The organism is Sphaerisporangium dianthi (genome assembly GCF_042654065.1).
GTDB lineage: Bacteria > Actinomycetota > Actinomycetes > Streptosporangiales > Streptosporangiaceae > Sphaerisporangium > Sphaerisporangium dianthi.
This window is the reverse complement of sequence record NZ_JBHSFP010000014.1, coordinates 57,672-114,771: the sequence shown is the minus strand read 5'-3', so window position 1 is coordinate 114,771 and position 57,100 is coordinate 57,672. Positions and strand designations below refer to the sequence as shown.

Here is a 57,100-nt window from a genome sequence, read left to right as displayed (position 1 = left end):
TCCAAGCGGCGGGCGGGCGCCGCGCTGCGGGCGCTGCTGGAGCTCGGCGCCAAGGACGTCGCCGTGCTGCGCGACGGCGCCGAGGTGCGCCTGCCCAGCGACCGGCTGAGCGCCGGCGATCGTTTCGTGGTCCGGCCGGGGGAGAAGATCGCCACCGACGGCGTCGTCGAGGAGGGCTCCTCGGCGGTCGACGCCTCGATGCTGACCGGTGAGTCGGTGCCGGTGGAGGTCCGTCCCGGGGACGCGGTCACCGGCGCCACCGTCAACGCCGGGGGGCGGCTGGTCGTGCGCGCCACCCGCGTGGGGGCCGGCACCCGGCTCGCCCAGATGGCCAAGCTGGTCGAGGAGGCCCAGACCGGCAAGGCGCAGGTCCAGCGGCTGGCCGACCGCATCTCCGGCGTCTTCGTCCCCATCGTGATCGCGCTCGCCCTCGGCACGCTGGGGTTCTGGCTCGGCACGGGCGCCGGCCCGGGCGCCGCCTTCACCGCGGCGGTCGCGGTGCTGATCATCGCCTGCCCGTGCGCCCTCGGTCTGGCCACCCCCACCGCGCTGCTGGTCGGCACCGGGCGCGGCGCCCAGCTGGGCATCCTGATCAAGGGGCCCGAGGTGCTGGAGTCGACCCGTACGGTCGACACGGTCGTGCTGGACAAGACGGGCACCGTCACCGAGGGCAAGATGACCCTGGCCGAGATCCACCTGGCCGAGGGGCAGGACGAGGCCGAGGTGCTGCGGCTGGCGGGCGCGCTGGAGCACGCCTCCGAGCACCCCGTCGCCAAGGCCGTAGCCGCCGCGGCCGGGAAGGCCGGAGAGCTCGCCGCCCCGCAGGAGTTCGCCAACGTCGAAGGGCTGGGCGTCCAGGGCCTCGTGGACGGGCACGCGGTGCTGGTCGGCCGCCCCAAGCTGCTGGCCGAGTGGTCCCAGCACCTGCCGGCCGACCTGGAACGGGCCGTGCACGCCGCCGAGGCGGCCGGCCGCACCGCGGTCGCGGTCGGCTGGGACGGCCAGGCCCGCGCGGTCCTCGTCGTCGCCGACACCGTCAAGCCCACCAGCCGGGAGGCCGTCGAGCGGCTCCGGGGCCTCGGGCTGACCCCCGTGCTGCTGACCGGGGACAACACGGCCGTCGCCCGCTCGGTCGCGGCCGAGGTCGGCATCACCGAGGTCATCGCCGAGGTGCTGCCCGCCGGCAAGGTGGAGGTGGTCAGGCGCCTGCAGGCCGAGGGCCGGGTGGTGGCCATGGTCGGCGACGGCGTGAACGACGCCGCCGCGCTCGCCCAGGCCGATCTCGGCCTGGCCATGGGCACCGGCACCGACGCCGCCATCGAGGCGTCCGACCTGACCCTGGTCCGCGGCGACCTGCGGGTGGCGGCCGACGCCATCAGGCTCTCGCGCAGGACGCTGGCCACGATCAAGGGCAACCTGTTCTGGGCCTTCGCCTACAACGTCGCGGCCCTGCCCCTGGCCGCCGCCGGCCTGCTCAACCCGATGATCGCCGGGGCCGCCATGGCCTTCTCCTCGGTCTTCGTCGTCACCAACAGCCTGCGGCTGCGCCGCTTCCGCTGACCGCCGCAGCCTCGCACCGCACCCGTCCACGGTGACGCAGGGGGTGCTCGCGGCGGGAGGCCGCTCAGGGAGCGGTCAGGAGAGGCCGAGGTGACGGGCGATGAGCATGCGCTGGACCTCGCTGGTGCCCTCGCCGATCTCCAGGATCTTGGCGTCGCGGTAGAAGCGCCCGACCGGGAAGTCGTTCATGAAGCCGTAGCCGCCGAAGATCTGCGTCGCCTCGCGCGAGTTGTCCATCGCGGCGTTCGAGGCCACCAGCTTGGCGATCGAGGCCTCCTTCTTGAACGGCTCGCCGCGCAGGAGCTTGGAGGCGGCCTGGTAGTAGGCGAGCCGGGCGGTGTGCGTGCGCGCCTCCATGTCGGCGATCTTGAACTGGATCGCCTGGTACTCGCCGATCTTGCGGCCGAACGCCTCGCGCTCGCGGACGTACCTGACGCACTCGTCCACGCATCCCTGGGCGAGCCCGACGCTGACCGCGGAGAGGGCCAGCCGGCTCTCGTCCAGGATCGACAGGAACTGCGCGTAGCCGCGGCCGCGCTCGCCGACCAGGTTCTCCACGGGCACGCGGCAGTCGGCGAAGGCCAGCTCGTGGGTGTCGGAGGCGCACCAGCCGACCTTGGAGTACTTCGGCGCCACCGTGAAGCCGGGCGTCCCGGAGGGCACGATGATCGCCGAGATCTCCTTGCGGCCGCCCTCCTTGGTCCCGGTCACCGCCGTGACGGTGACCAGCCGCGTGATGTCGGTGCCCGAGTTGGTGATGAACGACTTGCTGCCGTCGATCACCCAGTGGTCGCCGTCCACCTTGGCCCGCGTGCGCGTGGCCCCGGCGTCGGTGCCGCCGTCCGGCTCGGTGAGGCCGAACGCGGCCAGCGCCTCGCCGGCGCACAGGGAGGGCAGCCACCGCTCCTTCTGCTCGCGCGTGCCGAAGCGGTAGATCGGCATCGCGCCCAGCGAGACCCCGGCGGACAGGGCGATCGCCACCGAGGAGTCGACCCGGGCCAGTTCCTCCAGGGCCAGGCACAGGGCGAGGTAGTCGCCGCCGCCTCCGCCGTACTCCTCGGAGAAGGGCAGGCCGAACAGTCCCATCCGGCCCATCTTGGCGACCAGGGCGTAGGGGAACTCCTCACGCTGGTAGAACCCCCCGATGACCGGGGCGACCTCCTCGTGGGCGAACTCCTCGACCGTCTTGCGCAGGGCTTCGTACTCTTCGTCCAACCGGAAGTCGATCAATGGTCCTCCTCGTTCGGTGCCGCGGCGGCGAGGGCGGTGAAAAGGGCCGGGAGCGGGCCGCCCGGGCGGGGGGAGCCCGAGCGGCCTGCTCCCGGCCCGGTCAGAGGGGGACGGAGGTGGTCAGGCCGCCGTCGACGACGAGCTCCTGACCGGTGATGTAGGAGGCCCGCGAGGAGAGCAGGTAGTAGGCGGCGTCGGCGACGTCGGCCGCCGCGCCGAGCCGGCCGAGCGCCACGTGGCTGCGGCACTCCTCCTGCGCCTCTTCGGTGGTGGAGATGGACTCGAACATCTCCGTCACGATGTAGCCGGGGCTGATGGCGTTCACCCGGATGCCGCGGACGCCGAGGTCGGGCGCCAGCGTGCGGGCCAGGTTGACGACGGCGGCCTTGGTGGCGGCGTAGACCGACGTGAAGGCCAGTCCGCGGTGGGTGAGCCACGAGCCGTTGATCACCACCGAGCCGCCGTCCCGCAGCAGCGGAAGCGACTTCTGGATGGTGAAGTAGACGCCCTTGAAGTTGACGCCGACCAGGGCGTCGAAGTCGTCCTCCGTGACGTCGCCGCTGCGGGCGAACCCGGCGACCCCGGCGTTGGCGAAGACGCCGTCCAGGCCGTCGAAGCGTTCCCGGACGCGCGAGATCAGCCGGTCGAGATCGCCGGTGCTGGAGACGTCGGCGGGGACGGCCAGGACGCGGTCACCCGCGTCGAGGTCCTTGACCGCGGCCTCCAGGCGGTCCTCGCCGCGTCCGGCGAGCACCACGCTGGCTCCCGCCTCGACGAGCCGTCGTGCGGTGGCGAGGCCCATGCCGCTGCCGCCACCGGTGATCAATACCGTCTTGCCTGTGAACTCGGCCATGCGGTCAGGGTCACATCCGGCCGCCTTCCCGCACATCTCCGGAATTGCGCTTCTCGATGGGTCGGGGCCGCTCCCGGCCGGTTTTTCGCGAGCGCAATGGAAAGACGAATAAGGCGGGCGCCCCGTCACTGGGCAATTCACCGGTGACCGGCTTTTCTCCGAGAACTCCGCTCTCCGGCGAGGAGTCCAGCACAGCATTTCCAGAGATGCGACGCCGCGCGATCGGGCGTGACGATGTAGCGGTGCTGACCGGCGGGTGGACCCCTTTCCCCGCCGCAGGGTCAAGGAAGGAGCCTGCCGTGCCTCGTACCCGTGGCTAGCATCGCTATCGGCATGCCGTCACGAGCCGGGCGGAATCCGCTCCGCCATCGCCGGGCGGAATCAGCTCCGGGCCGTGCGCCCATTCCCGGCCTGCGGATCGGCTCCGGATTCCCGCGGCCGGGGCGACACCAGAACGTTCTTCGACTCCCACCCCGGGCCGTTGTCCCACCCGCCGGACGCCGGGCCGGCGACGGCGCCGGCGTGTTCGCCGGGTGCTCGTTTCCGGACGCGGTCTCCACTCACGGCGGATTCATCGCGAGCCGGAAAACGGCGCGACGACTTTTCACGGCCGGAAGGCCGGGTTCGCGGCCGGTGCGAAACGGCGTGGGTTGTCACCAGGCAGGAACGGCCGGCGCATCACCGGCCGGCCGACAGCCGTACAAACGATGCCGGATCAAATACGGAAATACGAGGAGATGACCACGATGGGCAACGACGCCAATACCCGCGCGGTGGTGCTCGGCGGCAGCCTTGGGGGACTGTTCGCGGCCAGAGTGCTCGCCGACGCCTACGACGAGGTCGTCGTAGTCGACCGCGACCACCTGGTCGACGTGAAGGACGCCCGGCGCGGCTGCCCGCAGGGACGCCACATCAGCGGCCTGCTCACCCGCGGCCAGCGCGCCATCGAGAGCATGTACCCCGGGATCACCGAAGAGCTGTTCGCCGACGGCGTGCCCAAGGGCGACCTGGCCGGCACGGTGCGCTGGTACGTCCGCGGCAAGCGGCTCAAGCAGCAGGCCGCCGACATGCTCTGCGTGGGCGCGAGCCGCCCGATGCTGGAGTACCACGTCCGCCGGCGGACGCAGGCGCTGGGCAACGTCAGCTTCCTCGAGCGGCACGACATCCTCGGCCTGGAGGCCACTCCCGACCGCCGCAAGATCGTCGGCGTGCGGGTGCAGAACCTCGACGGCGGCACGGGCGTCGAGGTCGTCGAGGCCGACCTCGTCGTCGACGCCAGCGGCCGCGGCTCCCGCACTCCCATCTGGCTGGAGGACCTCGGATACCCCCGGGTCAAGGAAGACCGCAAGAAGATCGGCCTGGGCTACGTCACCCAGCACTACAAGCTGAACAACGACCCCTACAAGGGCGACCTGTCGATCAACGGCGTGGCCTACCCCGCCTCCCCGCGCGGCATCCTGTTCGCCAAGACCGACGGCGACCGGGCCGAGATGACGACCTACGGCATCCTCGGCGACCACCCGCCCACCGACCAGGAAGGGCTGTTCGAGTTCATCCGCTCGCTCGGCATCCCGGAGATCTACGACGCGATCGTCAAGGCCGACCCGCTCGAGGACCCGGTGCGGTTCAGCTTCCCGACGACTCTGCGCCGCCGCTACGAGGACATGGACCGCTTCCCCGACGGCCTGCTCGTCGTCGGCGACGCCGTCACCACGTTCAACCCCGTCTACGCGGGCGGGATGACCGTCGCCGCACTGTCGGCCCTCACCATCCGCGAGCACCTGCACAGCGGCGCGACCCCGCAGCCGCTGGACTACTTCCGCGACCTCGCGCGCAACGTCATCGACCCGCCGTGGCAGATGACGCACAACGTCGACCTCGGCTTCCCCGGCGTGGAGGGCGAGCGCCCGCTGAGCCTGAAGCTGGAGCAGGCGTTCATGGCGCTGGTGCAGACCGCCGCCTCCCGCGACAGCCGGGTCACCGCCGGGTACATGCGGGTCGCCGGCCAGGTGGAGCACCCGAAGACGCTCATGAAGCCGAAGTTCCTGCTGCGTGTGCTGCTGGCCGTGGTCGGCCTGTCGAAGACGGCCGGACCGCTGATCACCACCCGGGAGATCGCGAAGGCGCCGGGAGCCGGCAAGCGCAAGGTCACGACCTCCTGAAGGAACGGCGTCCCGCCACAGGGACGACGCGATGGGACCGGCCGCCGGGGAGCACGCGCGCGGCGGCCGAACCTCGAAGGGAACACGAGTGACTGAGGCATCTCCCGACCTTGGGCCGGGCGCCCGGCGGGCGGTGACGTCCCGCTCGCAGGACGGGGCGTGGTACCTCGACATGCTGGCCCCCGGTTCTCCGGCGCACCACGTGCACCGCGCGTACCGGGTGACCGGCGACCTGCACCTCGTGGCGCTGGAGGCGGCCTGGCGGGAGATGGCCGCCCGGCACGACATCCTCAGGACGACCCTGGTGGAACACGACGGCAGGCCGTTCCAGGAGATCGCCCCGCACCCCTCGGCGACCCTGACCTTCACCGACCTGACGTCCCCGCCCCCGGCCGGCGAGGCCGCGGGGCTGCGCTGGTGCGCCGAGCAGGTCGCCGCGCCGTTCGACCTCGCCGCCGGGCCGCTCGCCAGGCTCGCGGTCGCCCGGCTGGCGCCGCAGGAGCACGTGCTGGCGATCGTGCTGCACCGGGCGGTGGCGGACGACCGGTCCGTGACCCTGCTGGCCGGGGAGATCTCGGCCTGCTACGCCGCCGTGGTGGCCGGCCGCGGGCCGGGCGAGGCGCTGCCCGCGCCCGCACCCCAGTACGCCGACCTCGCGCGACGGCAGCGGGAGCGGGAGGCAACCCCCGAGTTCCGCCGCCTGCGCGACCGGTGGACCGCCGCGACCCTCACCTCGGCCGCCGAGCCGCCGGCGTCGCCGGTGCTGCCCGTGGACCACGCGCGCCCCTCGGGGCCGTCCCCCCACGGCGACCTCGTCCCCTTCGACTGGGGCCGGGACACGGCACGCGACCTCGCCGCGCTCGCCCGGGCGGAGGACACGACGCCGGCGGCCGTGCTGCTCGCCGCGGCGCAGTGCCTGCTCGGCCGGTACGGACGCGACGAGCGCCCCCTGATCGCCGTCACGGCGGACGTGCGCCCGGCGGGCTTCGAGCGGGTCGTCGGCCCCTGCGCCAACCTGCTGGTCCTGCGCGGCGACCTGACCGCCGGCCCCTCCTCCCGCGAGGTCCTGCGCGGCGACCTGACCGCCGCCCCCTCCTCCCGCGAGGTCCTGCGCGGTGACCTGACCGCCGGTCCCTCGTTCCGCGAGGTCCTGCGCCGGGCGGCGCGGCTGACCCGGGAGGCGCACGAGCACCGTGAGCTGCCGTTCGACGAGCTGGTACGGGCCGTCGACCCCGAGCGGGACCCCCACCGCGTCCCCTTGGCCGACGTGATGCTCGTCCCGCGCGACCTGCCGGAGTCCGAGCTGGTGCTCGCGGGCACGGCCGTCCGGGCGCTGCACGTCGGCGGCGGTTCGGCCAGGACCGATCTGGCGCTGGTCGTGGACCGCGTCTCGCCGACGGTCGAGGGCTGCCTGGAGTACCGCGAGAGCCTGTTCGACCGGGAGTCCGCGCGGCTGCTGCTCGGCCAGCTCCGCACGCTGCTGACCGCCGCCCTGCGCGAGCCGGACCTTCCCGCCGGCGCGCTCCCTCTTGAGGACCCCGCCCGGCTCGACGCGGCGGTGCGCGACGCCGACCTGATCGCGGCCGCGGCTCCCGTCCACGCCGTTCACGAGCTGGTCCACCTGAGAGCGCGGAGCCGTCCAGGCGACGTGGCGGTGGCCTGGGACGGCGCCGAGGTCTCCTACCGGGAGATCGAGGATCTCGCCGCGCCGCTCACCGCCGCCCTCCGGGCGGAAGGCGGGGTGGAAGGGCTGCCGGTGGCCGTGCGCGTGCCGCAGGGCCCGCGACAGGTCGCGGCGCTGCTCGGCGTGCTCGACGCCGGCGCGTACCTGGTGTGCCTCGGCACGGGCGACACCGGCGAGCGGGGCAAGGCGATGCTCGCCGACCTCGCCCCGGCCCGCCTGGTGCTGGACGGCGGAACGGCCGACGACGAGCTGGCCGGCTGGTACCGGCGCGAACTGGACGGCCACGTCGTCGACCTGGCCACCCTGACACCGGGGGAGGGCGAGGGCACGGACGCCGCGGCGGCGGGGCACGGCGGCGAGCGGCTCGCCTACGTGGCCTACACCTCCGGGTCGACCGGCAGGCCGAAGGGCATCCCGCAGTCGCACGCGGCGCTGGCGCAGTTCGTCACCTGGTTCGCCGCGGAGTTCGGCATCGGCCCCGGTTCGCGGGTCGCGCAGTGGGCCGCGCCCGGGTACGACGCGAGCCTGGTCGAGATCTTCGCGGCGCTCGCCGCCGGCGCCACGCTGTGCCCCGTCCCCGACCGGACCCGGGCGAACCCCGACAGGATGGCCGGCTGGCTGGCGGCGGAGCGCGTCACGCACTTCCAGACCGTGCCGAGCTTCGCCCGGCAGCTCCTCACCGCCATCGGAGTCCACGGAGTCCACGGAGTCAACGCAGTCCACGCAGACCGCGGGCACGGAGGGCACGGAGATCACCGAGGGCAGGGAGACGACGGAGGGCGCGGGCTGCTCGGCGGGCTGGGGCATCTGCTGCTGGCCGGGGAGCCGCTGGCGGGGGAGACGGTCAACGCGGTGCGCGCCACGCTGCCGTGGGTGCGCCTGGTCAACCTTTACGGCCCCACCGAGACGATCCTCGCCACCTGGCACGAGATCACCGGCCCGGTGCACGGCGTGGCGCCGATCGGGCGGTCCATACCCGGACGGCAGGTCCTCGTGCTGGACGACCTGGACCGGCCGTGCCCGGCGGGGGTCACCGGCCAGATCGTCATCCGCGGGCCTTACGTCACCCCCGGGTACGTCGGCGCCGCCTCCGGCGAGCGCGGGCCGTTCCGGCCGCTCGCCGGCTTCGACCCGGCCTGCCGCGGTTACCGGACCGGCGACCTCGGCCGCAGGCGGTGGGACGGGACCCTTGAGTTCGCCGGGCGCGGAGACTTCCAGGTGAAGTTCAACGGCGTCCGCCTGGAGCTCACCGACGTCGAGGCCGCGCTGGCCGCCCACCCTTCCGTGGCCGGATGCGCCGTCGTCGCGGTGCCCGGCCGCGACGGCCTGGTCGCCCGCCTCGTCGGCTACGTCGTCCCCCGCACAACGCCGTCCGCGGGGCCGGCGGCGCCGCCGGACGACGCCGCAGCGGGCACAAGCGGCGAGTCCGCGGCCACCGTGCCGGGCGGCTCGCAGGCGGGCGTGGCGGGCGTGGCGGGCGTGGCGGGTGGGCCGGAGGTCTGGCGGGCGGCGCTCCGGCTGCGGTTCGGCAAGGCGATGCCGCCGGTGTCGTTCAAGACCCTGGACGCGCTCCCGCGCAACGCCGGCGGGAAGGTGGACCGGAACGCGCTCCCGCGTCCCGCCCCCTTCACGGCCCGACCCGCGGGGCCGCCGCGCGGCCCTCTTCTCGACCAGGTGGCCGGCGTCTGGTCCGAGCTGCTCGGCTGCGGGCGCGTCGAGGCGGACACGACCTTCTTCGCGGCCGGCGGGCATTCCCTGCTGATCCCCCAATTGCTCGATCGGATTCGCGGGCGTTTCGGAACGGCGGTCTCACCGGCGCGATTCTTCGCCGACCCGACGCCGGCCGGCCTGGCCGCTCTTATCGAGGCGCAAGCCGTACCGAAAGTAGCTGTTACCCAAACCATGATGGGGTGAGAAACGTGACTCTGGTGGAAACCGAACTGTCCGTTGATTTCGACGGCGAGAGCCTGGAAATCGCCGACGTCCGGCGGGTGGCCGAGGATTGGGCGACGGTCACCGTCGCCCCCGCGACCCTGGCCAGGGCCGCCACCAGCCGGCGCATGTTCGAGGACACGATCCGGCAGGGCATTCCCGTCTACGGCGTGACCACCGGCTACGGCGAGATGATCTACATGCTGGTCGACACCTCCAAGGAGGTGGAACTCCAGACCAACCTGGTGCGCAGCCACAGCGCCGGCGTCGGACCGCTGTTCGCCGAGGACGAGGCGAGGGCGATCCTCTCCGCGCGGCTGAACGCCCTGGCCCGCGGCTACTCCGCCGTGCGGCCGGAGCTGCTGGAGCGCCTGGCGCTCTACCTCAACCTCGGCATCACCCCGGCCATCCCGGAGATCGGCTCGCTCGGCGCGAGCGGAGACCTCGCGACCCTCGCGCACATCGCCACCACGCTGATCGGCGAGGGGTACGTGCTGCGCGAGGGCAAGCGCGTGGAGACGGGGACGGTCCTGCGCGAGCAGGGCATCGAGCCGCTGCAGCTGCGGTTCAAAGAAGGCCTGTCGATGATCAACGGCACCTCCGGCATGACCGGGCTGGGATCGCTGGTCGTCGGCCGCGCCATCGAGCAGGTGCGCCAGGCGGAGATCGTCACGGCGCTGGTGGTCGAGACGCTCCGCGGGTCGACCAGCCCGTTCCTCGCCGAGGGCCACGACCTCGCCCGTCCCCACCAGGGACAGATGGACAACGCCGCCAACATGCGGGCGTTGATCAAGGGGAGTGGCCTCACCCTGGAGCACGCCGAGCTGCGGCGGCAGGCGCAGGAGCAGCGCGCGGGCAACGGCGTCGACCGCACCGAGGTCTACATCCAGAAGGCCTACACGCTGCGCGCCATCCCGCAGGTCGTCGGCGCGATCCGCGACAGCCTGTACTACGCCGCCGAGAAGCTGCGCATCGAGCTGAACTCCTCCAACGACAACCCCCTGTTCTTCGAGGGCGTGGAGGAGATCTTCCACGGCGCCAACTTCCACGGCCAGCCGATCGCGTTCGCGATGGACTACGTGACCATCGCGCTCACCCAGCTGGGCGTGTTCTCCGAGCGCCGCACCAACCGGCTGCTCAACCGTCACCTCAGCGACGGGCTGCCGGAGTTCCTGGTGAAGGGCGACCCCGGCCTGAACAGCGGGTTCGCCGGCGCCCAGTACCCGGCGACGGCGCTGGTGGCCGAGAACAGGACCATCGGCCCCGCCAGCACCCAGAGCGTCCCGTCCAACGGCGACAACCAGGACGTCGTCAGCATGGGCCTCATCGCGGCGCGCAACGCCCGCAGGGTGCTGTCCAACAACAACCGCATCCTGGCCGTGGAGTTCCTCGCCGCGGCCCAGGCGGTGGACGTGTCGGGCAGGTACGACGAGCTCAGCCCGGCGGGCAAGGCGACCTACGGCGCGGTGCGCTCGCTGGTGCCGACCCTGGACGCCGACCGGTTCATGTCCGACGACATCGAGCTGGTGGCCGCCGCGGTGTCTCGCGGGGAGTTCCTCGCGGCCCCCGCGAGCGTGAACGTCGAACTGCGCTGAGCGCGCCGCGTGCGAGCGGGGCCGTCGCGCCGCTCGCACGCGCGTTCGCGACGCACGACGGCGGGCGGACCCCCGCCCGCCGGGCGGCGTGAGCACGGCGACGGACCGGAAGACAGCAATACAGAAGAACAGCGACCCGTCCCGGGGTGGATAGAGTTTATCGATATGGCCGCGCGACCATTCTCCTCCCCGGGCCGGGCGGTCCGATGAAGCCCCTTGCGCATTCCGGAATTCCGCGCGAGCCCGTCGGCGCCGGCGTTCACCCGCGCAGACCCGAAGGAGGAACTGGAGCATCATGACGATTTCTGTGGCGCCGCACGCGCCGGCCGGCACGGGGGATCGGATTCCGCTCTCCTTCAATCAGGAATTCCTCTGCAATTTCGACAAGGGCGACGAGGAGGGGCCGTTCGGGCCCAAGTACAACATCGTCTGCGGCTGGCGGCTGACCGGCGTCGTGGACGTCGTGACGCTCCAGGACGCCCTGGACGACGTGGTGACGCGTCACGAGTCGCTGCGCACGCTGATCGTCCGGACCGCCGAGACCAGGTACCAGGAGGTCCTCCCGGCGACCCCGGCCGCGCTGCTGGTGCACGACTTCACCGGCGTCGCCCCCGACGCGCGCGAACTGCGCGCCGAGAAGCTGCTCATCGAGCTGGAGGCCGGCGCGTACGGCATCGGGGAGCTGCCCCTGCTGCGGGCCGTCCTCGGCCGGTTCGACGACGACGACGCCGTGCTCGTGCTGATCGCCCACCACACCGCGGCCGACGAGTGGTCCATGCGCCTGATCATGCGCGACCTGGTCGCCTGCTACGCGCTGCGCGACGGCCACCCGGCCGAGCTGCCCGAGGTCTGCCAGTACGGGGACTACGCGCGCTGGGAGCAGGAGAGCGCCGCCGGCGCCACGTCGGCGCGCAAGCGGGCGTTCTGGCGCGACAAGCTGCGCGACGCGCGCATCCTCGCCACGCCCACCGACCACCCCCGCTCGGCGGGCCTGCCCAAGGCCACCGCCTGGCACCGCTTCTGGATCCCCGCCGAGCTGACCTCCGGGGTGTTCGAGATCGGCCGGAGCATGCGCAGCTCGCCGTTCATGGTGCTGCTCGCGGCCTACACCACGCTGCTGCGCAACATGACGGGCGTCACCGACGTCGTCGTCCCGACCTTCACCTCCGGGCGGGCACAGCCGCGCTTCATGGACACGGTCGGGTCCTTCTTCAACTTCGTCCCGCTCCGCATCGACCTGGACGGGTGCGACACCTTCCGCGAGGTCGTCGAGCGCACCCGGGCCACCTGCATCTCGGCGTACTCCAACGACATCCCGTTCGCCCAGGTGCTGGAAGAGGCGCCGGAGCTGATGCTCCCCTCGATCGCCGACGACCGCGCCGTGTGCGCCTTCCAGGTCTTCCGCTCGCCGCTCGCGGGCGAGGCCGAGTCGGCGGGCGGCATCGCCTACGCGGAGATCCGCCGGCGGCTGCTGTCCCAGCCCGTGGGCGGGGACATCCCGGACGGCGCGATGTGGCACCTGGAGATCGACTCCTCGGGCGACATCGTCGGGACCCTCGGCTTCAACAGCAACCTGTTCGACAAGAGCACGATCACCCGCATGGCGGCGGAGTTCCACCAGGTGCTGGCCGACGCGGTCACCGCCCCCGACGCCCCGCTGCGGTGGAGGTGACCACCCGTGGACGCGCCCGCCCACCGGCGCGGCCGTCCGTGAAAGGGATCCGCCGAGGACCCGAAAGACCGAGGACCTGACCGACCGAGGACCTGACCGACCAGCAAGCAGAGCCCGTCGAGCGATCGAGAGGGCTTGCCGGGCAAGCAAGCGAGAGGACATCCAATGAGCACCGAGGGCACCGGGAAGTACACCGTCGCGGAGATCGAGAAGAAGGTCGAGGACATCTGGAGGTCCGTCCTGCAGGTGCCGGAGGGCCACGAGACCGAGACCTTCTTCGAGCTGAACGGCGAGTCCATGGCGGCCAACCGCCTCGTGTCGCGCGTCGAGGGAGAACTCGGCATCTTCATCGAGGTCGGCGACATCTTCGAGGAAGACCCGAACCTGTCCGGTTTCGTCCGCAGCGTCGTCGCGAAGGCCGGCGACCCCACGCGGGTGTGACCTCTGTGGGCCGGTCATCGGCGACGCCCGCGCGCGGCCTGCGCGCGGGCGCGAGGACAAATCTCATCAGGAAAGGTGGTCTGCGATGGCGGGCCTGACCCGGGTGCGACCCGATGCCGACCTCGGTGAGGTCGTCGAGATCCTGGAGCGCGACGGCGGGGTGATCGTCGAGGACTTCGTCGACGACGCCACGCTCGCGGCGCTGTGGGACGATTTCGGGCCGGCCCTCGACGCGTGCGAGTACAGCCAGGACTGGTACAACGGCAAGCGCACCCGCCGCGTGTCGTCGCTGTTCGCGCGCTCCGCGCACCTGACCCCCGTGGTCACCCAGCGCCTCTACCTGGGGGCCGCGCGGGAGATCATGCAAAAGCCGGTGCCGATGTGGGTCGGCAAGTCCCGGGTCGAGATGACCCCGACGATCCAGATCAGCGGCACCCAGCTCATCCAGCTGCACTCCGGGCAGGGCAAGCAGCCCCTGCACCGGGACGACGCGCTGCACCTGCGCCGCCACCCCGGCCCCACCAGCCGCGTGCAGCTCATGCTCGCCATGAGCGAGTTCACCGCGGCCAACGGCGGCACCATGGTGATCCCCGGAAGCCACCACTGGGACGACGAGCGCGCCCCCGAGGCCTCCGAGGCGTTCTCCACCGAGATGCCCGCCGGGTCCGGCCTGATCTGGCTGGGCGGCGTCTACCACGGCGGCGGCCGCAACGACACCGACACCCCGCGCACCGGGCTGACCATCGCGCTGGACCTGGGCAACCTGCGCCAGGAGGAGAACCAGTACCTCGCGGTCCCCAAGGAGGCCGTGCTGGCCTACCCGGAGGAGGTGCGGCGCCTGCTCGGGTACGACCGGTGCCCGCCCGGGCTCGGCTGGTACGAGATGGAGGACCCGTACCTCGTCCTCGAAGACGTCGCCCCCGGCGTCCCCCTCACCCCCGCCCAGGTTTGACCTCTGTCACCCAGCCGAACCCCGGCGCCCCCCGAGACCGGCGAAGGTCCCCACCTCCGCCGGTCTTTCCATGCCCACAGGACCCGGCTCCATGGCATCGCGAGGTCGGTGACCCGAGGTCGCCTGGTCCGTCCGGTGTGCCGGAACGGCCGCGTATTCCCAACCGGCGATCACCCGACTAGGCTGGGCGTCTCTGCTGTCTGCACTCACCGGACCGGATGTTCAGGGCGGGATGGCCAACAGGGCGACATACGGCAGGCCGATCGGCCGCGACGCTGAGCTCGGCCTCCTCGCGAGCGCCGTGTCGGGCGCGGCGGACGGGGCGCTGCGGGCCGTGGCGGTGCGTGGCGACCCGGGGATGGGCAAGACCCGTCTGCTCGCCGAACTGGCCGATCTGGCCCGGGCCCGCGGATTCGCCGTCCATCACGGTCAGGCGACCGAGTTCGAACGTGACGTGCCGTTCGGCGTCTACATCGCCGCGTTCGAACCCCAGCCGGGTGATCCGAGCCGGGACGCGCAGGGCGCGCTGACCGAGCTGCTGCTGGACGCCACCGGGCCGTCCGAGGCCCGGCGGGCGGGGCTCGACCGCTACCGGCTCTTCCAGCGCGCGCGCCGGCTCATCGAGGACCAGGGGGCGGCCGGTCCGGTCGCCATCGTGCTCGACGACCTGCACTGGGCCGATCGGTCGTCCGTGGAGCTGACCGAATATCTGCTGCGCCGCCCGCCGCGGGCGCCGTTGCTGCTCGCCACCGCGTACCGCGCGGCCCAGGTGCCCGCGGGCATCGCCCGGGCCCTCGCCCAGCTCGGCGACGCGACCGCCCACATCAGCCTCGCTCCGCTGGGCGAGGCCGACGTGGCGGCGCTGCTGCCGGAGGCGGACCGCGGCCGGCGACGACTGCTGTACCGCACCACTCACGGCAACCCGCTCTACCTCCAGGTGCTCGCCGACGCGGGCGTGGAGACGCTGACCGCCCTCGCGGAGGCCGGGGACACGGCGACCGGCGCACCCGAACGGGCGCTGCTCGAGGTGCTCAGCACCGAACTGACCGCCCTGACGCCGGACGTCCGGCAGGTGGCCTGCGCGGCGGCCGTGGCCGGCGAACCGATCTCCCTGGACCTCGTCGCGTCCATCACCGAACTGCCCGAGGCCGCCCTCGATCATGCCGTCGACCATCTGGTCGGCGTGGGCATGGTGGTCGAGGCCGACGCCTCCCTCCGGTTCCGTCACCCCCTGGTCCGGGCCGCGGCGTACTGGATGGCCGGCGCCGCCTGGCGGTCGCGCGCGCACGACCGGGCGGCGGAGCATCTGCGGACCAACGGCGGCCCGCTGCAACTACTGGCCCACCACACCGCGCGATCGGCGAGACACGGCGACGTGCAGGCGGTGCGCACGCTGGAGGCCGCCGCCGCGGCGGCCCTGGACGCCGCTCCGTCCACCGCCGTCCGGCTGTTGCGCACGGCGATCCGGTTGCTGCCGGACGAGGCGGACCTGGCCTCATGGCGCATCCAGCTGCAGTGGGCACTGGGCCGCGCGCTGGGGGTGACCGGCGATCTGGCGGGCAGCCGGCAGATCCTGCAGGAGGTGATACGGGCGCCGGGGCCGCTGCGCATCGCGGCGGTGAGCTTCTCCTCGATGATCTATCGCCTGCTCGGCGACTTCGACGAGGCGAAAGCACTTCTCACCACCGAGCTGACCCGGCCGTACGCGCGCGACCGTTCGACCAGCCTGGCCCGGCTCGGGCTGGCCGCGGTCGAGCTGATGGGACGGGAGCCGGGGAAGGCCCGGCTCGCGGCCGCCGACGCGATCCGGTCCCTGAGAGACGCCGACGACGAGGCGCTGGAGGCGGCCGCCCGCACCATCCAGGCGCTGGCCGCTCTGCGCGACGGCCACGTGGCCCAGAGCCTGAGCGAGACCGGCCGGGCGGCGTGGCTGACGGACGCCATGACCGACGACGTGCTCGCGCCGCACCTTGAGCTGATCGCGCCGCTGGCCTGGGTCGAGCTCCACCTGCGGCGCTACGACGACGCGTCGCGGCATCTGCGCCGCGGGCTGGACATCGCCTACCGTGCCGGGCGTAGCCACAGCGTGCCGTACCTGCTCATCGTCCTGTCCGCGCTGAACGAGCGGCAGGGCCGGCTGTCCGAGGCGGTGACCGCGGCCGAGGAGGCCCGCGAGGCGTCCCGGCTGATCCACAGCCGGGAGACCCTGGCCATGTCCAGCATCCTGCTGCTGCGCCCGCTGCTGTGGCGGGACGGACCGCGGGCCGCCCTGGAACACGCCGAACGGATCTCTGGGACCCTGCCCCGGTCGGGCTGGTGGTCGGGGCTGGCGCGGCTCGACCTCGCGCTCGTCCACGCCGAGGCCGGACGGCCCGACCGCGCTCTCGCCGCGCTGACCGGGGAGGACCCGGCCGACGAACTGACCGGGACGTACTGCCTGGCCCTGCGGGCGGTGACCACGGCGGCCGCCGGTGCCCGGTCCGAGGCCGACTCGCTCGCCGAGAACGCCGTCCTCCTGGCGACGCGGTCGGGTCTGCCCCATCAGCTGGGGTTCGCGCATCGGGCGCGGGCGAAGGTGCTCATGCTTTCCGGGCGGCCGAAGGAGGCGGTCGTGCACGCGGCACGGGGCGCCGACCATTTCGCCGCCGCCGGCGCGCCGGTCGAGGAGGGGCTCGCGCGGCAGCTCGCCGCGGAGTTGCACGCCGCTCTCGGCTCGGTGGTGACGGTACGGAACGAGATAGGCCGGGCCAAGTCCCTGTACGCGGCCGCCGGGGCGGCCTGGCTGTCCGCCGCGCTGGCGCGTGACGAGCGCCGGCTGGCGGCCCAGGCGCCCCGGGGACGGCGGCGACCGGCCGGTCCGCTCTCCGCGCTCACCACCCGGGAAAGGCAGATCGCCGACCTCGCGGTGGGCGGGCTGACGAATCAGCAGATCGCGGAGCGGCTGTACCTGAGCCCCAAGACGGTGGAGGCCCACCTCTCCCGCACCTTCGCCAAGCTCGGCGTCCAGTCGCGCGTCACCCTCACCCAGCACCTGGCCGCGGACGCGCAGAGCCGGGACGGCCGGGCGGCCGCCGGCCCGGACGCCGGGTCGATGTAGGGGATGGAGTAGGGAACCGCCCGATGCTAGCGAGGGCCGTCGCGGAGCATGCTGCTGCGGCAAGCCACGCGATCATCGAGCGAGGTTCACATGTCACCCTCCCGTGTCCCACGACGTACCCGGGTGCTCGTCGCACTGACGGCGTCGTTCGCCGCCCTGGGGCTGCTCCTGCCGGCCACCGCGGCCGGCGCCGATCCGATTCCACTGCCGACCGGCTTCCCGACGCGCCCGCCGTTACCGGTCCCGCTGCCATGTCCGCCGACCTGTGCCCCCCTGCAGGTGCCGGATCCCTACGACGCGGTCGTCTACGGCGACAGCTACACCAGCGGCGAGGGTGCGAGCCACGACCACAAGTACGTGCCGAAGGCCGACGGCAGCGAGGACTTCACCCACAAGTCCGGTCTGGCCCCCTTCTACGTGGCCTGGGCTGCCCTGGAGATGGGCCGCAACCCGCTGCGCAGGCTGACCCTCGCCTCGGACACGATGCAGACGCTGATCGGACGCGACCAGCTCTACTTCCATGCTTCGTCCGGCGCGTGGATCAAACACCTCGACGAGCCGCAGATGGAGAAGAAGGGCGGAACGGTCGTCCGCAACCCCCCGCAGGCCCAGGACGTCCCGACCATGGCCAAGATCGCCTACTTCGGGCTCGGCGGCAACGACGCCGGTTTCGCCGACCTGGTGAGCACCGCGGCCGAGGCGTACCTGAACCCGCCCAACGGCCGCTTCGGAGTGTTCACCTGGAAGACCGACCAGGAACAGTCGGTCGCCCTCGAGGTGAGCCGGCTGCAGCCGCGGGTCGCCGAGCTGAAGAACAAGGTCGCCCACGGACTGTGGAGCGTCCGGGAGACCCACCCGGTGGCCGAGATCGTGGTGGCGCTCTACCCGCTGGGGGTCAAGGAGTCGGGCAACACCGACCTGGAGGAGATCACCGGCCGGAGCATGGACCTGATGTATCCCTTCGCGGCCAAGGTGAACCAGGCCATCCGGGACGGGGTGGCGCAGTTCCAGGCCGACTATCCGCAGACCAAGGTCCACATCTTCGACCCGAACACCGCCGGGCCGAACGGCACCAGCGTGGTCGCGGGACATGAGCTCGGCCAGCCCGACTCCTACTTCCAGGGCCTCGTGCGCCGCCCGGACGTGCTGTGGAGCGGCAAGATCTTCCAGTCGTTCCAGGAGAGCTTCCACCCGAACGAGCTCGGCGCGGTGGCCATCGGCAAGGCGCTCGCGACCTTTCTGGCGGCCAGGATGCCGGCGCTCTTCCCGAACGGGCCGAACTTCGGCCACCTGACCATCGACCCGCGGCCGCTGGTCACGACGCCGGACGAGATCCAGTCGGTCGGGCAGTGGGCGGCCACCAACTCCTCGCAGGTCTGCGAGGAGACCGACATCGACAGCGTGTGCCGTGCCATCACCCCGTCCGGCATCGTCCTGTCGAAGGACCTCTGGTTCGACCCCGGCAGAGTCTGGCCGTTCCCCGGCCCGCCGGCTCCGGGCGGGCCGGACACGGGTTCACCCGGCGGAGGTGGCGGTGGCGGTGGCGGTTCGACCTGGATCCCGGCCGACTACATTCCCCGGGACCCGTGCGACATCTTCCGTCCGGTCCGCTTCGAGTTCTTCGCGGGGGTGCAGATCCAGGGCGGCCCGCTGCGGACCCCGACGGCCATAGACGGCCTCATCTTCGCCCCCAAGAAGCCCAAGTGCGTCCCGGGCGTGGGACTGATCTTCGAGTAGAACGCCGCACGACAGTGAGGCCACCGGCGGGGCGGTGGCCTCACTGGGGAAGGACGAATGGAGGGCGCGGGCGGTCAGGGGTTGAGGGTGTTGCCGTTGCCGATGCGGCGGAGGTGGTCGAAGGACGACAGGTCCGGGACGGTCCAGCCGTCGAGGTCGTACTCGCTGAGGCACTGGTCGACGAACGCCTTGTAGCCGTCCACCTGGCCGTTGTTGATCTGCGCGTTCAGCAGCTCGACGCGGGTGTTCTCGTGGTTGCCGGCGTAGTTGCGCTCGTACAGCTCGTGCCGGCCGCCGAACTCGGTGCCCACGGCGTCCCACAGCAGCTTCATGACCTTGATGCGCTCGACCGCGTCGCTGCCGTCCGAGCCGCGGACGTACTTGTCCAGGTACGGCCGGATGTCGGGGTTCTTGAAGTCCTCGGAGCTGGAGTTGATGTAGATCAGCCCGCTGGCGATGTCCTGCTGGATGATCTCCTTGACCCGGGGGTACCCGGTCTGCATGAACCACCGGTAGGCCAGCCCGTACGCCGGGTTGGGCAGCAGCGCGCCGTCCTTCCACTCCACCGGGTTGCGCGCCGCCGCGTCGGAGAACGCCCAGAACAGGTTGCGCCAGGCGAGGACCTCCCCGATGCGGGTCTGCACGCCGCGGAAGTCCTTGGTGCCGGTCATCTCGGTGGCCTTGATGAGCAGTCCGGCGATGAACTCCAGCTTCACGGCCAGTCGCGTGCAGCCGTGGAAGGTGAAGCGCTCGAAGAAGCCCGAGCGGCCGGTGAACAGCAGCGCCTTGCCGAGGTTGCCGTAGACGAAGACGTTCTCCCAGGGGATGAGCACCTTGTCCAGGACGAGGATGGTGTCGTTCTCGTCCAGGCGCGAGGAGAGCGGGTAGTCGAACGGCGTCCCCATCACCGTGGCGGTGGTGGAGTAGGACGGCCGGCAGATGAGCTTCATGCCCTTGGCGTCCATGGGGATGGTGGCGACCAGCGCGAACTTCTTGTCCTTGATGGGCAGCCCGTAGTGGGCGATGAAGTTGTAGTGGGTCAGCGCCGAGCCGGTGGCCACGACCTTGGCGCCGCTGACCACCAGGCCCGCGTCGGTCTCCTTCTCGACGTGCACGAAGACGTCGGCGACCTCGTCCGGCGGGCGGTTGCGGTCGACCGGCGGGTGGACGATCGCGTGGTTCCAGTACAGGACCTTCTCCTGCGACTCCTTGTACCACCGCCGGGCGTTGTCGGAGAACGGCTCGTAGAATTCGGCGTTGGCGCCGAGCGTGCCGAGGAAGGCCGCCTTGTAGTCGGGGCTGCGTCCCATCCAGCCGTAGCTCATCCGCGCCCACTCGGCGATGGCCTGCTGGTCGGCGACCAGGTCCTCGACGCTGTGCGGCGTCGTGAAGAACCGGTGGGTGTAGCCGTCGCCGCCGGTGTCGGTCGGCTTGGTCAGGACATCCCGCTTGGCCGGGTCGTGCAGCGCGTCGTACAGGCGCGCCGTCATCCTGATGGGGTTGTGGAACGCCGGGTGCGAGGTGACGTCCTTCACGCGCTCGCCGTACAGGTAGATCTCCCGGTCGTCGCGCAGGCTCTCGATGTACTCCTCGCCGGTGAACGGGCGCGTCTTCGGCCGTTCGGCCGCCACGCCGTTGGCGGGGGCCGTGTCGGCGGGTGCCGGACTTCTTTCCTCTACGTGCACCTCAACTCCTCGTGAATCGGTAGCCGTCGAGCCGGCCGTCCAAAGGACGTGCCGGGAAAGCACGTCCCAGGAAAGGACACGCCCGCAGAAAGGTCCGCTGTCGCACGCGCGTGCCGGCAGGAAGAGGCGAGCCGTGGTGTCACCGGCGACACGTTCCGCTCGGCGACGGTGACGGGCGGGCACACCGGAAGCCTGTCGCGGAGCTTAATATTCACATCCGCCATTCCTCCGGCACATCTCTCACATTGCGGTCTGCGGCCCGCGGAATGGGCGTTCGGCAATTCAGAAGATGCGTGGTCGGAACGGCCGGTGCGACCGTCGGATGGTGAGCATCGGCGGCCGGCGTTCCGGCCACATGCGAATTCGGGCCATCCGGCGCCTGCCGGTCCCGCCTTTTCTCGCCGGACTTTTCTAGGAGGATATGGTGCTGACGACCGACGTTCCGACCCGGGACGAGCTCGTCCGTCGCGCGTCCGAACTGGTGCCGCTCCTGCGCGGGCACGCCGCCTGGGCGGAGGAGAACCGCCGCGTCCACGAGGAGTCCATCGAGGCCCTGGCCGACGCGGGCATCTTCAAGCTCCGGGTGCCCGCCCGTTACGGCGGCTACGAGTCCGACACCCGCACTCTGGTCGACGTCGCCGCCGAGCTCGGCCGGGCCGACGGCTCCACCTCCTGGGTCGCGTCGGTGTACTGGATCCCGACGTGGATGGCCAGCATGTTCCCCGAGCCCGTCCTGGACGAGGTGTTCGCCACCCCCGACGTGCGCATCTGCGGAACGCTGAGCCCGACCGGCATGGCCTCGAAGGTCGACGGCGGCGTCATCGTCAACGGCAAGTGGGGCTTCATCAGCGGCGCCCTGCACGCCCATTACCAGGTCCTCGTCGCGATCCAGATCGGCGGCGAGGGCGAGCCGATGCCGGTCGCCATCGTCGTGCCGATCTCCGACCTGACGATCGTCGACGACTGGCACACCTCGGGCCTGAAGGGCACCGGCAGCGTCACCACGATCGCCCAGGACCTGTTCATCCCCGACGGGCGCGTGCTCCCTCTGCCGCTGGTGCTGCAGGGACAGCCGGCCTCGCCGGACGTCGCGGGCCGCCCGATCTACAGCTCTCCGCTGCTCCCGGTCGCCTCGGCCTCCTCGGTCGGCACCCTGATCGGCCTCGCCAGGGCCGCCAAGGAGACCTTCCTCGACCGGCTCCCCGGTCGCAAGATCACCTACACCGGTTACGACAGCCAGGCCGAGGCGCCGCTGACGCACCTGCAGGTGTCCGAGGCCGTCATGAAGATCGACCAGGCCGAGTTCCACGCCCACCGGCTGGCGGGACTGGTCGACGCCAAGGGCGCCCAGGCCGCCGAGTGGACGCTCGAGGAGCGGGCGCGGGCCCGCGCCGACATGGGCCAGGTGGTCAAGCTGGCCAAGGAGGCCGTGGACATCTTCGCCGCGGCGAGCGGCGGGTCGTCCATCTACAGCAACGTGCCGATCCAGCGGATCAGCCGCGACACCAACGCCGCCAACCTGCACGCGCTGATGCACCCGAACACCAACGCCGAGCTGTACGGGCGGATCCTCTGCGGTCTCGAGCCCAACACGCTCTACATCTGACGGCAGAGACGACTGAAGGGTCCGAACATGACCACCACCAGCACCGCCCCCGCCCCCGCCGTTTCCGACACCGACAAGGCCGCCGTCGTCTCCGTCCCGAGCCGCATCGTCGCGGCGTGGGCGAGCCACAACGCCAAGGCGTTCGCCGCGGTGTTCACCCCGGACGGCACCATGATCCTCCCGGGGGCGTTCAGCAAGGGCACCGCGGACATCGAGGCGTTCATGACCGCGGCCTTCGCCGGCCCCTACAAGGGCACCCAGGTCACCGGGCTGCCCATCGACATGCGGTTCCTCAACTCCGAGACCGCCCTGGTGATCACCCAGGGCGGCGTGCTCGCCCCGGGCGAGAACAAGGTGCACCCCGACCGCGCCGTCCGCGCCACCTGGGTCGTCGCCAAGCACGAGGGCGAGTGGAAGCTCGCCGCCTACCAGAACAGCCCCCTGGGCGCCTGACGGGGAAGGCGGGAAAGCCTCCCGGGCCGTGCCCGGCGCGCGCGGAGCGGACCGCGGGCGCCCGGCCGGCCCTTCGGCGTCCCCGGACGGCGGGCCGGGGGCCGACAGTGTCCCGGCGCACGTCCGGGCGGCTCTTCTTCCACGTTGCTGGATGGGTCGCACCGCGTTGACGTGCGCTTTGTCGGCCATGTTCCATGGAAGTCAGTCGTGTCAGCGCCTCGCGCGGTCCGCGACACGAGCCGGGATGCCGGACGCCGGAGATACGCGGCGCACGGCCCGGTCGGTGGCACGACCCCTCCGCCGGCGGCATCCGGCCACGGGCCGAGAGGGCTCCCATGGGGTCTTCGGCGGTCCGCAGATCCGTCGCGAGGAGTTGACGATGGTGCCCACACCTGACAGCTTGCGGCCGGCGGTGTCAGCGCCGCCGCCGGTGTGCCTCGACGAGATCGCCGAGTGCCTGGGCGGCGAGGTGTACCTGGCCTATGCCCACCGCCCGGAGTCGGGCGTGGTCGCCGTCGAGGCGCACTTCTCCGCCGAGACCGCGCGGAGCAGGGCGAAGGCGCGGGTCGCGTCCATGGACGCCCTGCACCGGCTCCCGGACGGGGTGGCCCGGCCCTGCGCGCCCGACGACCACAGGGACCTGTGCCTGTCGGACTTCATGCCGGACCCGCCCGCCGACCGCCACTCGCGCGTCGCGGGCACCGGCCTGCTGAGCCGCGAGCGGTACATGCTTCCGGCCGAGGTCGTGTGGATGGGCCACCGGGACTGCCGGGTGGAGCCCACCGCGGTGGGCGTGATCGGCGCCGGCGCCGACGGAGTGCCGGGCGCGATCGCCGACCTGCTGGCCCACGACATGGTCACGCGCTGGTGGGCGAGTCCCCGCATGCCGTTGCTGCGGGTCTCCCAGCACCTGGCCGCGATGATCCCCGAGGGGGCGGCCGAGGCGGCGGACGCCCTGGGACTCCGGGTTTCGGCGTTCGCGATGCCCGGCCCGGACTTCCAGATCGCCGTGGTCGGCGTGTGCGGGGAGGGCACCACGATCGCCACGGCCGCGGCGCGCACGGTCGGGGAGGCGGTCGCCGAGGCGTTCCTGCGAGCGCTGGCCGCGCGGGCCCAGCCGTGGAACACCCTGTCCACCGCCGACTCGCTGCGCCGGCTGACGGTGTGGCACCGCGAGGTGGACTACCTGGCCTACCTGGAGTGGTCCGCGCTGGACGCCGACGCCTCGGCGTTCGACCGGCGGCCGGGCCCGGCGTTCGACCGGCGCCCAAGCCCGGGGGACGGGGCGCCGAGCTGGGCCGACATCGCCTGCCGCCGGTTCGGGCACGAGCCGGTCGTGGTCACGCTGGGGGACGCGGGCGAGGCGGTGAAGGTGGTGTGCCCGGGCGCGGCCTGCTATCGGACGTCGCCGCCGGGCACGACCCTTCCCTGCCCGGTGCCCTGAGTCAGCCGTCCGTGCGGGCGGCGTCGCCGCGGTGATGGACCAGGCGCCACAGGAACGTGCCGAACATCTCGCGCTCGTCCGGTGTGAACGGGGCGAGGAAGGTGTCCAGGGCGTTCAGCATGGCCGGGCCGAGTTTGTGGCGCAGCAGCGCCTGCCCCTCGCTCGTCAGGCCGATGGCGTACTTGCGCCGGTCGTCGGGGTTGCGGGCGCGCTGCACCAGGCCCAGGCGCTCGAGCCCGTCGACGACGCTGACCATGGTGGTGCGGTCGATGCCGTGGGTGCGGGCGAGCTGCTGCTGGGACTGCGGCCCCATGGAGTCGATGGCCGTGAGCACGATGACGTCCTTGGAGCGCAGGCCGAACGGCTCCACCGCCGCCTCGAGGAGCTCGTCGAACAGGTCGCCGGCCTTGCCGAGCAGGACGCCGGTGGCGCCGGTGGCGAAGTACGACAGGGGTATATCGGAATTCGGAGATTCAGCGCTCACAGACGTGCCTTCCGTGGTCACCTGTCCCGAAACATGCGGCATGCCGCACATCAAACAGGGCTCCGTCTGGCACGAGTTTCACACGCTGAGATCGGCGGCGCAACCGACGGTCACCGTTTAAATCGTCAGTAATGCTGATTGACAGTTTTGCTGATGATCTGCGAAGCTACTATCAGCGCGGGGCGGGGGAGGACTGTCGACCAGGGGTTCACCGATCGGTGGCGAGGGAGGTCCTCATGTCCGACAAACCAGCCGTGCCCGACGTTGGGATCACGTGGGACCAGATACGCGACATCTGGGACGAGGTCCGCGACATCGTGATGGCGTGGGAGGACGCGCAGCCGGCCGGGAAACCGGGAGGCTGATCGCCGGCCCGCTCTTCTGCCGCGCCACGACCGGGCAGACCGTCGTGCCGCCTTCACCGTACCGATTCGGCGTGCCGCCGCGACCTTGATCGATCGGCGTGCCGCCACGGGCCGGGCCGGCCGTCACGGCTGTGCCGCCTTCGCCGGACCCATCGGTGTGCCGCCTTGACCGTCGCGGTCCACGCGCGGGCGCTCGGCGTGCCCGACCCCGGCGAGCGTGCCTCCCGACCCCGACTCCCGTCCGGGTCACCCGTAGGGGTGAGCAGAGCAATTTGCGAGAAACACCGACTATCTAGATCCCTGATAGTTGGTATGTATACGAATCCATGGAGCCGGGCAACGGGCGCAGGGCCCTGATCCCCCCTGAGTGAGGTACATGGCCAGGAGGCGAGCCATGGACATTTCCGTCATCGGTGTTCCGGCGGACGCACTGGAGATTTACCGGTACTTCCTGCGGCACCATGGCGACGGCATCGGCTCGATCCGGCAGGCGCTCGACCTGGACCCCGACTCCATCGAGGCGGCGGTCGACACCCTCCACCGGCTGTCCCTGCTCGACCTCACCGACCGCCACCGCGTCATGGCCACCGAGCCGCGCATCGGCATCGAGCGCCTCGTCGAGCAGCGTCTCAACGAGCTCAACTCGGAGATCCGCCGTGTGCTCAGCGCACGGGATGCCATCGCCTCCCTCGTGGAGGACCAGCAGCACGGCGAGAACGCCAACTCCATGCTCGACATCGAGCGGGTCGAGGGCCTGGACCGCGTACGCCAGCGGCTCGACGACCTGGGGTTCTTCTCCTACAAGGAGACCCTGTGCCTGCATCCGGGCGGGCCGCTGTCGCGAGGGGCCATCGAGACGGCGCTGCCGCTGGACGCCCGCTCGCTGCGCCGCGGCCTGGCGGTGAAGGCCGTCTACCACCCCAAGGCGCTGGACGACCAGGACATGGTGACCTACCTGCGCGAGCTGGTGGGCCTGGGCGGACAGGTCCACATCACCGAGGACCCCTTCGACCGCATGCTGATCTTCGACCGCAGCATCGCGGTGGTGCCCATCCACCCCAAGGAGAGCGCCCGCGGCGCCCTGCTGGTGAAGGAACCGGGCCTGGTGTCGCAGCTGGTCACCTATTTCGACGGCGTATGGGACGCTGCCACGGATTTCCGGGAATACACCGAGCCGAGTTCCGACGCGCCGCTCCTTTCCGATCTCGAGCGTAAAGTCCTCGCCGTCATGGCGACGGCGGACAAGGACGAGATCGCGGCGCGCGAAATCGACGTCTCCGTTCGCACCTACCGCCGTTATGTCGCCGATCTCATGACGCGGCTCGGCGCCGTCAATCGTTTCCAGGCCGCATTGCGCGCCAAAGAAGAGGGCTGGATCTGAGGCGCCGGAGCGCCGCGCACACTCGGAGATGACAGGGGGCGCTTACAGGCTTTTGACTGGTGTGGATCAGAGGAGATGGTCTGATGCTGGTTTGCGTTACCGGGGGCACGGGATTCGTCGGCGCCCATTCGGTCGCGGCGATGATCCGCGGGGGTCACCGCGTGCGCATGCTGGTGCGCGACGCCGCGAAGGCCGCCCCCGCTCTGGCGCCCTTCCACCTCGGCCCCGACGCCGTCGAGACCGTCACGGGCGACGTCACCGACGCCGATTCCGTGGCCAGGGCGGTGCGCGGCGCGGACGCCGTGCTGCACGCCGCGTCGGTGTACTCCTTCGACAGCAGGCACCACGCCCGGATGCGGCAGGTCAACGAGCGCGGCACGCGGATCGTGCTGGACGCCGCGCGCCGCGCGGGAGCGGGGCTGATCGTCCACGTCTCCAGCGTCGTCGCGCTGTTCCCCGCCGCCGGCCGCGTCGTGGACGCCGGGTCGCCCGTCGGCCGTCCCCGCGAGACCTACATGGCCGGCAAGGCGGCGGCCGAGAGGATCGCGCGCCGGCACCAGGACGAGGGCGCGCCGGTGGTCATCACCTATCCGCCCGCGATGCTCGGCCCGCACGACCCCAACATGGGCGACCAGGTCTCGCGCGTGCGCGCGGTGCTGCGCGGGCTGACGCCCCTGTGGCCGCTGGGCGGCTTCCCTGTGGGCGACGTCCGCGACACCGCCGCGCTGCACGCCGCCCTGGTGGCCGCGCCGGAGCGGGCCCTGCGGCCCGGCCGGGCCGCGCCGGGCCGTCACTTCGGGCCGGGGCACTACCTGTCGACGCGGCGGTACATGGAGGTGCTGCGCGAGGTCACCGGCCGCGCGCTGCCGGCGGCCTTCCTGCCCGCCGGCGCGATGCTCCCGGTGGGCGCGCTCGCCGGGCTGGTCCAGCGGGTGTGGCCGTGGCACATTCCCGCCGAGTACGGAGCCATCTACACATGCGCCTGCGCCACGCGGGTGGCCGGACACGCCGGCACGTTCGGCGTCGGCCCCCGGCCGATCGCCGAGACGGTCGGAGACACGGTGCGCTGGCTGTACGAGAACGGCCGCCTGTCGGCGCGGCAGGCGGGGCTGGAACGGCCGAGCCTGTCGTCCGCGGGCGCGCGATGAGGGGAGAGGGCGCCATGACCGAGCAGATCGCGACGAGCCCGAGCCTGGACCTTCAGGCGGCGCCGGAGCCGCTGACCGCCGTCGAGATCGACTTCGTCCCGGTGGCCGTGCCCCGGCGGTCGAACGGCGTCACCGGGGTCCAGGACCGCCCGCGCCGCCGGCCGGAGGAGGAGGCCGCGGCCGAGCCGCCGCCCACGCCGGCCCGCTCGATGGAGGCGCTGCGCGAGCGGCACGGCGGGCTGCGCCAGGGCATCGTGACCGGCCGCCGCGAGAGCGTCGAGCGCCAGCACCGCCTGGGCAAGGGCACGGCCCGCGAGCGCATCGCGATGCTGCTGGACGAGGGCTCGTTCGTCGAGCTGGACATGTACCGCCGCCACCAGGCGCACGGGCTGCGGATGGAGGAGAACCGGCCGCACACCGACGGCGTGGTCACCGGCTCCGGCACGGTCGACGGCCGGCGGGTGTTCGTCTACGCGCAGGACTTCACGATCATGGGCGGCTCGCTCGGCGCCGCGCACGCCGCCAAGATCCACAAGGTGATGGACCTGGCCATCTCCACCGGATCGCCGATCATCGGCCTGATCGACAGCGGAGGGGCCCGCATCCAGGAGGGCGTGGTGGCGCTCAGCGGGTACGGCGGGATCTTCCAGCGCAGCGTCCAGGCGTCCGGCGTCATCCCCCAGATCAGCGTGGTGCTCGGCCCGTGCGCGGGCGGGGCCGCCTACACCGTGGCGCTGGCCGACTTCGCCTTCATGGTGCGCGACACCGCGCAGATGTACCTCACCGGGCCGGACGTGGTCGAGGCGGTGACCGGCAAGCGGTACACGCACGCGGAGCTCGGCGGGGCGGACGTGCACGGCAAGAAGTCCGGAATCGCCACGTTCGTGCACGACGACGAGGAGACCTGCCTCGCGGAGGTGCGCTACCTGATCTCGCTGCTCCCCAGCAACAACCTGGAGTTCCCTCCCAGAGCGCCGGCCTGCGACGCGACCGAGGACATGCGCCCCCGGCTCGCCGAGATCGTCCCGGTCGAGCCGCACAAGCCCTACGACATGCGGATGATCGTCGCCGAGCTGGTGGACGACGGCGAGTACATGGAGCTGCACGAGGACTGGGCGCAGAACGTGATCTGCGTCCTGGCCCGCATCGACGGCGAGGTGGTCGGCATCGTCGGCAACCAGCCCATGGTGCTGGCCGGCGTGCTCGACGTCGCCGCCTCGCAGAAGGCCGCGCGCTTCGTGCGGTTCTGCGATGCCTTCGGCATCCCGCTGGTGTCGCTGATCGACGTCCCCGGCTTCCTCCCCGGCGCCGACCAGGAGTACGCCGGGATCATCCGGCACGGCGCCAAGCTGCTGTACGCCTACTGCGAGGCGACCGTCCCGCGCATCCACGTCATCGTGCGCAAGGCCTACGGCGGCGCGTACATCGTGATGGACTCGCGCACCATCGGCACCGACCTGTCCCTGGCGTGGCCGACCAACGAGGTCGCCGTCATGGGAGCGGAGGGCGCCGTGAACATCATCTTCCGCAAGGAGCTGGCCGCCGCCGCCGACCCCGCCCGGCTGCGGGCGGAGCTGGTCGGCGAGTACGCCGAGCAGCTCATGCACCCGCACTACGCGGCCGAGCGCGGCCTGGTCGACGACGTCATCGACCCGGTGGAGACCCGCGCGGTGATCGCCAGGGGCCTTGCGATGCTGCGCAACAAGCGCAAGCCGTCGCCGCAGCGCAAACACGGCAACGTGCCTTTGTGATATCGCGCGGAAACGGCCGCGTGCGCCGGTGAATTTCTTCCGGCGGGGATGTGAGCCCGATTAGGCGAGCCCGTATCCGTACGCGCGCGGAACACAGCACATACGGAGAAGAATCGCCGGCGATCCGACCGGAAGAATTGACTTCGGTGTTTCCCTGCGCTCGCGCGAGCGGGGCCGGGAAAGCGTCCGTACGCGCCGGCCGCGCGACGGGCACATGGTCATATCCCGGGATCGAGGTTTGCGCATGGCGACCGAGACAGTTTCGGCGGCTCCCCTCAACGATTCGGCTCTCAACGGCCGTTACCACAGGATCGCGCTGAACGTTTTCGCGTTCATCGTGATCGCCCACTGGGCCGAGCACATCGCCCAGGCGATCCAGCTGTGGGTGCTCGGCTGGCCGCCCAAGCAGGCGCTCGGTGTCATCGGGGCGTTGTACCCCCCCGCCTTCACCTCCGAGTGGATGCACTACGGCTACGCGCTGGTCATGCTGGCCGGCCTCTTCGCCCTGCGGAAGGCGTTCACCGGCACGGCCCGCACCTGGTGGAACATCTCGCTCGGCATCCAGGTCTGGCACCACTTCGAGCACCTGCTCCTGCTCGTCCAGGCGCTCACCGGCTGGCACCTGGCGAACCGTCCCGTGCCCACCAGCATCCTGCAGCTCGTCGCGCCGCGCGTGGAGCTCCACCTGTTCTACAACGCGATCGTCTTCATCCCCATGGTCGTGGCCATGGTCCGCCACCTGCGCCCGTCCCCCTCCGAGCGCGCCGTGATGGCGTGCACCTGCGCGGCCCGCGCATGACGGAGGGACGTTCCAGGCAGGGACGCTCCCCGGTCTTCGCCGCGGCGTTGACGCTCGTGGGGGCGTTCCTGCTGTACCTCGCCGTTCCCCACATCGGCCCCGTCGTTCGCGCGGCGCGGGCCGATGGCGTTCCCGGGGTCTTCACCGCCGAGACCCTGGCCTGCGTCCAGCATCCCGGGCACGAGAGCTGCTCGTGGAGCGGGGAGTTCCGCTCCGACGACGGCGCCCTCCGCCAGGCCGAGGTCACGCTCTACGGCGCCGACCGGGAGACCATGCGGGCCGGAGAGCGGACCCGCGCGTTCGACACCGGGCGGGCCGGCCGCGTCTACGGGCCGGGCGGCTCCCGCGAGTGGGTCTTCACCGCGCTGCTGCTGCTCGCCGGCCTGGCGATCGTCCTGTTCCCGTACGCCGGGCCGCTGCGGCGGCTGTTCGGCTCCCGGCAGAGGCGGGCGGTGCTCGCGCGGTCCGGGGGATGAGAGTTCCGGGCGGGGGCGCCGCGCCGCCCCCGCTTCCCCCCTCGCCCGGCTCGGCGTCTCTGCCCTTGCCCGGCTCGGCGCCGCCGCCCCTCCCGCCCCTCCCGGGCTCCGCGCCGCCGCCCCTCCCGCCCCTGCCGGCTCTGCCCGGCTCGGCGCCTCCCCTCTTGCCCGGCTCGGGGCCGGGGCCCTTGCCGGGGGCGACTTCCGCCGGCGCGGTCCCGCACGTGATGATCGTGGGCGACTCGATCAGCCAGGGACGGGAAGGCGACCACACCTGGCGCTATCGGCTGTGGCGCACCCTCCTCGGACAGGGGGCCGCGGTGCGCTTCGTCGGGCCGTGGAAGGGCACGTGGGTGTCCTCCGCCGTCTGGCCGGGCGACCGCCCGCCCCATCCCGCCCGTCCGGACGACCCGGCGCACGCCGGCGCCTACCGCCGCGGCGTTCACTTCCCGGCGTGCCGGCACTACGCGAGCTGGGGGCGTCTGCTGCGCGAGGCCAAGGACAACATCGAGGACGCGGTGGCCGCCTACGAGCCGGGCTGGCTGATGGTCGCGCTGGGGTTCAACGACCTGGCGTGGGGCGTCTCTGGCCCGGACCGGCTGCTCGCGGATCTCGAGACCTTCGTCCAGCGAGCCCGCATGGCAAATCCCGCTATTCAATTCTTAGTTGGAAATGTGGTTCATCGCACGCCGTTGCCGGAGCATCCGAACCTCGCGGGCGACACCAACGCCTACAACCGGGAGTTGCCGTCCAGGCTTTCGGCCCTGTCGACGCGGGCTTCCACGGCGGTTCCCGTCGACCTGGCCGGCGTCTACGATCCCCGTCACGACTCCTATGACGGCGTCCATCCGAACGGCAGGGGCGAGATCAAGATCGCCGCGGCGTTCGCCGCCGCCTTCGCCCCGGCTCTCGGCCACGTGCGCGCCGCCGTCCCCGGCCAGGTGCCCGCGCCCGGCTGACGTGCCGCGCGGGCGGATCGGGGCGCCGCCCGGCGGTCAGACGCGCTGGGCGGCGATGGAGGTCAGCAGCGAGACGAGGCGGTCGGGGGCCGACACCATCGGCCAGTGGCCGGTGTCGAGCGTGTGGAAGGTCCAGTTGGGCTCGGCGCGCATGGCGGCGACGTCCTCGGAGACGCGCCCGCCGAAGTGCTCCTTGGAGCAGACGATGTAGCTCGCCCGCTGGTGCGCCAGCGGGCGGGTCAGGACGGCGGGCTCGGACAGGGTGTGCCCGGGGTGGCCGACGAAGCGCTCGACCAGCCACTGCGCCTGGTGGGTGGAGAGGTCCTGCCCCTCGGCCACGACCGCGGCGTCCGGGACCGGCCAGCGGCCCCGGTTCTCTGCGATCAACTGCAGTTCGCCGGCGCGGACGCGCTCGGGGAAGGCGTGCAGCATCGACTTGCCGTCGTGCGGCAGGAACCCTTCGACGAACACCGTGCGCGCCACGCGGTCGGGCGCGCGGTCGGCTACCTGGCCGGCGACGATGCCCGCGTAACTGTGCCCGACGACGATGACGTCCCGCAGGTCTTGTTTCTCCAGCAGCGCGAGCACGTCGTCGACGTGGGTGGCGAGGCCGACGGTGGAAACGTCGGCCTCGGGGTCGACCAATCCGGAAAGAGTGAGCGGATGGACGTCATGGCCGAGCGCGCGCAGCGCGCGGGTCACCGGCTCCCAGACCCACGCGCCCATCCACGGGCCGGGAATGAGGATGAAATGATTTTTCACGGCAGGTCAGCTTCCTCTCCTTTACGGCTGGACTGCCAGAACGGTACGGAATTCGGACCTGGCGGGGCTTTTAGTGTGCGGGCCGTGTCGAGATGAATTTCCGTAGTTATTGAACAGTCTCGTGCCGGATGGCGTCAACGGTGGTCAGGCGGCCGCGGAGACCGCGGCGGACGGGCGGAGGGCGGTGGCGTCCCATTCCGACACCCGGATCGGCTGGTCGTCGCCGAGGACGGCGACCACGCCGGCGTATCCCTCGCCGGGGTAGATGGTGCGCAACTGCACCGTGTGCGGGGGGATGTCCAGCGGCCAGCTCAGCAGGGCCGGCTCCTCGCCGGGGGCGCTCACCTCGACCTTGTGCGGCGAGATCCGCAAGCCGTGGCCGGTGGCCTTGAGCACCGCCTCCTTGCACACCCACATCCGGGCGAAGGCGGCCTGCTGGTGCCGGTCGGGCAGCGTCTTCAGCACCTCCTGCTCGTCACGCGACAGGGCGCACCCCACCAGCTCGCTCACCGGCGCCGTCGGCACCTGCTCGACGTCCACGCCCACCGGTCCCGCGGTGGTCAGTGCCACCGCCACCCGGTTGCCCGAGTGGGAGATCGAGGCGTGCAGTCCGTCGTCGGTGAGGATGTACGGGCGGCCGTGGGGCTTGTCGCAGCTCATGCAGCGCCGCTCGATGGGCACCCGCTCCGGGGCGATGCCCAGCTGGGCGCCGGCGGCGGTGCGCAGCAGCCAGGCGGCGGTGACGAACCTCTGGCGGTCCTGCTCGCGCTTGTAGGCGGCGGCCCGCTTCAGCTCGGTGCCGTTCAGCACGCCGACCAGCGACTCGATCGCGTGGTCCTGCGGGTCGGCCCACCAGATGTGGCAGTCGACGGTCCTGAGAGCGATGGCGTTCATTTGCGTGTCCTCCTCGGGTTAGGGGCGGCCGGTGGTCAGGGTCCGGCAGGTCACCAGTTCCCAATCGCTGACTTCGGGGTTGGTCAGGATCTGTGTCACCTCGGCGCGGATCTGCGCGTCGGTGGTCTCCTCATCGGTTTGCACGCGGATGGCGATGTCGCCCGTTACGTTCTTGAGGTCCTTTCGCCATCTCCGGGGGAGCAGGGCCAGGATTCTGATCCCGTCGACCGGTGAGTTCGGCAACGGCTCACCGGCGGTCCTGCGAATGGTCAGTTCGACGAGCATTTGATTACCTCAATCCCAGGTGGTTCCCGGCGTGACGAATGCGTGGCCCCGGGCGGTGCGCGTGAATCCGCCGTCGAATTCCTCCCAGGTGTGGTTGTCGTCATTCATTTCCGTTCCCTTTCTGTTGGCCGTGTCTTTTGTTCTCGCACAACCAACTCTGCGGGATTCAAGCCGCCGGGAACAGAAGAGTCGAAGTCAGCAAGCTGCAGACCGGTTGCAGCTTCCTGCCACCCCGTGGCGGGCGAGGTCCCGCCACGTGCCACCAGCAGGCAAGACGCCCGCGCGGCCGTGCGCGGAGGCGCCCGTGCCGGCGCATGGAAAAGGCCGGACGGGCGCATGGAAAAGGCCGGACGAGCTCATGGAGCTCGTCCGGCCATCGAGGGAACCGGGGCCCGCCCGCGAGGGCGGGGCGGGGTCAGAGGGCGCGCGTCAGCGTCGCCACATAGGACGGCCCGCCGGAGGGCAGGACCTCCTCAACGCGCCATCCGGCGCTTTCCGCGAGCTCGCCCAGTTCGGCGGGCGAGCAGTACAGGTAGTCGAACCACGGCGTGGTCATGGTCTTGTGGCGCACCCGCATGCGGGACTGGCCGGGCATGCGCCCGCGCCGCCGGTTGAGCTCGGCGTAGGCCGCCTGCGCGGCGTCGAGCCGGCCGAGCGCGTCCGGGTCCAGGCTGTCGGCGATGATCCGGGCCCCGGGCGCGGCCATCGCCGCGAGGGCGCCGAGGAATCCCGCGGCGTGCTCGCGTCCCTGGAGAAGGCCGACGTTCCCTCCCAGCAGCAGGAAGGTGTCGTACCGGGGGCCGGCCCCGTCGCCGGCGGCGTGGTCGGCGACCGAGGAGAGCAGCACCGAGCGCAGGCCGCGCCGCCGGCACACCCGCACGGCGCCGGGGGAGGTGTCCAGCCCGGTGACCTCGATGCCGCGTTCCTGCAGCGGCAGCGCGTGCCGCCCGGCGCCGCACCCGACGTCGAGCACGCGCCCTCGCGCCCTGTCCACACCGGCCGCGACGTGCTCCGGCCAGCGGGCGGGCGGCTCGAACCAGTAGGCCCCCGGCATGACCAGGAAGTCGCCGTCCTCGCGTTCGACGATGTCGTAGGTCCAGCGCGCGTCCGGGTCGAACTCCATCTCGTAGAAGGCGGCCTGGAGCATCTCCCCGAACGCGTCGCCGACCCGCAGCTCGGCCTCGGCCAGCAGCGGCTCCCGCGTCACGCGGGTCACCGGTCCTTCAGCGCGACCACACAGGTGTCGTGCTCGCCGAGGGAGAAGGAGGTGACCGTCTGGAAGCCCGCGTCGCGCAGCCAGTCGCGGCATTCCGCCAGGGTGTACTCCGAGCCGCCGGGCGAGAGCAGCTGCATGTTCAGGCTGATGATCTCGTTCCAGGGGTCGTCGTGGCCCTGGCCGGTGAGCTGGTCGTAGATGAGCAGCGCCCCGCCCGGCCGGACGGCGGAGAACGCCTTCTTGATGAGCCGCGCCCGCTCGCCGGGCGCCCAGTCGTGCAGCACGTGCCCGATGATCAGGACGTCGCCCTGGGGGAGGGCGTCCTTGAAGAAGTCGCCGCCCACGAAGCGCGCCCGGTCCTTCAGGCCGAGCGCCTCCATGTGCGCCACGAAGGCCGACTCGATGCCCTGCAGGTCGAAGACGTACCCGCTCAGGTGGTCGTGCGCGCCGAGGATCTGCGACAGCAGGTTGCCGCGGGCCCCTCCGATGTCCACGACCGTGGTGTGCTCGGCCCAGTCGAACTTCGCCGCGAGCTCCGGCCCCAGCGGCCCGCTGACCGCGTCCATCATGCGCAGGAAGCGGTCCAGGTGGACAGGGTCGGCCATCATCCGCTCGAACGCCGCGGCCTGGTCCTCGCGGCCGGGGACCTGCGGCTCACCCGTGCGCAGCAGCCCGGTCAGGTGCTCCCACGCCGGGTACATCATCTGGTCGGCCCGCTCGAGGAACCCACCGCCGTAGGACGGCGAGGAGCGGTCGAGATAGCGGGCCGACACCGGCGCGTTGGCGTAACGGCCGTCCTCGGCCTGGAGCAGCCCGAGCGTGACCAGCGTGGTCAGGAAGTCCGGCATGGCGCGCGGGTGCAGGCCCAGCCGCGCGCACAGCTCGGTGCCGGTGGCGGCTCCCTTGCCCAGCTCGGTGAACACTCCAAGCTCGATCGCGCTGAGGACGGTCTTCGCGCGGCAGAAGGCCGTGCCCAGGCGGTTGATGTCGGCCAGCGTCGCGATCTCGCGGCTGGGTGCGGCGGTTTTCGTCACGTCGGGCGTCCTTCGGTGTGAGGGTCGATGCGCGTCTCCTCCGGACGCTGGCAGCCCGTCCTCGAGATCCGCTCGAGTACGGCTTCGCCCCGCGCGGCCGGTTCCCGGGGTCCAGTGGGGTTCGAGCGGGGTGCGAGCGGGCCGGGGGAGGGTCCGGGCATGACGATCGACATCCCGCGGCCCGGGCCCGCCGCCCGGGCGGAGAGGACGGCGCTGCGCGACTACGGGCGCCTGGGGTGGTTCAGGACGCTGTTCCTGACCGACATCTGGGAACGTTTCAGCTTCTTCGGCATGCAGGCGATCCTGGTCCTGTACGCCACCGCGCCGGTCGCCGGCGGAGGACTCGGCCTGCCGGCCACCACCGCGACCGCCCTCTACGGCTCCTACGTGGGGCTGATCTTCGTGCTGGCCGTGCCGGGCGGCTGGCTCGGCGACCGCGTGCTCGGCGAGTGGCGGGCCACCGTGGCGGGCGGGGTGATCATCGCGCTGGGCCACTTCACCATGGCGCTGCCCTTCGAGGCGAGCGCCTACGCGGGCCTCGCGCTCATCGCCGCCGGCACCGGCCTGCTCAAGCCCAACCTGCTGGCTCTGCTCGGCCGCTTCTACGGTCCCGGGCGGGCGGCGGAGCGCGAGGCGGCGATCTCGATCTTCTACGTGGGCATCCAGGTCAGCGCGCTGCTGGCGCCGCTGGTCACCGGCTTCCTCGGGGAGACGGTGAACTGGCACCTCGGCTTCTCCGCGGCGGGTGTCGGCATGACCTTCGGCGTCCTGCAGTTCGCACTGGGCGCGCGGCACTTCGCGGGCGCGGGAAAGGCGCCCGGCCATCCCCTGGACGCCGCCGAGCGGCGGCGCGCGCTGCGCTGGGTGGTCGGGCCCGTCGCCGCCGTGGCCGTCCTGGCCGCCGTGGACGTGCTCACCGGCCGTTTCGGCCTCATGCACGTCGTCGGCGCGTTGGGCGTGGTGACCGTGGTGACGCCCGTGGCCTACTTCGTGGCGCTGCGGCGCCGTCCCGAGCTGGACGCGGCGCACCGCAGCCGGCTTTCCGCCTACTTCTGGCTGCTGCTCGCCTCGGCGCTGTTCTGGCTGTTCGTCATCCAGGGCGGCTCCACCCTCAGCCTGTTCGCCAGGAGCTCCACCGACCGGGTCGTGCTCGGCCACCTCGTGCCGGCCGGCTGGTTCCAGTCGGCGACCCCGCTGTTCATCCTCGTCCTCGCGCCGCTCTCCGCCCGCGTGTGGCTGTCCGCGGGCGGCAGGCTCAGCGTGGCGGCGAAGTTCGCCGCCGGCCTGGCCTTCGCCGCGGGCGGGCTGCTGCTGATGAGCCTCGCGTCCTGGATCGCCGACGGCGGCCGGCCGGTGTCCCCGCTGTGGCTGCTGGCCGCGTTCCTCCTGCTCGCCTGCGGAGAGGTGGCGATCGCGCCCATCGGGCTGAGCACCTCGGTGGACGTGGTGCCCCCCGCCCTCACCGGCCGGGTGATCGGGCTGTACTGGACCTTCTCCGCGCTCGGCGGAGGCATGGGGAGCATGGTCGTGCGGGCCGCCGGCGGCGTCCCGCGCTGGGCGTACTTCCTGGTGCTCGGCCTGGCCGGTCTCGGCGCGATGACCGGCTTCGTCGTGGGGCGGGCGCGCCTCACGCGCCGCTTCCGTACCGAGCCGTCAGGCCCGGCCGCAGCCTCAGCGCTATTCGAGTGAGTTTCGAACCGGGCGGAACACGATGAGTCCATCCACACCAGCAGGCGCCGCCCCTCTGGTCACCCCGAAGGAGCAACGGTGCATCGAACGCTCATAGTCGCCCGGATGGACCCCGAGGACGCGGGGCCGGTCGCACGTCTCTTCGAGGAGTCCGACGCGACGGAACTGCCGCACCTGGTCGGGGTCACCGGCCGGGCCCTCTTCCGGTTCCAGGGACTCTACTTCCACCTCATCGAGTCCGAGACCCCCATCGGGGCGCGGCTGGCGGACGTGCGCGAGCATCCGCTGTTCGCGGACCTCAACGAGCGGCTCAAGCCGCACGTCAGGGCCTACGACCCGGTCACCTGGCGCTCGCCCGCCGACGCGATGGCCCAGACCTTCTACACCTGGAGCCGCTGAATGTCCCGCTTCACCGCCATCTCGGCCGCGCAGGTGCCGCCCAACCGGCGCAGGGGCGGGGAACTGCGCGTCGTGCTCGGCCCCGCCACCGCGGGCGCCACCACCGGCTTCCTCGGCGTGCTGAGGCTCGCTCCCGGCGAGCACGTCGCCGAGCACTACCACCCCTACTCCGAGGAGTTCCTCTACGTCACCGCCGGGGCGATGGTGGTCCGGCTGGACGGCGAGCGGCTGGACGTGCGCGCGGGGGAGGGCGTGCTCGTGCCGAAGGACGTCCGGCACCGGGTGTGGAACGAGACCGGCGAGGACGCCGAAGCGGTGTTCCATCTGTGCCCGCTGGCGCCCCGACCGGAGCTCGGCCACGTCGACACCGAGCCGGTGCCCGCGGCGCACGAACCCGTCCTCCAGGTGGAGGGCGGATGACCGGCCCCCGCCGCGCGGTGATCACCGGCATCGGCGTGGTCGCTCCCGGCGAGGTGGGCACGAAGGCCTTCTGGTCGCTGCTGACCGAGGGCAGGACGGCCACCCGTCCGATCTCCGCGTTCGACGCCACCGGCTTCCGCTCCAGGATCGCCGCGGAATGCGACTTCGACCCCGTCCGGGAGGGCCTCGACCCCCGGGAGATCCGCCGGATGGACAGAAGCGCCCAGTTCGCCGTCGTCGCGGCGCGGGAGGCGCTCGCCGACAGCGGCTGGGAGCCCGACTCCGGGCCGGCCGACCGCGTAGCGGTCGCCATCGGCAGCGCCGTCGGCGCCACCGTCGGCCTGGAGGACGAGTACGTGGTGGTCAGCGACGTGGCCAGGCAGTGGGTGGTCGACCACCGCTACGCCATGCCCCACCTGTACGGCTACCTGGTGCCCAGCTCGACGGCCGCCGAGGTGGCCTGGCTCGTCGGCGCGGAGGGGCCGGTCACGATGGTCTCCGACGGGTGCACCTCGGGCCTGGACTCCGTCGGCCACGCCCTCGGGCTCATCGAGGACGACCTGGCCGACGTCGTGATCTCCGGCGCCACCGACGCGCCCATCTCGCCGATCTCGGTCGCATGCTTCGACGCCATCAAGGCCACCTCGCCCAACAACGCGGAACCGGAGTCGGCGTCGCGGCCGTTCGACAGGCGCCGCGACGGGTTCGTCCTCGGCGAGGGAGCCGCGATCTTCGTGATCGAGGAGCGGGAGGCCGCCCGCCGGAGGGGCGCGCACATCTACGCGGAGATCGCCGGCTTCGCCAACCGCGGCAATGCCTACCACATGACCGGGCTCAGGCCGGACGGCCGGGAGATGGCGGAGGCCATCAGGGTCGCGATGGACGCCGCCCGGCTCGCCCCCGCCGACATCGGCTACATCAACGCCCACGGGTCGGGCACGCGGCAGAACGACCGGCATGAGACCGCCGCGTTCAAGCGCAGCCTCGGCGAGCACGCCTACCGGGTCCCGGTCAGCTCGATCAAGTCGATGGTGGGCCACTCGCTGGGCGCGATCGGCTCCATCGAGATCGCCGCCTGCGCGCTCGCCCTGGAGCACCAGGTGATCCCGCCGACGGCCAACCTGCGCACGGCCGACCCCGAGTGCGACCTGGACTACACACCGCTCACGGCGCGCCGGCTCCGCCTGGACACGGTGCTCACCGTGGGCAGCGGCTTCGGCGGCTTCCAGAGCGCGATGCTGCTCACCTCCCCCCGGCGGGCCGCATGAGCGCCGGCACCATGGACGTGGCCGTGACCGGCCTCGGCGTCGTCGCCCCCAACGGCATCGGCGTGGACGCCCACTGGGAGGCCCTCCTCGCCGGGGTGAGCGGCATCGGCCCGATCAGCCGCTTCGACGCCGGCGACTACCCCGTGCGGCTCGCCGGCGAGGTCGCCGGCTTCGCCGGTCCCGGCCGCCTGCCGAGCCGCCTGGTGGCGCAGACCGACCGCTGGACGCACCTCGGCCTGTACGCGGCGGAGGCCGCGCTCGCCGACGCCGGGATGAGCGCCGAGGGCCTCGCGGAGCTGGACGAGTTCGGCCTCGCCGTGGTGACCGCCAGCTCATCCGGCGGCAACGAGTTTGGCCAGCGGGAGATCGCCGACCTGTGGCGGCACGGCCCGCAGCGGGTGAGCGCCTTCCAGTCCATCGCCTGGTTCTACGCCGCCACCACCGGCCAGATCTCGATCAGGCACGGGATGCGGGGCCCGTGCGGCGTCCTGGTCGCCGAGCAGGCCGGCGGCCTTGACGCGCTCGCCCAGGCGGCCCGCGCCCTGCGCATGGGGGCCAAGATGGCCGTCACCGGCGGCGCCGAGGCCTCGCTCAGCCCCTACGCCCTGGTCTGCCAGATCTCCAGCGGGCGCCTCAGCCGCCGCGACGACCCCGCCACGGCCTACCTTCCCTTCGACGCGGACGCCTGCGGCCACGTCCCCGGCGAGGGCGGGGCCATGCTGATCGTCGAGCCCGAGCAGGAGGCCAGGAAGCGCGGCGCGCCGCGCATCTACGGCAGGGTGGCCGGGCACGCCGCCACCTTCGACCCGCCGCCCGGCAGCGGGGGGCGGCCCACGCTGCGCCGCGCCGCCGAGCTCGCGCTCACGCGCGCCCGGGTCGCACCCGAAGAGGTGGACGTCGTCTTCGCCGACGCCGCCGGGGTGCCCGCGCTGGACAGGGCCGAGGCCGAGGCGATCTCGGCGCTGTTCGGGCCGCGCGGCGTCCCGGTGACCGCGCCCAAGACCATGCTCGGCCGCCTGTACTGCGGCGGCGGGCCCCTGGACCTGGCGGCGGCGCTGCTGTCCATCCGCGACGGCGTCATCCCGCCCACCATCGGGCTGCGCCGCCCGGCGCCCGGCTGCGCGGACCTGGATCTGGTCACCGAGACCAGACAGGTCCCGGTGCGCCGCGCCCTGGTGCTGGCCAGAGGGTTCGGCGGATTCAACTCGGCGGTCGTCGTCACGGCGGCCGGCTGAACGAGGCCGCCGCGGCGGCCGACCGGAAGAGAGGTGAACGGTGTCGGCTTTCACGCTCGACGACCTACGTGTGATCATGCGCTCCTGCGGCGTCGAGGAATCCCTCGACTTCGACGGCGACATCAACGACACGCACATCGCCAAGCTCGGCTACGACTCCCTCGCCATGCTCCAGATCGCGTCGCTCATCGAGCGCCAGACCAGCGTGAGCATCGACGACGACACGCTCAGCGCGCTGGACACCCCGCGGGAAATCATCGACTACGTCAACGCACGGATCGAGGCGGCCTGACCATGGCAGTGCACACCGACAACCAGATCCTCATCAGCGCCCCGATGGAGCTGGTCTGGGACCGGACCAACGACGTCGAGTCCTGGCCCTCGCTGTTCAGCGAGTACGCCTCCGCCGAGGTGCTGGAACGGGACGGCGACACCGTCAGGTTCCGGCTCACCATGCACCCCGACCACAACGGCATGGTGTGGAGCTGGATCTCCCAGCGCACGATGGACCCGGAGACCCGCACCACGAGGTCGTTCCGCGTCGAGACCGGCCCCTTCAAGTACATGAGCCTGTTCTGGGAGTACCTGCGGACGGCGGACGGCGTCCTGCTCCGCTGGGTGCAGGACTTCGAGATGAAGCCGACGGCGCCGATCGGCGACGGCGACATGGGCGAGCGCGTCAACGCCAACAGCGTGGTCCAGCTGGAGCGCATCAAGAAGATCCTCGAGGCCGAAGCCGCGGAGGGCTGACCCCCGTGCTGAATGTGCTGCTCCCGCTGGCGCTGCTCGGCAACGGCCTTGCGGCGGGGGACATGTTCTGCACGGCCCTCGGGCTGGCCCCGCTGATGCTGGCCCTGCCCTACGGCGGCTACGTCCGCATGGTGCAGTTCCTGTGGCCGCGGTACGACCCGGCGGTCCCCGCCATCAACGCGGTCACGCTGCTGCTCGACCTGGTCATGGTCGCGGTGACCGGCCAGGCGGCGGCGCGGGCGCTGTTCGCGGCGGCCGCCGTCCTGATCGCGGCGGTGATCGCGATCTCGGTGGTGAAGGCCGTCCCCATCAACCGCTACGTGATGGCGCTGGACCCCGAGTCGTGCCCCGCCGACTGGCAGGAACGCGACCCCCGTCTGCGCTGGCGCAACTGGAACCTCGTCCGCACCGTGCTGATGGTGGCCGCCCTCGCGGCCAACGTCGCGGGCGCGGGCTGCCTGATCTGACGACCCTCCGGATCCGCCTCAGGCGCGGATCCGCGACCTTTCGGAGAAGTGATGCGACTCGACGGCAAGAGAGTCCTTTTGACCGGCGGCACCCGGGGCATCGGGCGCGGCCTCGCGCTGGCCCTGGCGCGCGCCGGGGCACGGCTGGTCACCTGCTACCGCGACGACCAGGACGCCGCGAAGGTCATGGCGGCCGAGCTGGAGGAGCTCGGCGACCACCGGGTGGTCCGCGCCGACGTGACCGACGCCGGGGACGTGGCACGGCTCGTCCAGGAGTGCGTCACCCACATGGGCGGCCTGGACGTGCTCGTCTCGAACGCGGGCACCATCAGCCACGTGCCCTTCGAGGACCTGACGGCCGCGGAGTGGCAGCGAGTGCTGGACACCAACCTCACCGCGATGTACCGCCTGGTCCAGCAGGCGCTGCCGCTGCTGCCCGCCGGCGCGTCGGTGATCGGCGTCGGCTCGCGCTCGGCGTTCGTCGGCATCCCGCAGCGCGCCCACTACACCGCGGCCAAGGCCGGCATGGTGGGCCTGGTCCGCTCGCTCGCCAAGGAGCTCGGGCCGCGCGGGATCCGGGTGAACCTCGTCTCGCCCGGCGTCATCGACCCGGGGGACGGCACGCTGCCCGAGCCGGTCAGGCGGCGCTACGAGGGCCTGACCGCGCTCGGCCGGCTCGGCACCCCCGAGGAGGTCGCCGGCGCCGTGCTGTTCCTGGCCGGCGACGCGTCCAGCTATGTCACCGGCGAGACCATCCACGTGGACGGAGGAATCTGAGCATGGACACCGGCGTCTTCCGGGTGATGCTCCGCATGGAGGTGCTCCCGGGCAAGGGAGCGGAGTTCGAGAAGGTCTGGCACGACAGCGCCGCGACGATCACCGGCCAGCCCGCCAACCTCGGTCAGTGGCTGTCGCGCAGCGCAGAGGAGGACGGCGTGTACTACATCGTCAGCGACTGGCTCGACGAGGAACGGTTCCGCGCCTACGAGCGCAGCCAGGCGCATCTGGAGCACCGCGGCAGGCTGCACCCCTACCGGTCCAGCGGCGCGATGACCACCATGCGGGTCGTCTACGACCTCGCCGGCGCGGCGCGGCGGCCGTGAGCAACCGCGTGCGGGTCCTGCTGCACACCCTGGCCCCGGACGAGGGGCCGGACGGCCTGGTGGCGGCCTACCACCGCATCAGCGAGGAACTGTCGGGCACCCCCGGCCTGCTGGGCAACGAGCTCATGCACTCGGTGCTCGACCCGGGGGCGTTCGTGGTCATGAGCGAGTGGGAGAGCCTCGCGGCCTTCCGCGCCTGGGAGGAGGGGGCGGCGCACAGGCCGACCACCGCGCCGCTGCGCCCCTACCAGGACCGGCGGCGCCAGGACCGCTACGGCATGTACGAGGTCGTCGCCCGTTACTGAGCCTCACGACGGCCGCGGGCCACACCGCCCTTCCGGCCGTACCCACCGTTCACCGCGCCGCAAGCCCGTCATCCCGGGGAGGTCGATCGCGTGCTCGCCGTACTGGACGTCCTGGCGCTGATGGGCGCCGGCGTCACCGCGGGCGTGCTGTTCTGCGTCGCGCTGAGCATTGTGCCCGCCTTCGCCGCGCTGCCCGCCGACAGGTACATCGAGCTGCACCGGCTGGTCGGCCGCAACTACGACCCGACCATGCCGATCCTGGTCCTCGGCACCACGCTGGCCGCCGCCGCGCGGGCCGTGCTGACGCCGGGATGGCCCGCGCGGCTGCCGTTCGCGGTCGCCGCGCTGCTCCTGCTGGCCGTCTCGGTGGTGTCGCACCTCGGCAACGTGCCCATCAACCGGCTGGTGAAGAGACCCGGGCGCGACCCCGCGCCCGCGCACGTGGACCGCCTGCGGCGCAGGTGGCGCCACCTGCACCTGCTCCGCACCGGCCTGGCGCTGCTCGCCCTGACCTGTGAGGCCGCCGCCGTGGTGGCCTCACACCACCCCTGACATGCGGAGGAGAAGCGATGGACGCCGCGCTCGCGGGCAAGCGGCTGCTCGTCACCGGAGGCACCCGGGGGGTCGGCAGGGCCACCGTGCTCGCCGCCGCCGGCGCGGGCGCCAGGGTGGTGACCTGCTACCACCACGACGAGGCCGCCGCCGCGGCCCTGGCCGCACGGCTCGGGCCGGGCCACCGGGTCGTCAAGGCCGACCTGACCAGGCCGGAGGACGCCGCGAGGCTCGCCGCCGAGTGCCGCACGGAGCTCGGCGGCCTCGACGCGCTGGTCAACAACGCCGGGGTCGACGGCCATGGACGCCTGGAGGAGCTGGACGACGGGGAATGGAGCAGGGTCCTCGGGCTCGACCTGACCGCCGTCTTCGTCCTCACCCAGGCGTGCCTTCACCTGCTCGGCCCCGGATCGGCGATCGTCAACGTCGCCGCCTCGGCCGCGCTGCGCGGAGTCCCCGGACGCTCGCACTACACCGCCGCCAAGGCCGGCGTCCTCGGCCTGACCCGGTCCCTGTGCAAGGAGCTCGGGCCGCGCCGCGTCCGCGTCAACGCCGTCGCGCCCGGAGTGCTCGAAAGCGACGGCGACCCGCTCCCCCCGCCCGTGGCCGAGCGCGTCGCGCGCATGACGGCACTCGGCCGCCTCGGCCGCCCGGAAGAGGTGGCCGCCGCCGTCCTCTACCTGGCCGGCGACCTGGCGGGCTACCTCACCGGCGCGACCCTGACCGTCGACGGCGGCATCTGACCAAGGAGGGGCCATGCCCTACGCAGCCATCACCTACAACGTCCAGCCCGGCCACGAAGACGAGATCGCGGCCATCTTCGCCGGGTTCCAGCGCGTGGACACCCCCGAACTGCGCGACGAGGAGGGCCGCGTCGCCGGTCGCCTGCTCGGCACCGGCGTCTTCATCAACGACGCCACCCTGGTCAGGTTCATCCACTACGAGGGCTCCCTGCAGCACGTGGCGCAGCACATGGCGCGGCAGAAGGGAGTGCACGAACTGGAGGAGAAGCTCAAGCCGTACCTGGCGGCCCCCCGCGACACCGGGACCGCCGAAGGGTTCAGGCGGCACTTCTCCGCGAGCCTCATGCGCTGCATCTCCCAGCTGTCCGCCGAGCCGGCCGAGGAGACCCGCGGATGATCGCCGTCATCGGCCTCGGCGGGATGGGGGCGGGCCTCGCCCACCGGCTGCTGGAGGCCGGCCACGCCGTCACCGTCCACAACCGGACCCCCGGGCGCGCCGCGCCGCTGGAGGCGGCCGGGGCCCGCGTCGCCGCCTCCCCTCAGGACGCCGTCGCGGGCGCCGAGGCGGTGCTGCTGTGCCTCAGCGACGAGGCCGCCGTGGACGCCGTCCTCACCGCGGACGTGCTGGACGCGGTCAAGCCCGACAGCACGGTCGTCAACACCGGCACCGTCTCGCCGGGCCACTCCCGGCTCCTGGCCGGCCGCGTCGCCGCGGCGGGCCGGCGCTTCGTCGAGTCCGCCCTGCTCGGCAACCCGTCGCAGGCCCGGGCGGGGGAGCTGCGCGTCCTGGCCGCCGGCGACGCCGCCGACGTCGAAAGGGTGCGGCCCGTGCTGGAGGCGCTCGGGCATCAGCTCCTCCACCTCGGCCCCGTGGGGCAGGCGGCGGCGTTCAAGCTGGTGTTCAACCTGCTGCTCGGCGCGCAGGTCGCCTCGCTGGCCGAGGCCGTCGCCTACGGCGTCCGTGCCGGGCTGCCCCGCGACCTGCTCCTGACCGCCGTCGCCGCGAGCGGCTTCAGCTCCAAGGTGATGGCCTTCCGCGCCGACATCATGCGCGAGCGGACCTACGAGCCGGCGGCCTTCCGCGCGGCGCTGATGGAGAAGGACCTGCGCCTCGCCCTCGCCGCCGCCGGCGAGCTCGGCGTCGACCTCCCCGTCGCCGCCCGGGCCGCCGAGCGCTTCGCCGCCGTCGTGGCGGCGGGCGACGGCGACCTGGACGCCGCGGTGCTCGTCGAGCTGGCCGAGCGCCGGCCGGCGGGGGAGCGGCATGAGTGACCGCGCGCCGGAGTTCCGCGGGCCGTTCACCGACTACCCCTACGGCGAGCACATCGACGGGTGGATCGACCGGCAGGCCTCGCTGAACCCGGCGGCGCCGGCGCTGCGCTGGCGCGGCCAGGAGGTGAGCTACGCCGACCTCGTCGTCGACGCCGAGACGATGGCGGTGGCGCTGGCCGAACGCGGAGTCGGCCCGGGGGACATCGTGACGGTCCGGATGCGCCGCGGCCCCCGCATGGTGGCCGCGTTGCTGGCCGTGCTGAAGCGGGGCGCGGCCTACGCCGCCGTCCCCCTCGACTGGCCCCGCGCCCGCCACGAGCAGCTGTCGGCCCTGGTGAACCCGCGCCTGGAGATCACCGGGGCGGGCGGGGCGTGGCGCGGCGACGCCGTCACCACGGCGTCCCTGCTGCGCGAGGGCCTGCGCCTGCCGCCCGCCGAGCCGCCCGGGCGCGGCTCAGGGCAGGACCCGTGCTGCGTCTTCCTCACCTCCGGCAGCACGGGCGCCCCCAAGGCCGTGCTCGCGCCGCACCGGGGCGTGGTCCGCGCCGCGCTGGACCCGCTTCACGTCCTGGACGGGCCGATGCACTCGTTGCAGTGCGCCTCGGTCGCGTGGGACATCTTCGCCCTGGAACTGTGGGTCCCGCTGATGCGCGGCGGCACGTGCACGCTGTACGAGGAGGGGCACCTCACCGCGGCCGGGATCCGCGACGCGGTCGCGCAGGGCGTCAACGTGCTGGCCCTGCCCGCCGTCCTGTTCAACGCCGCGCTCGACGACGACCCGCGCTGCCTGGCGGGCATCGACCTGATGGTCACCGGGGGCGAGCGCGCCTCCGCCCGGCACTTCGCCGCGTGCCTGCGCGAGCACCCGGGCATGCGCCTCGTGCACGCCTACGGGCCGGTCGAGAGCTCCATCGCCGCGACCGCCCACGTGGTCACCGGCGCCGGCGAGCAGGACGACGTGCCGATCGGCCGTCCCATCGTCAACACCACCGTGTACCTGCTGGACCCGGATCGGCGGCCCAGCGCCCCCGGCGAGGTCGGCGAGATCGCCGTCGGCGGGGACGGGCTGGCACGCGGCTACCTCGGCGATCCCGAGGCCACCGCCGACCGCTTCCCGACGCTGGACCTTGCGGGCCGGCCCCGGCGGGTCTACCTGACCGGCGACCTGGCCAGGGTGGACGAGGGCGGCGACCTGGTCTTCGTCGGCCGCCGTGACCGGCAGGTCAAGATCCGCGGGTTCCGCGTGGAGCTGGGGGAGGTCGAGCACGCCATCGAGCGGGTCCCCGGCGTCGGGCGCGCCGGCGCGGTCGCGCTGCCGGTGGGCGGGCGGGCGCCGGAACGGCTCGCCGCGTTCTACACCCCCGCGCCGGGCGCACCCGCGCCCGCCGCGCCGGAGACCGTCCGCGAGCACCTGCGCGGCCGCCTGCCCGAGGTGTTCGTGCCGGCCACGCTGGTGCCGCTCGCCGCGCTGCCGCTGCTGGCCAACGGCAAGGTCGACTACGCGGCCCTCCCCGATCTGCTGCCGGAGGAGTCCGCCGGCGCGGGGGAGGGCGAGGGCGAGGACGCGGGCACGGAGCTGAAGGCGGTCCTGGAGCTCGCCGGCGACCTCCTCGGCCGCACGGTGTACTCCGGAGACGACCTGTTCGGCCTCGGCGGCACCTCGCTCACCGCCGTCCGGCTCGCCAACCGGCTGCGGCTGCGGCTGGGACGCGCCGTCACCGCCGCCGAGATCCTCGAGCTCCGCACCCCCGCACGGATCGCCCCCCTGCTCCAGGCGGGCCCGACGGTGTGCGCCGAGGCCGAGGAACGGGCCCCGGAGTGGGCCGACGGGCTGCCCTGCAACCAGTACAGGTTCTGGCTGGCCGAGTGGCTGGACCCCGAGGCCGACCAGGCGCTCATCGGCATGCGCTACAGGCTGACGGGGCCGCTCGACCGGGCCGCGCTCGCCCAGGCGGTCGACACCGTGGTCGGCCGGCACGAGGCCCTGCGCACGCGGCTGCCCGCCGTGCGCCGCAGGCCGGTCATCGAGGTGCTCGACCCGGCGGCGCTGCCGTCCGCGTTCACCGTCGCCGAGCCGGCGGACCTGGCCGCCGCGCAGGAGCGGGCCGAGGCCTTCGCCCGCCGCCGCTACCACATCGGGCGGGACGTCCCGCTCGGCGTGCTGCTCATCCCGCTCGGCCCCGACGACCACCTGCTGGTGCTCTCGGCGCACCACTCCGGCTTCGACGGCTGGTCGGAGGTGCTGTTCTGGCGGGAGGTGGGCCTCGCCTACACCGAACTGGTGAACGGGCGCCGCCCGCCGTACCGCGTCGCGACCTCCTTCCACCGGGTGATCGCCAAGCAGGAGCGGTACGAGGCGCCGCGCTTCGACGAGGCGTGCCGCTACTGGACCGACCAGCTGAGGGGCATGCCCGGGCTTCCGCTCGGCGGCTCCACGGCCGAGGTCGGCCCGGCGGCCGAGATCCCGCTGCCGATCGGGCGGTCGTTGCTGGAACGCGCGGCCGGGGCGGCGGCCGCGGCCGGCGGCACCGCCACCGCGTTGTTCCTCGCGGCCTACGTCCGCGCTCTGCGCGCCCGCACCGGCGCCACCGACTTCCCGGTCACGGTGCCCGTGGCGGGACGGTCCATCCCCGAGGCCGAGGACGTGATCGGCTGCTTCGCCTCGCTGATCACGCTGCGCTTCCCCGGCTTCCCCGACGACCCGGCGGCCGCGGTCGCCGCCGCGGCCGGGGCGCTGCGCGCTGCGGTGGCCTCGCCGATCGTGCCCATCGACCGCCTCTACGAGCCGCCGGCCGGCACGCCGCGGCACCCGCTCCTGCAGGTTCGCTTCGCCATGCACAACTACGCGCCCGGCCGGATCGACCTGCCGGGCGTGGCCTGCGAGGGGGAGCGCATCGGCCCGCCCGTCGAGCGCAGCGACGTGGCGTTCGAGGTGTGGCCGGAACCCCGGCCGCGTGCCATGCTCCGCTACCGGGCCGACCTGCTGACCGAGGCGGACGCGCGGCTGCTCGGCGAGCGTTGCGTGGCCGAGGCCGAGTCCCTGGTGGCGCACCTGTCGGTGTGAGCGCGGAGAGCGCGTGGGCAGGGCCGCCGCGGCGGCCCTGCCCACGCGTCCCTCAGGCCCGCATCGGCGCGGTGACGAACTCCTTCATGCCGTCCTCGAAGCTCACCGTGGGCTCCCAGCCGAGCTCCCGCTTCAGCCGCGCCGGCGAGGCGACGATGTGCCGGACGTCGTCGAAGCGACACCGCCCGCTGACCTTCGGCGCCGGCCCCGCCGACAGCTCCGCGAGGGTGCGGGCCAGCTGCCCCACCGTCCTCGGAGTCCCCGTCGCCACGTTGTAGGCCCGGAACCCCGGGCGGTCCAGGCCGATGGCGTTCACGTTGGCGAGCGCGATGTCCCGCACGTGGATGAAGTCCCGCAGCATCGCGCCGTCCTCGTACAGCTCGATGGTCTCGCCGTTGCGGACGGCCGAGCGGAAGACGCAGGTCACGCCCGAGTACGGCGAGTCGTGCGACATGCCGGGCCCGTACACCTGGTGGTAGCGCAGCGCGATCGCCATGCCGCCGGTCTCCCTGGCCCACGCGCCCGCCAGGTGCTCCTGCGCCAGCTTGGTCGCGCCGTACACGTTGAGCGGGGCCAGCCGGTCGTCCTCGGACAGCTCGCCCGGCCGCAGCGCGGCCCCGCAGCGCGGGCAGGGCGGGTCGAACCGGCCCGCGTCCACGTCTGCCCGGGTGCGCGGGCCGGGCGACACCCTGCCGTGCTCGGCGCAGGTGTACACGCCCTCGCCGTACACGACGACCGAACTGGCGAACACGAGCCTGCCCAGGCCGGCCCGGGCCATGGCGGCGAGCAGGATCGCGGTGCCCATGTCGTTGATCGCGGCGTACTCGGGCGCCTCGGAGACGTGGTGCCCGCGGCCGACCATCGCGGCCTGGTGGCACACGACGTCGACGCCGCCGAGCGCCGCCTCGACGGTGCCGGGGTCGCGGACGTCGCCGTGGACGAACTCCACCCCCTCGGGCAGCACCGGCCGCCGCCCGCCGTGGACGGCGGGCAGGAGGGCGTCCAGCACCCTTATCTCATGGCCCTGCTCGCGCAGGGCCGCGACGACGCGGGTCCCGATGAAACCCGCTCCTCCGGTGACGAGAACGCGCATGGTCTACTGCCCTTCGGGTCGGTCGCCGGGCCGGCCGAGCATCGCCTCGACCAGCCTCGTCGAATGGGTTCCCGCCAGGAATGCGGGATGGTCGAGGACCTGGCGCAGGAAACCCGCCGTCGTGCGCAGGCCCTCGCCCTCGATTCGGAACTCCGTGAGAGCGCGGTCCATCCGCCGCAGGGCCGCGGCGCGGTCCGGCGCCCACACGACGACCTTGGCCAGCAGCGAGTCGTACTCGGGGCTGACGCGCAGGCCGGCGTGCCCGTGGGTGTCGACCCGGGTGAACGGGCCCCCGGGCGGGACGAACGCGTCGATCACGGCCGGGGTGGGCATGAAGCCCCGCTCGGGGTCCTCGGCGTTGATCCGGCACTCGACGGCCGCTCCGCGCGGGGCCACGCCGTCCTGGCCGAACGACAGCGGCTCCCCGGCCGCGATCATGATCTGCTCGCGCACCAGGTCGACGCCGGTCACCATCTCGGTCACCGGGTGCTCGACCTGCAGGCGGCAGTTGGCCTCCATGAAGTAGAAGACGTCCTTCTCCACCAGGAACTCGAAGGTGGCCGCGCCGGTGAGCCCGAGAGCGCGGGCCGCGTGCGTCGCGGCGCCGGTCATGCCGTCGAGCAGGCAGGACGACAGGCCGGGGGAGGGCGTCTCCTCCAGCAGCTTCTGCCGCCGCCGCTGCACCGAGCAGTCGCGCTCGCCCAGGTGGACGACGTTGCCGAACCGGTCGGCGAGCACCTGGACCTCCACGTGGCGGCTGGAGCCCAGGTAACGCTCCAGGTACACACGGCCGTCGCCGAACAGCGCGCGCGCCTCCGAGCGGGTCCTGGCGAAGGCCCCGGCCAGCTCGCGGGGGTCGTCGACGACCGCCATGCCGCGCCCGCCGCCGCCCGCGCTGGCCTTGACGATGACGGGATAGCCGACGTGCTCGGCCACGGCGTGGGCCTGGGCGGCCGTCGAGGTCGCGGTGTGGCTGCCCGGCAGCACCGGCAGCCCGGCCCCCACGACGGCGCCGCGCGAGTGCACCTTGTCGCCCAGCGCCGACAGCACGCGGGGGGACGGGCCGATGAAGGTGATGCCGTGGTCGGCGCACACCTGGGCGAAGTCGGGGTCCTCCGACAGGAAGCCGTACCCCGGGTGGACGGCGTCGGCGCCGCACAGCCGGGCGGCCTCGATGATCGCCGGGATGCTGAGGTAGCTCTGGCGCGCCGGCGGCGGGCCTATCTGGACGGCCTGGTCGGCCAGCCGCACCGCGGCCGAGTCCGCGTCGGCGGTGGAGTGGACCACCGCGACGCGGATGCCGAGCTCCTTGCAGGTGCGGACGATCCGCAGCGCGATCTCTCCGCGGTTGGCGACGAGCACGGTCTTGAACATGGCGCCTAGGCCGTCTCTGGGGTGATGACGAACAGCGACTGGCCGTACTCGACCGGCGTGCCGTCGTCCACGCAGATCTCGGCGACGACGCCGGTGACGTCGGCGTCGATGCCGTTCATCAGCTTCATCGCCTCGAGGACCGCCAGCTGCTGGCCCGCGACGACGTGGTCGCCCACCCGCGCGAACGGCTTCTCGCCCGGGGCGGGAGCGGCGTAGAAGGTGCCGACCAGCGGGGCGGTGATCCGATGCCCCGGCGGTCCCGGCGGCGCGTCCGCGGGCGCGTGAGCCGGTACCGCGCTTCGGTCCGGCGGCGTGTGGCCGAGGGAGGCGGCGTGCCCGTCGGGCCCCGCCGCCGCGCCGGGCGGAAGAGCGGCGGGGAGCCCCTGCGGCGCCTCAGCCGCCCAGGCGAGCTCGACCTCGGCGCCCGCGAAGGCGAGCCGGAGGTGCGCCACCGGGCGGTCGCGCGTCGCGTCGAGGATGCCGGTGAGGCGCTCGCACAGCGTGGCGAGGGCGCCGGCGTCACCCGGCGCGGCCGCCGGCCCCTCCGGCGGCGCGCCGGACGTCGATGGGTCGCTCATGGCATCTCTCCCTCCGCGGGGCCGCCGAACGACGAGAAGCGCCGGCGGCGCTCGGCGACCAGTGCGGCGGGGTCCAGCCCCGCCAGCCGGTCGAGGTGGGCGGCCACCGCGTCGCGGACGGCCAGGGAGGCCGCCTGCGGATCGGCGTGCGCGCCGCCCGGCGGCTCGGGGATCACCTCGTCGATCACGCGCTGCGCCAGGAGCCCGCGGACGCCGAGCCGCAGGGCCCCGGCGGCGCGCGGCGCGGCGGCCGGGTCGCGCCACAGGATGCTGGCGCAGCCCTCGGGGCTGATCACCGAGTAGACGGCGTTCTCCAGGGCCAGCACCGTGTCGGCCACCGCGAGCGCGAGCGCCCCGCCGCTGCCGCCCTCCCCGGTGATGACGCTCACGACGGGGACCGGCAGGCCGGACATCAGGCGCAGGTTCTCGGCGATGGCGAAGGCCTGGCCGTGCTCCTCGGCCTCCCGTCCCGGATGGGCGCCGGGGGTGTCGACCAGCGTCAGCACGGGGATGCGCAACTTGGCGGCCAGCCGCATCAGGCGGCCGGCCTTGCGGTACCCGGCCGGCGAAGGCATCCCGAAGGCGCGCGCCATCCGCTCGCGCAGGTCGCGGCCCTTCTGCACGCCGACCACGACCAGCGGCCTGCCGGCGAGACTGCCGACGCCGCCGACGATCGCGGGGCAGTCACCGGCCGCCCGGTCCCCGCGCAGTTCCTGGAAGCCGTCCACGACGGCCTCGATGTGGTCCAGGGTGGTGGGTCTGCCGGGATCCCTGGCCAGCCGGACGGCCCGCCACGCGTCCTCGTCCCCCTCCTGCGCGAAGCCACCTCCCGCGCCCGGCGCCCCCGGCTCCGCCGGCCGTGTCCGGTCGTGCGCTCCGGGCTCCGGCGGTCGCGCTTCCTCGTGGTGGTCGCGCGTCCCGGCCGGTCGGCGCGGGCCGCGGGCGGCGTCCAGCAGCCGCCCGACGGTCTCGCGCAACTCGGCGCGCGGCACGATGGCGTCGATCAGGCCGCGCTCCAGGAGGAACTCCGCGGTCTGGAACCCCTCGGGCAGGCGGTGCCCGATCGTCTGCTCGATGACCCGGGGGCCGGCGAAGCCCATGCGGGCCCCCGGCTCGGCCAGCACGACGTCGGCGAGCGCGGCGAAGGACGCCGCGACGCCGCCGTAGGTGGGGTCGGTGACCAGCGAGATCGTGAGGATGCCCGCCTCGTCCAGTTCGGCCAGCGCCTGGCTGGTCCTGGCCATCTGCATGAGGGCAAGGGCGCCCTCCTGCATGCGGGCCCCGCCGGAGGCGCTGACGAGGATCAGCGGGACCCGGTCGGCGAGCGCGCGGCGCGCGGCCCGCTCGATGCGCCGGCCGACGCCGCAGCCCATGCTGCCGCCGAGGAAGCGGAAGTCCATGGCGCCGGCGACGACGGGCCGGCCGTCGACCGCGCCGGCCGCGCACACGATCGCCTCCGGCAGCCCGGTCGCGTCGCGTGCCTCGCGAAGCCGCTCGCGGTAGGGACGCAGGTCGGTGAAGCGCAGCGGGTCGTCGGCGCCGGGCGGCGAGGGCAGCTCACGCCAGCCGTCGTCGAGGAGCAGGCCGAGCCGGTCGTGGGCGCCGAGCCGTCCGTGGTGCCCGCATTCGGGGCAGACCTGGAGGGCGCGGGCCAAGCGTCGGCCGTAGACGGGGGCCGCGCAGCCCGCGCAGCGGGTCCACGCGCCGGTCGCGGTCGCGGTCACCATCGGTGATCGCCCCGCGCCTCGTCGAACGCCTCACGGAGGTCGGCCTCCAGCCCGGCCCACAGACGGCTCTCCTCGGCGGAGGGCCGCGGACCGGCGCCTTCGGGATGGCGGCGGAACGGTCCGTAATGGGAGATCATGCCGTCGCCCGGCCACATGTAGTGGGCGCAGCCGATGGCGGACAGGCCGAGCGCGAGATAGCGGGCAATTTCCAGGGCTTTATCCCAAACTAATTGCCCTGCGTCTTTCGGGGACATCGCACTCCGTTCACACAATCGCCTTTCGCGGAAAGTGAGGTTTATGAGCCCCTCTTCGAATGGCGATGTGAGAGGATTGTCAGGGAAGTCCGTTGGCGTGATCTTGCGGCGTGGCGCTCGAGGATCGCTAGAGGTCGGCTTGAGGTGCAAATCGGACATCTCGCCCATCGTGCCGTCTGTCGCGCCGGCCTGCTCGTCCGGTCATCCGGAGGGCGATCCGTCTTCCGACAGAAAGAGCTGACGTGATTCTGACCGTTTCCCTGACGGATGTTCTGCGTCTCGACGTATGCCGACGGTGATTTCCCCGCGGTTCACGACGGTGAACGCGGGCGGCGGGTCGCGGCCGTGAGTGACCATTTCATCACTCTGCGGGGGAACCCCAGTTCACTTGCCTCGCGGCTAGGGGCGCCCCTACGGAATTGCGCATTCGGGGAGCGGTATTACGCTCCGTTACCCGTAGCTGCCTGACCGGAAATCACGACAAAGTCTAGACATATAAGGACACAGCTAGTTATGTTGCGTGGGGTCACTTGGTAAGAACGCCTCGGGCGCCCACCGTCCGAGGCGGTACGGGATGGTGGGCGAACCTACTGGTTTGTTCACAGTGGGAAATATTGTCAAGGCGCCAGGGTCCACGGGGGTCAGAAGCGCTGTTTCCAGGGTTCGATGACGCATGTCCCGGTCTCGGCCCGCCAACGGTCTCAGCAGCTCGCCATCACCCTTGAGGTGCCTTGTGCTTGGCTGATCAAGCGAAGGCGGGTGACTTATGCAATTTCGAGTCCTAGGCCCACTCGAAGTACTCGAAGACGACAAGATCCTGACGCCCAGCGCCCTCAAGCAGCGCACCGTGCTCGCGCTGCTGGTGACCCATCGCAACCGTGTCGTCCCGGTCAGCACGCTGATCGAGGAGATCTGGGGAGAGGCGCCTCCCAAGAGCGCCGTCACCACCCTGCAGACCTACGTCTACCAGGTGCGCAAACTGTTCGCCGCGCACGCCGGCCGCCACGCCGACGACATCCTCGTCACCAAGCCGCTCGGCTACGTCGCCGCCATCTCACCCGACGACCTCGACCTGACCGTGTTCGAAAGGTCACTGGCGAGAGGACAGGCCGCCCTCGAGGCCGGCCGTGTGGAGGAGGCCTCGGCGGCGCTGCACACGGCGCTCGCCCTGCGCAGGGGAGACGCGCTGACCGACGTGCAACGCGGGGCCCTGCTGTCGGCGCAGGCCGCGAGGATCGACGAGGCCATGCTGCGGGCGCTGGTGCTGCGCGTCGAGGCCGACCTGCGGCTCGGACGGCATCACGAGCTGGTCAGCGAACTGCGCGCGCTGGTCGCGGAGAATCCGCTGCACGAGGACCTCTACGCCAAGCTGATGGTCGCGCTCTACAGGTCCGACCGCCGCTCCACCGCGCTCGAGGTCTACCACGAGCTGCGCCGCTCGCTGAACCACGAGCTGGGGCTGGATCCGTCCCCGGCCCTGCAACGCCTGCACCAGGACGTGCTGTCGGACGCCGCCTCGCTGCAGCCACCGGTGCGGGCCCGCACCTGGGGCGGGACGCTCATGCAGAACGTGCGGCTCTCACAGCTCCCGCCGGACATCGGCGACTTCGCCGGACGGGCCGGCGACCTGGCCGCTCTCGGCAGGCTCTTAGAACCGCGCGAATGCGCCCCGCGGGTCGTGGTGCTGACCGGGTCCGCCGGCATCGGCAAGTCGGTGCTGGCACGCAGGGCAGCCCACCAGGCCAGGGCCCGGTTCCCCGACTGCCAGCTCTACGCCTCCCTCGGCGCCGACGCCGATCCCGCCGACGTGCTGGCCGGTTTCCTGCGCACCGCCGGCGTGCGGCACGACCTGATCCCCGACAGCCTGCAGGAGCGCCAGCAGCTCTTCCGGGGCTGGAGCGCGGACCGGTCCGGCCTGCTGCTGCTCGACGACGCCGCCTCCGCCGCGCAGCTGCGCCCGCTCCTGCCCAGCGGCCCCCAATGGGCCGTCGTCGTGACCAGCCGCTCGGTGCTGCCCGGCCTCGCCGGGGTGGACCACCTGCGCCTCGGCCTCCTCAGCGTCGGCGACGCCGTCGAGATGCTCGGCAACATCGTCGGCAGGGAGCGGGTGGCCAAGGAACCCGAAGCGGCCGCCAGCATCGTCAGGATGTGCGGGCTGTGGCCGCTGGCGATCCGCACGGCCGGCGACCGGCTCGTCGCCGCGCCGCACTGGTCGCTGGACAAGCTCGTCGTACGGCTCGGCGACGAGTGCCACAGGCTCAGCGTGCTGCGCACCGAGGCCCTGGACATCCGCGCCCAGATCGCCTCCAGCTACGAGCAGCTCGACGAGGTGGAGCGCTCGGCGGTCCTCACCCTGGCCGCGGCGGAGACCTCGGTGTTCACCCTCGGCACCGCCGCCTCGATGCTCCAGGGCGACAGGAACGTGGTGGACAGCACCCTCGACCGCCTGGTCAACATGCAGTTCCTGCACACCGCGGCGGAGCACGCCGCCATGGACGGCGACATCCGCTACCAGATCCCCGTGCTGTTCCGGGTCTTCGCCCGGGAGCTGCTGGAGACCGTCGGCCCGCTGCTGGGGCTCTTCTGACCCTGGAAGGCCGCCGCTCCGGCGACCTTCCCCGTCAGCGGGTCCCCAGCTCGGCCAGGGTGGCCACCGCCTCGGCCGGCCCCGGCTGGGCGGCGTTCTCGGCGGCCACCTCGCGCGCGGCCCGCCGCACCCGCGGGTCGCCGAGCAGCACGCGGACCGCTTCGCGCGCCTCGGCCGCGTCCAGGCGCGCATAGGGCACCGACAGGCCGACGCCGCGCGCGGACACCCGCTCGGCGTTGACCAGTTGGTCGCCCTTCACCGGCACGACGAACTGCGGCACACCGCAGGCGGCGGCCGTCATCGTGGTACCGGCCCCGCCCTGGTGGACGACCGCCGCGCATGTGGGCAGCAGCAGGTTGAGCGGCACGCCGCCGGCCACGCGCACCCCCGGCGGCAGGTCGCCGAGCATCTCGCGCTGCGCGGGATCCACCGCCAGCACCACCTCGCCGTCCACCCCGGAAAGCGCCCCGAGCAGCTCCTCCAGCGGCTCCAGGTGGCCGCTCGCCTGCGCCATCGAGGTGCCCCAGGTGACGCACACCCGCCGCTCCCCGTCATGCGTCCAG

General features: G+C 72.6%; 51 protein-coding genes (2 of these 51 only partly in view). 36 read left to right on the top strand and 15 right to left on the bottom strand.

The window, feature by feature from the left end; all coding sequences use genetic code 11:
* Positions 1-1,560 carry the 3' portion of a heavy metal translocating P-type ATPase gene (locus ACFO60_RS21020; protein ID WP_380842532.1) on the top strand. It extends 684 nt beyond the left edge of the window, so only the last 1,560 of its 2,244 coding nucleotides appear in the window; its start codon lies off the left edge, out of view; it ends in the stop codon at positions 1,558-1,560.
* A gap of 75 nt (positions 1,561-1,635) precedes the next feature.
* Here the strand turns inward: ACFO60_RS21020 and ACFO60_RS21015 are convergent, their stop codons facing one another.
* Together ACFO60_RS21015 and ACFO60_RS21010 are read right to left on the bottom strand one after the other, a co-directional pair.
* Positions 1,636-2,790, bottom strand: coding sequence for an acyl-CoA dehydrogenase family protein (locus ACFO60_RS21015; protein ID WP_380842529.1), 1,155 nt, complete (start codon positions 2,788-2,790; stop codon positions 1,636-1,638).
* Between the two features lie 100 nt (positions 2,791-2,890).
* Entirely contained in the window at positions 2,891-3,643 is a 753-nt protein-coding gene (locus ACFO60_RS21010) for an SDR family NAD(P)-dependent oxidoreductase (RefSeq protein WP_380842527.1), read from the bottom strand.
* Positions 3,644-4,380: 737 nt separating this feature from the next.
* Here ACFO60_RS21010 and ACFO60_RS21005 point away from each other — a divergent pair.
* The 8 genes from ACFO60_RS21005 (at position 4,381) to ACFO60_RS20970 (ending at position 18,915) form a co-directional block, all read left to right on the top strand.
* Entirely contained in the window at positions 4,381-5,805 is a 1,425-nt protein-coding gene (locus ACFO60_RS21005; RefSeq protein WP_380842524.1) for an NAD(P)/FAD-dependent oxidoreductase, read from the top strand.
* A gap of 88 nt (positions 5,806-5,893) precedes the next feature.
* The gene (locus tag ACFO60_RS21000) at positions 5,894-9,403 is read left to right on the top strand and encodes a non-ribosomal peptide synthetase (RefSeq protein WP_380842521.1); all 3,510 of its coding nucleotides are present in this window, start codon (positions 5,894-5,896) and stop codon (positions 9,401-9,403) included.
* Positions 9,400-11,016: a tyrosine 2,3-aminomutase gene (cmdF, locus tag ACFO60_RS20995; RefSeq protein WP_380842519.1), complete on the top strand. Its 1,617-nt coding sequence runs from the start codon at positions 9,400-9,402 to the stop codon at positions 11,014-11,016. Before ACFO60_RS21000 ends, cmdF begins: the two co-directional genes overlap by 4 nt.
* Positions 11,017-11,311: 295 nt before the next feature.
* Positions 11,312-12,688, top strand: a complete 1,377-nt coding sequence (locus tag ACFO60_RS20990) for a condensation domain-containing protein (protein ID WP_380842517.1) — start codon at positions 11,312-11,314, stop codon at positions 12,686-12,688.
* A 165-nt stretch (positions 12,689-12,853) separates the two neighbouring features.
* Entirely contained in the window at positions 12,854-13,129 is a 276-nt protein-coding gene (locus tag ACFO60_RS20985) for a phosphopantetheine-binding protein (protein ID WP_380842515.1), read from the top strand.
* Between the two features lie 85 nt (positions 13,130-13,214).
* The gene (locus tag ACFO60_RS20980; protein WP_380842513.1) at positions 13,215-14,081 is read left to right on the top strand and encodes a phytanoyl-CoA dioxygenase family protein; all 867 of its coding nucleotides are present in this window, start codon (positions 13,215-13,217) and stop codon (positions 14,079-14,081) included.
* A 232-nt stretch (positions 14,082-14,313) separates the two neighbouring features.
* Positions 14,314-17,178, top strand: coding sequence for a helix-turn-helix transcriptional regulator (locus ACFO60_RS20975; RefSeq protein ID WP_380842510.1), 2,865 nt, complete (start codon positions 14,314-14,316; stop codon positions 17,176-17,178).
* Positions 17,179-17,301: 123 nt separating this feature from the next.
* A complete protein-coding gene (locus ACFO60_RS20970) occupies positions 17,302-18,915 on the top strand; it encodes an SGNH/GDSL hydrolase family protein (protein ID WP_380842507.1) in 1,614 nt (537 codons plus the stop codon).
* A 74-nt stretch (positions 18,916-18,989) separates the two neighbouring features.
* On the opposite strand, the gene ACFO60_RS20965 is transcribed toward ACFO60_RS20970, so the two are convergent.
* Complete coding sequence (locus tag ACFO60_RS20965) at positions 18,990-20,600, bottom strand: 4-hydroxyphenylacetate 3-hydroxylase family protein (protein ID WP_380842505.1); 1,611 nt, start codon at positions 20,598-20,600, stop codon at positions 18,990-18,992.
* A 421-nt stretch (positions 20,601-21,021) separates the two neighbouring features.
* Between ACFO60_RS20965 and ACFO60_RS20960 the strand changes: the two genes are divergently transcribed.
* The 3 genes from ACFO60_RS20960 to ACFO60_RS20950 all read left to right on the top strand — a co-directional run bounded on the left by ACFO60_RS20960 (position 21,022) and on the right by ACFO60_RS20950 (position 24,103).
* Positions 21,022-22,206 carry an acyl-CoA dehydrogenase family protein gene (locus tag ACFO60_RS20960; RefSeq protein ID WP_380842503.1) on the top strand — a complete coding sequence of 395 codons (1,185 nt, stop codon included), beginning with the start codon at positions 21,022-21,024 and terminating at the stop codon, positions 22,204-22,206.
* Between the two features lie 27 nt (positions 22,207-22,233).
* Positions 22,234-22,659, top strand: a complete 426-nt coding sequence (locus tag ACFO60_RS20955) for an SgcJ/EcaC family oxidoreductase (protein ID WP_380842501.1) — start codon at positions 22,234-22,236, stop codon at positions 22,657-22,659.
* 379 nt (positions 22,660-23,038) lie between these two features.
* The gene (locus ACFO60_RS20950) at positions 23,039-24,103 is read left to right on the top strand and encodes a hypothetical protein (protein WP_380842499.1); all 1,065 of its coding nucleotides are present in this window, start codon (positions 23,039-23,041) and stop codon (positions 24,101-24,103) included.
* 1 nt (position 24,104) lies between these two features.
* On the opposite strand, the gene ACFO60_RS20945 is transcribed toward ACFO60_RS20950, so the two are convergent.
* Positions 24,105-24,587, bottom strand: a complete 483-nt coding sequence (locus ACFO60_RS20945) for a MarR family winged helix-turn-helix transcriptional regulator (protein WP_380842496.1) — start codon at positions 24,585-24,587, stop codon at positions 24,105-24,107.
* A gap of 236 nt (positions 24,588-24,823) precedes the next feature.
* On the opposite strand from ACFO60_RS20945, the gene ACFO60_RS20940 reads away from it, so the two are divergent.
* The 7 genes from ACFO60_RS20940 (at position 24,824) to ACFO60_RS20910 (ending at position 31,466) form a co-directional block, all read left to right on the top strand.
* The gene (locus ACFO60_RS20940) at positions 24,824-24,952 is read left to right on the top strand and encodes a hypothetical protein (RefSeq protein WP_380842494.1); all 129 of its coding nucleotides are present in this window, start codon (positions 24,824-24,826) and stop codon (positions 24,950-24,952) included.
* Positions 24,953-25,346: 394 nt separating this feature from the next.
* Complete coding sequence (locus tag ACFO60_RS20935) at positions 25,347-26,333, top strand: hypothetical protein (RefSeq protein WP_380842491.1); 987 nt, start codon at positions 25,347-25,349, stop codon at positions 26,331-26,333.
* Positions 26,334-26,416: 83 nt separating this feature from the next.
* Positions 26,417-27,481 (top strand): SDR family NAD(P)-dependent oxidoreductase, encoded by a 1,065-nt coding sequence (locus tag ACFO60_RS20930; RefSeq protein ID WP_380842489.1) that lies wholly within the window; start codon positions 26,417-26,419, stop codon positions 27,479-27,481.
* A gap of 209 nt (positions 27,482-27,690) precedes the next feature.
* Positions 27,691-29,232 (top strand): acyl-CoA carboxylase subunit beta, encoded by a 1,542-nt coding sequence (locus ACFO60_RS20925; protein ID WP_380842693.1) that lies wholly within the window; start codon positions 27,691-27,693, stop codon positions 29,230-29,232.
* Between the two features lie 244 nt (positions 29,233-29,476).
* Entirely contained in the window at positions 29,477-30,031 is a 555-nt protein-coding gene (locus ACFO60_RS20920; protein ID WP_380842487.1) for a hypothetical protein, read from the top strand.
* Positions 30,028-30,507, top strand: a complete 480-nt coding sequence (locus ACFO60_RS20915; protein WP_380842485.1) for a hypothetical protein — start codon at positions 30,028-30,030, stop codon at positions 30,505-30,507. Before ACFO60_RS20920 ends, ACFO60_RS20915 begins: the two co-directional genes overlap by 4 nt.
* Before the next feature lie 227 nt (positions 30,508-30,734).
* Positions 30,735-31,466 (top strand): GDSL-type esterase/lipase family protein, encoded by a 732-nt coding sequence (locus ACFO60_RS20910; protein ID WP_380842691.1) that lies wholly within the window; start codon positions 30,735-30,737, stop codon positions 31,464-31,466.
* Between the two features lie 36 nt (positions 31,467-31,502).
* Here ACFO60_RS20910 and ACFO60_RS20905 read toward each other — a convergent pair whose 3' ends face one another.
* The 5 genes from ACFO60_RS20905 to ACFO60_RS20885 form a co-directional block, all read right to left on the bottom strand.
* Entirely contained in the window at positions 31,503-32,228 is a 726-nt protein-coding gene (locus ACFO60_RS20905; protein ID WP_380842483.1) for an alpha/beta fold hydrolase, read from the bottom strand.
* Between the two features lie 144 nt (positions 32,229-32,372).
* Positions 32,373-33,122, bottom strand: coding sequence for a 4'-phosphopantetheinyl transferase family protein (locus ACFO60_RS20900; RefSeq protein WP_380842481.1), 750 nt, complete (start codon positions 33,120-33,122; stop codon positions 32,373-32,375).
* An 18-nt stretch (positions 33,123-33,140) separates the two neighbouring features.
* A complete protein-coding gene (locus ACFO60_RS20895; protein WP_380842479.1) occupies positions 33,141-33,407 on the bottom strand; it encodes a hypothetical protein in 267 nt (88 codons plus the stop codon).
* Between the two features lie 415 nt (positions 33,408-33,822).
* Positions 33,823-34,623 carry a class I SAM-dependent methyltransferase gene (locus ACFO60_RS20890; protein WP_380842477.1) on the bottom strand — a complete coding sequence of 267 codons (801 nt, stop codon included), beginning with the start codon at positions 34,621-34,623 and terminating at the stop codon, positions 33,823-33,825.
* Complete coding sequence (locus ACFO60_RS20885) at positions 34,620-35,657, bottom strand: methyltransferase (RefSeq protein ID WP_380842474.1); 1,038 nt, start codon at positions 35,655-35,657, stop codon at positions 34,620-34,622. The genes ACFO60_RS20890 and ACFO60_RS20885 overlap by 4 nt, the downstream gene beginning before the upstream one ends.
* A gap of 159 nt (positions 35,658-35,816) precedes the next feature.
* On the opposite strand from ACFO60_RS20885, the gene ACFO60_RS20880 reads away from it, so the two are divergent.
* The 16 genes from ACFO60_RS20880 (at position 35,817) to ACFO60_RS20805 (ending at position 48,924) form a co-directional block, all read left to right on the top strand.
* Positions 35,817-37,346 carry a peptide MFS transporter gene (locus ACFO60_RS20880; RefSeq protein WP_380842472.1) on the top strand — a complete coding sequence of 510 codons (1,530 nt, stop codon included), beginning with the start codon at positions 35,817-35,819 and terminating at the stop codon, positions 37,344-37,346.
* 78 nt (positions 37,347-37,424) lie between these two features.
* Positions 37,425-37,745, top strand: coding sequence for a TcmI family type II polyketide cyclase (locus ACFO60_RS20875; protein WP_380842470.1), 321 nt, complete (start codon positions 37,425-37,427; stop codon positions 37,743-37,745).
* Positions 37,746-38,165 carry a cupin domain-containing protein gene (locus tag ACFO60_RS20870; RefSeq protein WP_380842468.1) on the top strand — a complete coding sequence of 140 codons (420 nt, stop codon included), beginning with the start codon at positions 37,746-37,748 and terminating at the stop codon, positions 38,163-38,165.
* Positions 38,162-39,433 carry a beta-ketoacyl-[acyl-carrier-protein] synthase family protein gene (locus tag ACFO60_RS20865; protein ID WP_380842465.1) on the top strand — a complete coding sequence of 424 codons (1,272 nt, stop codon included), beginning with the start codon at positions 38,162-38,164 and terminating at the stop codon, positions 39,431-39,433. The genes ACFO60_RS20870 and ACFO60_RS20865 overlap by 4 nt, the downstream gene beginning before the upstream one ends.
* Positions 39,430-40,668, top strand: a complete 1,239-nt coding sequence (locus tag ACFO60_RS20860) for a ketosynthase chain-length factor (protein WP_380842463.1) — start codon at positions 39,430-39,432, stop codon at positions 40,666-40,668. Before ACFO60_RS20865 ends, ACFO60_RS20860 begins: the two co-directional genes overlap by 4 nt.
* A gap of 40 nt (positions 40,669-40,708) precedes the next feature.
* A complete protein-coding gene (locus tag ACFO60_RS20855; RefSeq protein ID WP_380842460.1) occupies positions 40,709-40,960 on the top strand; it encodes an acyl carrier protein in 252 nt (83 codons plus the stop codon).
* 2 nt (positions 40,961-40,962) lie between these two features.
* Complete coding sequence (locus ACFO60_RS20850) at positions 40,963-41,418, top strand: SRPBCC family protein (RefSeq protein ID WP_380842457.1); 456 nt, start codon at positions 40,963-40,965, stop codon at positions 41,416-41,418.
* Positions 41,419-41,423: 5 nt separating this feature from the next.
* Positions 41,424-41,885, top strand: coding sequence for an anthrone oxygenase family protein (locus ACFO60_RS20845; protein ID WP_380842454.1), 462 nt, complete (start codon positions 41,424-41,426; stop codon positions 41,883-41,885).
* 51 nt (positions 41,886-41,936) lie between these two features.
* On the top strand, positions 41,937-42,662 hold the full coding sequence (locus ACFO60_RS20840; protein ID WP_380842452.1) for an SDR family NAD(P)-dependent oxidoreductase: 726 nt from the start codon (positions 41,937-41,939) through the stop codon (positions 42,660-42,662).
* Between the two features lie 2 nt (positions 42,663-42,664).
* The gene (locus ACFO60_RS20835; protein ID WP_380842449.1) at positions 42,665-42,988 is read left to right on the top strand and encodes an antibiotic biosynthesis monooxygenase family protein; all 324 of its coding nucleotides are present in this window, start codon (positions 42,665-42,667) and stop codon (positions 42,986-42,988) included.
* Entirely contained in the window at positions 42,985-43,293 is a 309-nt protein-coding gene (locus ACFO60_RS20830) for an antibiotic biosynthesis monooxygenase family protein (RefSeq protein ID WP_380842446.1), read from the top strand. Before ACFO60_RS20835 ends, ACFO60_RS20830 begins: the two co-directional genes overlap by 4 nt.
* 90 nt (positions 43,294-43,383) lie before the next feature.
* Complete coding sequence (locus ACFO60_RS20825) at positions 43,384-43,845, top strand: anthrone oxygenase family protein (protein ID WP_380842443.1); 462 nt, start codon at positions 43,384-43,386, stop codon at positions 43,843-43,845.
* Positions 43,846-43,862: 17 nt separating this feature from the next.
* Entirely contained in the window at positions 43,863-44,588 is a 726-nt protein-coding gene (locus tag ACFO60_RS20820) for an SDR family NAD(P)-dependent oxidoreductase (protein WP_380842440.1), read from the top strand.
* 13 nt (positions 44,589-44,601) lie between these two features.
* Entirely contained in the window at positions 44,602-44,985 is a 384-nt protein-coding gene (locus tag ACFO60_RS20815; protein WP_380842438.1) for a SchA/CurD-like domain-containing protein, read from the top strand.
* Positions 44,982-45,860, top strand: coding sequence for an NAD(P)-dependent oxidoreductase (locus ACFO60_RS20810; protein WP_380842436.1), 879 nt, complete (start codon positions 44,982-44,984; stop codon positions 45,858-45,860). Before ACFO60_RS20815 ends, ACFO60_RS20810 begins: the two co-directional genes overlap by 4 nt.
* Positions 45,853-48,924 (top strand): AMP-binding protein, encoded by a 3,072-nt coding sequence (locus ACFO60_RS20805; protein ID WP_380842434.1) that lies wholly within the window; start codon positions 45,853-45,855, stop codon positions 48,922-48,924. Before ACFO60_RS20810 ends, ACFO60_RS20805 begins: the two co-directional genes overlap by 8 nt.
* Positions 48,925-48,976: 52 nt before the next feature.
* On the opposite strand, the gene ACFO60_RS20800 is transcribed toward ACFO60_RS20805, so the two are convergent.
* From ACFO60_RS20800 to ACFO60_RS20780, 5 genes are read right to left on the bottom strand one after another with little or no spacing between them, the layout of a single operon-like run.
* A complete protein-coding gene (locus ACFO60_RS20800; RefSeq protein WP_380842432.1) occupies positions 48,977-50,017 on the bottom strand; it encodes an NAD-dependent epimerase/dehydratase family protein in 1,041 nt (346 codons plus the stop codon).
* A 3-nt stretch (positions 50,018-50,020) separates the two neighbouring features.
* Entirely contained in the window at positions 50,021-51,391 is a 1,371-nt protein-coding gene (locus tag ACFO60_RS20795) for an acetyl-CoA carboxylase biotin carboxylase subunit (RefSeq protein ID WP_380842430.1), read from the bottom strand.
* A 5-nt stretch (positions 51,392-51,396) separates the two neighbouring features.
* The gene (locus ACFO60_RS20790; RefSeq protein WP_380842428.1) at positions 51,397-51,969 is read right to left on the bottom strand and encodes an acetyl-CoA carboxylase biotin carboxyl carrier protein; all 573 of its coding nucleotides are present in this window, start codon (positions 51,967-51,969) and stop codon (positions 51,397-51,399) included.
* Positions 51,966-53,696 (bottom strand): acetyl-CoA carboxylase, carboxyltransferase subunit beta, encoded by a 1,731-nt coding sequence (accD, locus tag ACFO60_RS20785; protein WP_380842426.1) that lies wholly within the window; start codon positions 53,694-53,696, stop codon positions 51,966-51,968. The genes ACFO60_RS20790 and accD overlap by 4 nt, the downstream gene beginning before the upstream one ends.
* Positions 53,690-54,109, bottom strand: a complete 420-nt coding sequence (locus tag ACFO60_RS20780; protein ID WP_380842424.1) for a hypothetical protein — start codon at positions 54,107-54,109, stop codon at positions 53,690-53,692. The genes accD and ACFO60_RS20780 overlap by 7 nt, the downstream gene beginning before the upstream one ends.
* Before the next feature lie 607 nt (positions 54,110-54,716).
* Here ACFO60_RS20780 and ACFO60_RS20775 point away from each other — a divergent pair.
* The gene (locus ACFO60_RS20775) at positions 54,717-56,537 is read left to right on the top strand and encodes an AfsR/SARP family transcriptional regulator (RefSeq protein ID WP_380842422.1); all 1,821 of its coding nucleotides are present in this window, start codon (positions 54,717-54,719) and stop codon (positions 56,535-56,537) included.
* Between the two features lie 34 nt (positions 56,538-56,571).
* Here ACFO60_RS20775 and ACFO60_RS20770 read toward each other — a convergent pair whose 3' ends face one another.
* Positions 56,572-57,100, bottom strand: the final stretch of a protein-coding gene (locus tag ACFO60_RS20770) for a nucleotide disphospho-sugar-binding domain-containing protein (protein ID WP_380842420.1). Its footprint extends 611 nt past the window's final position; 529 of the gene's 1,140 nt are visible here — the last part of the coding sequence; its start codon lies off the right edge, out of view; its stop codon occupies positions 56,572-56,574.

Excerpts from the sequence above, each read along its gene's own strand:
- ACFO60_RS21010 (WP_380842527.1), bottom strand. The coding sequence starts at position 3,643 with ATGGCCGAGTTCACAGGCAAGACGGTATTGATCACCGGTGGCGGCAGC.
- ACFO60_RS21005 (WP_380842524.1), top strand. The coding sequence starts at position 4,381 with ATGACCACGATGGGCAACGACGCCAATACCCGCGCGGTGGTGCTCGGC.
- ACFO60_RS20990 (WP_380842517.1), top strand. The coding sequence starts at position 11,312 with ATGACGATTTCTGTGGCGCCGCACGCGCCGGCCGGCACGGGGGATCGG.
- ACFO60_RS20985 (WP_380842515.1), top strand. The coding sequence starts at position 12,854 with ATGAGCACCGAGGGCACCGGGAAGTACACCGTCGCGGAGATCGAGAAG.
- ACFO60_RS20980 (WP_380842513.1), top strand. The coding sequence starts at position 13,215 with ATGGCGGGCCTGACCCGGGTGCGACCCGATGCCGACCTCGGTGAGGTC.
- ACFO60_RS20975 (WP_380842510.1), top strand. The coding sequence starts at position 14,314 with ATGGCCAACAGGGCGACATACGGCAGGCCGATCGGCCGCGACGCTGAG.
- ACFO60_RS20960 (WP_380842503.1), top strand. The coding sequence starts at position 21,022 with ATGGTGCTGACGACCGACGTTCCGACCCGGGACGAGCTCGTCCGTCGC.
- ACFO60_RS20955 (WP_380842501.1), top strand. The coding sequence starts at position 22,234 with ATGACCACCACCAGCACCGCCCCCGCCCCCGCCGTTTCCGACACCGAC.
- ACFO60_RS20950 (WP_380842499.1), top strand. The coding sequence starts at position 23,039 with ATGGTGCCCACACCTGACAGCTTGCGGCCGGCGGTGTCAGCGCCGCCG.
- ACFO60_RS20940 (WP_380842494.1), top strand. The coding sequence starts at position 24,824 with ATGTCCGACAAACCAGCCGTGCCCGACGTTGGGATCACGTGGGACCAG.
- ACFO60_RS20935 (WP_380842491.1), top strand. The coding sequence starts at position 25,347 with ATGGACATTTCCGTCATCGGTGTTCCGGCGGACGCACTGGAGATTTAC.
- ACFO60_RS20930 (WP_380842489.1), top strand. The coding sequence starts at position 26,417 with ATGCTGGTTTGCGTTACCGGGGGCACGGGATTCGTCGGCGCCCATTCG.
- ACFO60_RS20925 (WP_380842693.1), top strand. The coding sequence starts at position 27,691 with ATGGAGGCGCTGCGCGAGCGGCACGGCGGGCTGCGCCAGGGCATCGTG.
- ACFO60_RS20920 (WP_380842487.1), top strand. The coding sequence starts at position 29,477 with ATGGCGACCGAGACAGTTTCGGCGGCTCCCCTCAACGATTCGGCTCTC.
- ACFO60_RS20915 (WP_380842485.1), top strand. The coding sequence starts at position 30,028 with ATGACGGAGGGACGTTCCAGGCAGGGACGCTCCCCGGTCTTCGCCGCG.
- ACFO60_RS20910 (WP_380842691.1), top strand. The coding sequence starts at position 30,735 with ATGATCGTGGGCGACTCGATCAGCCAGGGACGGGAAGGCGACCACACC.
- ACFO60_RS20900 (WP_380842481.1), bottom strand. The coding sequence starts at position 33,122 with ATGAACGCCATCGCTCTCAGGACCGTCGACTGCCACATCTGGTGGGCC.
- ACFO60_RS20895 (WP_380842479.1), bottom strand. The coding sequence starts at position 33,407 with ATGCTCGTCGAACTGACCATTCGCAGGACCGCCGGTGAGCCGTTGCCG.
- ACFO60_RS20880 (WP_380842472.1), top strand. The coding sequence starts at position 35,817 with ATGACGATCGACATCCCGCGGCCCGGGCCCGCCGCCCGGGCGGAGAGG.
- ACFO60_RS20870 (WP_380842468.1), top strand. The coding sequence starts at position 37,746 with ATGTCCCGCTTCACCGCCATCTCGGCCGCGCAGGTGCCGCCCAACCGG.
- ACFO60_RS20865 (WP_380842465.1), top strand. The coding sequence starts at position 38,162 with ATGACCGGCCCCCGCCGCGCGGTGATCACCGGCATCGGCGTGGTCGCT.
- ACFO60_RS20860 (WP_380842463.1), top strand. The coding sequence starts at position 39,430 with ATGAGCGCCGGCACCATGGACGTGGCCGTGACCGGCCTCGGCGTCGTC.
- ACFO60_RS20850 (WP_380842457.1), top strand. The coding sequence starts at position 40,963 with ATGGCAGTGCACACCGACAACCAGATCCTCATCAGCGCCCCGATGGAG.
- ACFO60_RS20840 (WP_380842452.1), top strand. The coding sequence starts at position 41,937 with ATGCGACTCGACGGCAAGAGAGTCCTTTTGACCGGCGGCACCCGGGGC.
- ACFO60_RS20835 (WP_380842449.1), top strand. The coding sequence starts at position 42,665 with ATGGACACCGGCGTCTTCCGGGTGATGCTCCGCATGGAGGTGCTCCCG.
- ACFO60_RS20820 (WP_380842440.1), top strand. The coding sequence starts at position 43,863 with ATGGACGCCGCGCTCGCGGGCAAGCGGCTGCTCGTCACCGGAGGCACC.
- ACFO60_RS20815 (WP_380842438.1), top strand. The coding sequence starts at position 44,602 with ATGCCCTACGCAGCCATCACCTACAACGTCCAGCCCGGCCACGAAGAC.
- ACFO60_RS20810 (WP_380842436.1), top strand. The coding sequence starts at position 44,982 with ATGATCGCCGTCATCGGCCTCGGCGGGATGGGGGCGGGCCTCGCCCAC.
- ACFO60_RS20805 (WP_380842434.1), top strand. The coding sequence starts at position 45,853 with ATGAGTGACCGCGCGCCGGAGTTCCGCGGGCCGTTCACCGACTACCCC.
- ACFO60_RS20800 (WP_380842432.1), bottom strand. The coding sequence starts at position 50,017 with ATGCGCGTTCTCGTCACCGGAGGAGCGGGTTTCATCGGGACCCGCGTC.
- ACFO60_RS20795 (WP_380842430.1), bottom strand. The coding sequence starts at position 51,391 with ATGTTCAAGACCGTGCTCGTCGCCAACCGCGGAGAGATCGCGCTGCGG.
- ACFO60_RS20790 (WP_380842428.1), bottom strand. The coding sequence starts at position 51,969 with ATGAGCGACCCATCGACGTCCGGCGCGCCGCCGGAGGGGCCGGCGGCC.
- accD (WP_380842426.1), bottom strand. The coding sequence starts at position 53,696 with ATGGTGACCGCGACCGCGACCGGCGCGTGGACCCGCTGCGCGGGCTGC.
- ACFO60_RS20780 (WP_380842424.1), bottom strand. The coding sequence starts at position 54,109 with ATGTCCGATTTGCACCTCAAGCCGACCTCTAGCGATCCTCGAGCGCCA.
- ACFO60_RS20775 (WP_380842422.1), top strand. The coding sequence starts at position 54,717 with ATGCAATTTCGAGTCCTAGGCCCACTCGAAGTACTCGAAGACGACAAG.